Annotated in this window: 58 protein-coding genes and 1 pseudogene (2 of these 59 only partly in view); 33 read left to right on the forward strand and 26 right to left on the reverse strand. The window is 57.6% G+C overall.

The genetic code is table 11. The features are described 5' to 3' along the window. The 3 genes in view from livM to livK are tightly spaced (at most 46 nt apart) and all read right to left on the reverse strand, a layout consistent with a single transcriptional unit that may run on beyond the window. A protein-coding gene (gene livM / locus ACQG2G_RS20905; RefSeq protein ID WP_014833590.1) for a branched chain amino acid ABC transporter permease LivM crosses the window boundary here: on the reverse strand, positions 1-119 show its beginning. It extends 1,159 nt beyond the left edge of the window; only the first 119 of its 1,278 coding nucleotides appear in the window; it begins with the start codon at positions 117-119; its stop codon lies beyond the left edge, outside the window. Next, the gene (livH, locus tag ACQG2G_RS20910) at positions 116-1,042 is read right to left on the reverse strand and encodes a high-affinity branched-chain amino acid ABC transporter permease LivH (protein WP_013099131.1); all 927 of its coding nucleotides are present in this window, start codon (positions 1,040-1,042) and stop codon (positions 116-118) included. Before livH ends, livM begins: the two co-directional genes overlap by 4 nt. A 46-nt stretch (positions 1,043-1,088) precedes the next feature. Beyond that, a complete protein-coding gene (livK, locus tag ACQG2G_RS20915) occupies positions 1,089-2,198 on the reverse strand; it encodes a high-affinity branched-chain amino acid ABC transporter substrate-binding protein LivK (RefSeq protein WP_028028112.1) in 1,110 nt (369 codons plus the stop codon). A gap of 424 nt (positions 2,199-2,622) precedes the next feature. Between livK and panM the strand changes: the two genes are divergently transcribed. After that, the gene (gene panM / locus ACQG2G_RS20920; RefSeq protein ID WP_023621800.1) at positions 2,623-3,006 is read left to right on the forward strand and encodes an aspartate 1-decarboxylase autocleavage activator PanM; all 384 of its coding nucleotides are present in this window, start codon (positions 2,623-2,625) and stop codon (positions 3,004-3,006) included. Between the two features lie 91 nt (positions 3,007-3,097). On the opposite strand, the gene livJ is transcribed toward panM, so the two are convergent. From livJ to ftsY, 6 genes are all read right to left on the reverse strand, one after another. After that, a complete protein-coding gene (livJ, locus tag ACQG2G_RS20925) occupies positions 3,098-4,198 on the reverse strand; it encodes a branched chain amino acid ABC transporter substrate-binding protein LivJ (protein ID WP_014833593.1) in 1,101 nt (366 codons plus the stop codon). A gap of 196 nt (positions 4,199-4,394) precedes the next feature. Then, positions 4,395-5,660, reverse strand: coding sequence for a 4-aminobutyrate--2-oxoglutarate transaminase (locus ACQG2G_RS20930; RefSeq protein ID WP_062935240.1), 1,266 nt, complete (start codon positions 5,658-5,660; stop codon positions 4,395-4,397). Between the two features lie 136 nt (positions 5,661-5,796). Next, the gene (rpoH, locus tag ACQG2G_RS20935) at positions 5,797-6,654 is read right to left on the reverse strand and encodes an RNA polymerase sigma factor RpoH (RefSeq protein ID WP_008500093.1); all 858 of its coding nucleotides are present in this window, start codon (positions 6,652-6,654) and stop codon (positions 5,797-5,799) included. A gap of 251 nt (positions 6,655-6,905) precedes the next feature. Next, entirely contained in the window at positions 6,906-7,961 is a 1,056-nt protein-coding gene (gene ftsX / locus ACQG2G_RS20940; RefSeq protein WP_013099139.1) for a permease-like cell division protein FtsX, read from the reverse strand. Next, on the reverse strand, positions 7,948-8,619 hold the full coding sequence (gene ftsE / locus ACQG2G_RS20945) for a cell division ATP-binding protein FtsE (protein ID WP_013099140.1): 672 nt from the start codon (positions 8,617-8,619) through the stop codon (positions 7,948-7,950). Before ftsE ends, ftsX begins: the two co-directional genes overlap by 14 nt. A gap of 2 nt (positions 8,620-8,621) precedes the next feature. Then, entirely contained in the window at positions 8,622-10,079 is a 1,458-nt protein-coding gene (gene ftsY, locus ACQG2G_RS20950; RefSeq protein WP_038985055.1) for a signal recognition particle-docking protein FtsY, read from the reverse strand. A 127-nt stretch (positions 10,080-10,206) separates the two neighbouring features. On the opposite strand from ftsY, the gene rsmD reads away from it, so the two are divergent. Next, the gene (rsmD, locus tag ACQG2G_RS20955; RefSeq protein ID WP_029883606.1) at positions 10,207-10,809 is read left to right on the forward strand and encodes a 16S rRNA (guanine(966)-N(2))-methyltransferase; all 603 of its coding nucleotides are present in this window, start codon (positions 10,207-10,209) and stop codon (positions 10,807-10,809) included. Beyond that, positions 10,793-11,074, forward strand: a complete 282-nt coding sequence (locus tag ACQG2G_RS20960; RefSeq protein ID WP_013099143.1) for a DUF1145 family protein — start codon at positions 10,793-10,795, stop codon at positions 11,072-11,074. Before rsmD ends, ACQG2G_RS20960 begins: the two co-directional genes overlap by 17 nt. Before the next feature lie 54 nt (positions 11,075-11,128). On the opposite strand, the gene ACQG2G_RS20965 is transcribed toward ACQG2G_RS20960, so the two are convergent. Next, positions 11,129-11,485, reverse strand: a complete 357-nt coding sequence (locus tag ACQG2G_RS20965; protein WP_029883607.1) for a DUF2500 domain-containing protein — start codon at positions 11,483-11,485, stop codon at positions 11,129-11,131. Between the two features lie 129 nt (positions 11,486-11,614). On the opposite strand from ACQG2G_RS20965, the gene ACQG2G_RS20970 reads away from it, so the two are divergent. From ACQG2G_RS20970 to ACQG2G_RS20990, 5 genes are all read left to right on the forward strand, one after another. Then, positions 11,615-12,241 carry a lysoplasmalogenase gene (locus ACQG2G_RS20970; protein WP_013099145.1) on the forward strand — a complete coding sequence of 209 codons (627 nt, stop codon included), beginning with the start codon at positions 11,615-11,617 and terminating at the stop codon, positions 12,239-12,241. 76 nt (positions 12,242-12,317) lie between these two features. After that, on the forward strand, positions 12,318-14,492 hold the full coding sequence (gene zntA / locus ACQG2G_RS20975) for a Zn(II)/Cd(II)/Pb(II) translocating P-type ATPase ZntA (protein WP_061771871.1): 2,175 nt from the start codon (positions 12,318-12,320) through the stop codon (positions 14,490-14,492). 196 nt (positions 14,493-14,688) lie between these two features. After that, entirely contained in the window at positions 14,689-15,660 is a 972-nt protein-coding gene (locus ACQG2G_RS20980; RefSeq protein ID WP_061771872.1) for a TRAP transporter substrate-binding protein, read from the forward strand. A gap of 11 nt (positions 15,661-15,671) precedes the next feature. Continuing rightward, the gene (locus tag ACQG2G_RS20985; protein ID WP_023621484.1) at positions 15,672-16,181 is read left to right on the forward strand and encodes a TRAP transporter small permease; all 510 of its coding nucleotides are present in this window, start codon (positions 15,672-15,674) and stop codon (positions 16,179-16,181) included. 10 nt (positions 16,182-16,191) lie between these two features. Next, positions 16,192-17,478 (forward strand): TRAP transporter large permease, encoded by a 1,287-nt coding sequence (locus ACQG2G_RS20990; RefSeq protein WP_023621483.1) that lies wholly within the window; start codon positions 16,192-16,194, stop codon positions 17,476-17,478. Between the two features lie 5 nt (positions 17,479-17,483). On the opposite strand, the gene tusA is transcribed toward ACQG2G_RS20990, so the two are convergent. Further along, the gene (gene tusA / locus ACQG2G_RS20995) at positions 17,484-17,726 is read right to left on the reverse strand and encodes a sulfurtransferase TusA (RefSeq protein WP_014833603.1); all 243 of its coding nucleotides are present in this window, start codon (positions 17,724-17,726) and stop codon (positions 17,484-17,486) included. Positions 17,727-17,893: 167 nt separating this feature from the next. On the opposite strand from tusA, the gene ACQG2G_RS21000 reads away from it, so the two are divergent. Next, positions 17,894-18,559 (forward strand): 7-cyano-7-deazaguanine/7-aminomethyl-7-deazaguanine transporter, encoded by a 666-nt coding sequence (locus tag ACQG2G_RS21000; protein ID WP_013099151.1) that lies wholly within the window; start codon positions 17,894-17,896, stop codon positions 18,557-18,559. A gap of 72 nt (positions 18,560-18,631) precedes the next feature. Beyond that, on the forward strand, positions 18,632-19,189 hold the full coding sequence (locus ACQG2G_RS21005) for a DcrB family lipoprotein (protein WP_013099152.1): 558 nt from the start codon (positions 18,632-18,634) through the stop codon (positions 19,187-19,189). 4 nt (positions 19,190-19,193) lie between these two features. On the opposite strand, the pseudogene ACQG2G_RS21010 reads toward ACQG2G_RS21005, so the two are convergent. Continuing rightward, positions 19,194-20,446: pseudogene (locus ACQG2G_RS21010) on the reverse strand (MFS transporter). 109 nt (positions 20,447-20,555) lie between these two features. Here ACQG2G_RS21010 and ACQG2G_RS21015 point away from each other — a divergent pair. The 18 genes from ACQG2G_RS21015 (at position 20,556) to acpT (ending at position 35,835) form a co-directional block, all read left to right on the forward strand. Beyond that, the gene (locus tag ACQG2G_RS21015) at positions 20,556-21,605 is read left to right on the forward strand and encodes an AI-2E family transporter (RefSeq protein ID WP_013099154.1); all 1,050 of its coding nucleotides are present in this window, start codon (positions 20,556-20,558) and stop codon (positions 21,603-21,605) included. A 150-nt stretch (positions 21,606-21,755) separates the two neighbouring features. After that, complete coding sequence (locus ACQG2G_RS21020) at positions 21,756-22,478, forward strand: beta-ketoacyl synthase chain length factor (protein WP_047351937.1); 723 nt, start codon at positions 21,756-21,758, stop codon at positions 22,476-22,478. Beyond that, on the forward strand, positions 22,475-23,290 hold the full coding sequence (locus ACQG2G_RS21025) for a lysophospholipid acyltransferase family protein (RefSeq protein ID WP_061772269.1): 816 nt from the start codon (positions 22,475-22,477) through the stop codon (positions 23,288-23,290). Before ACQG2G_RS21020 ends, ACQG2G_RS21025 begins: the two co-directional genes overlap by 4 nt. Next, a complete protein-coding gene (locus tag ACQG2G_RS21030; RefSeq protein WP_010436544.1) occupies positions 23,271-23,528 on the forward strand; it encodes a phosphopantetheine-binding protein in 258 nt (85 codons plus the stop codon). The genes ACQG2G_RS21025 and ACQG2G_RS21030 overlap by 20 nt, the downstream gene beginning before the upstream one ends. A gap of 12 nt (positions 23,529-23,540) precedes the next feature. Next, positions 23,541-23,792 (forward strand): acyl carrier protein, encoded by a 252-nt coding sequence (locus tag ACQG2G_RS21035; protein ID WP_020687737.1) that lies wholly within the window; start codon positions 23,541-23,543, stop codon positions 23,790-23,792. Next, the gene (locus ACQG2G_RS21040; protein WP_048972517.1) at positions 23,764-24,360 is read left to right on the forward strand and encodes a hypothetical protein; all 597 of its coding nucleotides are present in this window, start codon (positions 23,764-23,766) and stop codon (positions 24,358-24,360) included. The genes ACQG2G_RS21035 and ACQG2G_RS21040 overlap by 29 nt, the downstream gene beginning before the upstream one ends. Then, complete coding sequence (locus tag ACQG2G_RS21045) at positions 24,353-25,702, forward strand: AMP-binding protein (protein WP_426769333.1); 1,350 nt, start codon at positions 24,353-24,355, stop codon at positions 25,700-25,702. The genes ACQG2G_RS21040 and ACQG2G_RS21045 overlap by 8 nt, the downstream gene beginning before the upstream one ends. Further along, on the forward strand, positions 25,689-26,042 hold the full coding sequence (locus tag ACQG2G_RS21050) for a hydroxymyristoyl-ACP dehydratase (protein ID WP_013099160.1): 354 nt from the start codon (positions 25,689-25,691) through the stop codon (positions 26,040-26,042). Before ACQG2G_RS21045 ends, ACQG2G_RS21050 begins: the two co-directional genes overlap by 14 nt. After that, positions 26,033-27,724, forward strand: a complete 1,692-nt coding sequence (locus ACQG2G_RS21055) for a glycosyltransferase family 2 protein (protein ID WP_248766666.1) — start codon at positions 26,033-26,035, stop codon at positions 27,722-27,724. Before ACQG2G_RS21050 ends, ACQG2G_RS21055 begins: the two co-directional genes overlap by 10 nt. A gap of 3 nt (positions 27,725-27,727) precedes the next feature. After that, positions 27,728-28,150: an acyl-CoA thioesterase gene (locus tag ACQG2G_RS21060; protein WP_023620066.1), complete on the forward strand. Its 423-nt coding sequence runs from the start codon at positions 27,728-27,730 to the stop codon at positions 28,148-28,150. Beyond that, a complete protein-coding gene (locus tag ACQG2G_RS21065; RefSeq protein ID WP_248766667.1) occupies positions 28,147-28,752 on the forward strand; it encodes a LolA family protein in 606 nt (201 codons plus the stop codon). The genes ACQG2G_RS21060 and ACQG2G_RS21065 overlap by 4 nt, the downstream gene beginning before the upstream one ends. After that, positions 28,721-31,042, forward strand: coding sequence for an MMPL family transporter (locus ACQG2G_RS21070; protein ID WP_248766668.1), 2,322 nt, complete (start codon positions 28,721-28,723; stop codon positions 31,040-31,042). The genes ACQG2G_RS21065 and ACQG2G_RS21070 overlap by 32 nt, the downstream gene beginning before the upstream one ends. Further along, on the forward strand, positions 31,042-31,620 hold the full coding sequence (locus tag ACQG2G_RS21075) for a DUF3261 domain-containing protein (RefSeq protein WP_028027933.1): 579 nt from the start codon (positions 31,042-31,044) through the stop codon (positions 31,618-31,620). Before ACQG2G_RS21070 ends, ACQG2G_RS21075 begins: the two co-directional genes overlap by 1 nt. 1 nt (position 31,621) lies before the next feature. Continuing rightward, positions 31,622-32,791, forward strand: a complete 1,170-nt coding sequence (locus tag ACQG2G_RS21080) for a beta-ketoacyl-[acyl-carrier-protein] synthase family protein (RefSeq protein WP_058650528.1) — start codon at positions 31,622-31,624, stop codon at positions 32,789-32,791. Beyond that, positions 32,788-33,261: a 3-hydroxy-fatty acyl-ACP dehydratase gene (locus tag ACQG2G_RS21085; protein ID WP_023620062.1), complete on the forward strand. Its 474-nt coding sequence runs from the start codon at positions 32,788-32,790 to the stop codon at positions 33,259-33,261. The genes ACQG2G_RS21080 and ACQG2G_RS21085 overlap by 4 nt, the downstream gene beginning before the upstream one ends. Next, positions 33,258-33,989, forward strand: coding sequence for a 3-ketoacyl-ACP reductase FabG2 (locus ACQG2G_RS21090; protein WP_248766669.1), 732 nt, complete (start codon positions 33,258-33,260; stop codon positions 33,987-33,989). The genes ACQG2G_RS21085 and ACQG2G_RS21090 overlap by 4 nt, the downstream gene beginning before the upstream one ends. Next, positions 33,986-35,215 carry a beta-ketoacyl-ACP synthase gene (locus ACQG2G_RS21095; protein ID WP_248766670.1) on the forward strand — a complete coding sequence of 410 codons (1,230 nt, stop codon included), beginning with the start codon at positions 33,986-33,988 and terminating at the stop codon, positions 35,213-35,215. Before ACQG2G_RS21090 ends, ACQG2G_RS21095 begins: the two co-directional genes overlap by 4 nt. Positions 35,216-35,217: 2 nt before the next feature. Beyond that, positions 35,218-35,835: a 4'-phosphopantetheinyl transferase AcpT gene (gene acpT / locus ACQG2G_RS21100; protein ID WP_248766671.1), complete on the forward strand. Its 618-nt coding sequence runs from the start codon at positions 35,218-35,220 to the stop codon at positions 35,833-35,835. On the opposite strand, the gene arnF is transcribed toward acpT, so the two are convergent. The 8 genes from arnF to ACQG2G_RS21140 form a co-directional block, all read right to left on the reverse strand. Further along, a complete protein-coding gene (arnF, locus tag ACQG2G_RS21105; protein WP_013099171.1) occupies positions 35,768-36,172 on the reverse strand; it encodes a 4-amino-4-deoxy-L-arabinose-phosphoundecaprenol flippase subunit ArnF in 405 nt (134 codons plus the stop codon). The two genes, acpT and arnF, sit on opposite strands and share 68 nt — an antisense overlap. After that, a complete protein-coding gene (arnE, locus tag ACQG2G_RS21110) occupies positions 36,169-36,507 on the reverse strand; it encodes a 4-amino-4-deoxy-L-arabinose-phosphoundecaprenol flippase subunit ArnE (RefSeq protein ID WP_013099172.1) in 339 nt (112 codons plus the stop codon). Before arnE ends, arnF begins: the two co-directional genes overlap by 4 nt. Continuing rightward, positions 36,504-38,159, reverse strand: coding sequence for a lipid IV(A) 4-amino-4-deoxy-L-arabinosyltransferase (gene arnT, locus ACQG2G_RS21115; protein WP_248766672.1), 1,656 nt, complete (start codon positions 38,157-38,159; stop codon positions 36,504-36,506). The genes arnE and arnT overlap by 4 nt, the downstream gene beginning before the upstream one ends. Then, a complete protein-coding gene (gene arnD / locus ACQG2G_RS21120; RefSeq protein ID WP_047023349.1) occupies positions 38,156-39,058 on the reverse strand; it encodes a 4-deoxy-4-formamido-L-arabinose-phosphoundecaprenol deformylase in 903 nt (300 codons plus the stop codon). The genes arnT and arnD overlap by 4 nt, the downstream gene beginning before the upstream one ends. After that, positions 39,055-41,037, reverse strand: coding sequence for a bifunctional UDP-4-amino-4-deoxy-L-arabinose formyltransferase/UDP-glucuronic acid oxidase ArnA (gene arnA, locus ACQG2G_RS21125; RefSeq protein ID WP_058678238.1), 1,983 nt, complete (start codon positions 41,035-41,037; stop codon positions 39,055-39,057). The genes arnD and arnA overlap by 4 nt, the downstream gene beginning before the upstream one ends. After that, positions 41,034-42,017, reverse strand: a complete 984-nt coding sequence (arnC, locus tag ACQG2G_RS21130) for an undecaprenyl-phosphate 4-deoxy-4-formamido-L-arabinose transferase (protein WP_248766911.1) — start codon at positions 42,015-42,017, stop codon at positions 41,034-41,036. The genes arnA and arnC overlap by 4 nt, the downstream gene beginning before the upstream one ends. 1 nt (position 42,018) lies before the next feature. After that, positions 42,019-43,158 carry a UDP-4-amino-4-deoxy-L-arabinose aminotransferase gene (arnB, locus tag ACQG2G_RS21135; RefSeq protein WP_248766912.1) on the reverse strand — a complete coding sequence of 380 codons (1,140 nt, stop codon included), beginning with the start codon at positions 43,156-43,158 and terminating at the stop codon, positions 42,019-42,021. Between the two features lie 324 nt (positions 43,159-43,482). Then, a complete protein-coding gene (locus tag ACQG2G_RS21140) occupies positions 43,483-43,989 on the reverse strand; it encodes a phenolic acid decarboxylase (protein ID WP_029883623.1) in 507 nt (168 codons plus the stop codon). 99 nt (positions 43,990-44,088) lie between these two features. Here ACQG2G_RS21140 and ACQG2G_RS21145 point away from each other — a divergent pair, with 99 nt between their 5' ends. From ACQG2G_RS21145 to ACQG2G_RS21155, 3 genes are all read left to right on the forward strand, one after another. Next, positions 44,089-44,970 (forward strand): LysR family transcriptional regulator, encoded by an 882-nt coding sequence (locus tag ACQG2G_RS21145; RefSeq protein ID WP_029883624.1) that lies wholly within the window; start codon positions 44,089-44,091, stop codon positions 44,968-44,970. 32 nt (positions 44,971-45,002) lie between these two features. After that, positions 45,003-45,797 (forward strand): SDR family NAD(P)-dependent oxidoreductase, encoded by a 795-nt coding sequence (locus ACQG2G_RS21150; RefSeq protein WP_020687718.1) that lies wholly within the window; start codon positions 45,003-45,005, stop codon positions 45,795-45,797. A 106-nt stretch (positions 45,798-45,903) separates the two neighbouring features. Then, positions 45,904-46,566, forward strand: a complete 663-nt coding sequence (locus ACQG2G_RS21155; RefSeq protein ID WP_013099181.1) for an HAD family hydrolase — start codon at positions 45,904-45,906, stop codon at positions 46,564-46,566. A gap of 63 nt (positions 46,567-46,629) precedes the next feature. Here ACQG2G_RS21155 and ACQG2G_RS21160 read toward each other — a convergent pair whose 3' ends face one another. The 3 genes from ACQG2G_RS21160 to ACQG2G_RS21170 form a co-directional block, all read right to left on the reverse strand. Next, a complete protein-coding gene (locus ACQG2G_RS21160; protein ID WP_038418736.1) occupies positions 46,630-47,805 on the reverse strand; it encodes an IS4 family transposase in 1,176 nt (391 codons plus the stop codon). Between the two features lie 109 nt (positions 47,806-47,914). Then, positions 47,915-48,940, reverse strand: coding sequence for a TerC/Alx family metal homeostasis membrane protein (locus ACQG2G_RS21165; protein WP_014833633.1), 1,026 nt, complete (start codon positions 48,938-48,940; stop codon positions 47,915-47,917). Positions 48,941-49,045: 105 nt separating this feature from the next. After that, a complete protein-coding gene (locus ACQG2G_RS21170) occupies positions 49,046-50,245 on the reverse strand; it encodes an NAD(P)/FAD-dependent oxidoreductase (protein ID WP_023620057.1) in 1,200 nt (399 codons plus the stop codon). Between the two features lie 228 nt (positions 50,246-50,473). Between ACQG2G_RS21170 and pitA the strand changes: the two genes are divergently transcribed. Continuing rightward, positions 50,474-51,973, forward strand: coding sequence for an inorganic phosphate transporter PitA (gene pitA / locus ACQG2G_RS21175; protein WP_013099193.1), 1,500 nt, complete (start codon positions 50,474-50,476; stop codon positions 51,971-51,973). 54 nt (positions 51,974-52,027) lie between these two features. Here the strand turns inward: pitA and uspB are convergent, their stop codons facing one another. Continuing rightward, positions 52,028-52,363 carry a universal stress protein UspB gene (uspB, locus tag ACQG2G_RS21180; protein ID WP_003861224.1) on the reverse strand — a complete coding sequence of 112 codons (336 nt, stop codon included), beginning with the start codon at positions 52,361-52,363 and terminating at the stop codon, positions 52,028-52,030. Between the two features lie 282 nt (positions 52,364-52,645). On the opposite strand from uspB, the gene uspA reads away from it, so the two are divergent. Next, entirely contained in the window at positions 52,646-53,083 is a 438-nt protein-coding gene (gene uspA, locus ACQG2G_RS21185; protein WP_003861223.1) for a universal stress protein UspA, read from the forward strand. Between the two features lie 91 nt (positions 53,084-53,174). Here the strand turns inward: uspA and rsmJ are convergent, their stop codons facing one another. Together rsmJ and prlC are read right to left on the reverse strand one after the other, a co-directional pair. Next, positions 53,175-53,927, reverse strand: coding sequence for a 16S rRNA (guanine(1516)-N(2))-methyltransferase RsmJ (rsmJ, locus tag ACQG2G_RS21190; protein WP_032644932.1), 753 nt, complete (start codon positions 53,925-53,927; stop codon positions 53,175-53,177). A gap of 7 nt (positions 53,928-53,934) precedes the next feature. Continuing rightward, positions 53,935-55,421, reverse strand: partial view of an oligopeptidase A gene (gene prlC / locus ACQG2G_RS21195; RefSeq protein ID WP_013099196.1) — the 3' portion only. 556 nt of this gene lie beyond the right edge of the window; only the last 1,487 of its 2,043 coding nucleotides appear in the window; the start codon falls outside the window, past its right edge; the stop codon is at positions 53,935-53,937.

The following is a 55,421-nucleotide window of genomic DNA, read 5'->3' on the forward strand; positions in this document are numbered from 1 at the left end:
GCGGTGTCTACCACAAGCTTTGTGCCGTTCAGCTCTAACTGAACGCCCATAAAGACGCCCGCCAGCACGAAGAACATGGCGGCAGAGAGCAGCGCCATTGCAAAATGCATCGGTTTCATACTTTCTCTACCTCCGGACGACCCAGAATACCGGTAGGCATCACCAGCAGAACCAGAATCAGCAGGGCAAACGACACCACGTCTTTATACTCGGTACTCAGATACGCTGAGGAGAGCGCTTCTGCCACGCCCAGAATCAGGCCGCCAATCATCGCGCCTGGAATACTGCCGATACCGCCCAGTACCGCCGCGGTAAAGGCTTTCATCCCGGCCATAAAGCCGATGTACGGATTAATTACGCCGTAGAACTGGCCGAGCAGGACGCCTGCGACGGCCGCCATCGCCGCGCCGATCACAAAAGTGAGCGCAATCACGCGGTCAGTGTTGATCCCGAGCAGGCTTGCCATCTTCAAATCTTCCGCGCAGGCGCGGCAGGCGCGTCCCATGCGCGAGTAGCGGATGAAGAGCGTCAGGGCGAGCATCGCAATAAAGGTCACCACCCAGATCACCAGTTGCATGGTGGTGATAGAGGCAGAGAAGTTTTCGCTGGCACCGACAATCCACTGGCCGTTGAACAGGCTTGGCAGCGCCACATCGCGCGAGCCTTCGGTCAGGCTGACGTAGTTTTGCAGGAAGATAGACATCCCAATCGCGGAGATCAGGGCAATCAGGCGCTTGGAGCTGCGTACCGGCCGGTAGGCCACCCGCTCGATGCTCCAGCCGTAGGCGCTGGCAATCACAATCGCGCCGACAAACCCGGCGGCGACCAGCAGCCAGCTGCTGTCGATACCCATCATCATCAGGGCGGCGATAATCATAAAGGAGACGTAGCTACCGATCATGTACACCTCGCCGTGGGCGAAGTTGATCATGCCGATAATGCCGTACACCATCGTATAGCCGATGGCAATCAGCGCGTAGGTGCTTCCCAGCGTGACGCCGTTAAACATCTGCTGCAGGAAATAGAGAAACTGCTCGGACATATGCAAACCTTTTTATACCCGCCCGGCGGTCCGGGCGGCGGGATAATTATTTGGCGGCCGAAGACGAACCGTCGGCGTGCCACTTAAAGACACCAAATTCAAATCCCTTCAGATCGCCTTTCTCATCCCAGTTCAGCGGCCCAATCACGGTGTTCGCCCCGTGTGCTTTTAAATCTTTCACCAGATCCAGCGGCTCTTTGCTGCCAGTACGGTCCAGCGCGGTGGCCAGTGACTGCACGGCGGCGTAGGTGATCCAGACGTATGGACCACTTGGATCTTTCTTCTGCGCCTTGAGCGCATCCACGATAGCCTTGTTCGCCGGATCCTGGTCATAGCGTTTTGGCATCGTCACCAGCATGCCTTCAGCGGCATCCCCAGCGATGTTAGACAGGGAGGCGTTACCCACGCCTTCTGGCCCCATGAACTGGGTTTTCAGACCGACCGAGCGCGCCTGGCGCAGCATCTGGCCCATTTCCGGGTAATAACCACCGTAGTAAACGAAGTCGATATTCTCTTTTTGCAGACGGGCGATCAGCGCAGAGAAATCTTTCTCACCCGCGGTAATCCCGTCGAAGAAGACGATATTTGCGCCGCCTTTTTTCAGCCCGTCCTGAACGGAACGCGCCAGGCCTTCGCCGTACTGCTGTTTGTCATGAATAATGGCAATGCGCTGCGGTTTAACCGTCTCGAGAATGTATTTCGCCGCGGTTGGCCCCTGGGAAGAGTCCAGACCGGCGGTACGCATAATGTGCTGGTAGCCGCGCTGGGTCAGCTCCGGGTTGGTGGCACCAGGGGTAATCATCAGAATACCTTCGTCTTCGTAGATATCAGACGCAGGCTGAGTGGACGATGAGCACAGATGGCCGATCACATACTGGATGCCATCGTTCACGATTTTGTTCGCCACCGCGACGGCCTGTTTTGGATCGCAGGCGTCGTCGTATTCCACGCCCACCAGCTTGTCGCCTTTGATGCCACCTTTGGCGTTGATGTCTTTAATTGCCTGACGTGCGCCGTTGAACTCCATGTCACCCCACTGGGCAACAGGCCCGGACATGGCACCGACCACCGCAACTTTAATCTCTTCCGCCATGGCTGCATGCGAGAGAGACAATGCAACCATGCCCGCGATTAACGTCTTCGCGTTCCTTTTCATCTCTGAATCCCCATTCGTGATGTCGTGTATATATTTTGTTTTATTATGGTTAAAAAGCATTCTGTACTTTTAATGCACAACGCTATTTTTACCAGTGCCTTTAATGGTTTAGCGCAGGTTTTTATCAAAAACCAGACTAAAATCTCTATTTTTCAGGCGATTAAGCAAAGATAATATTCTGAAATCAGGCAGAGATAAACAAATAAAAGTGCAGTTTGCAGCATAAAATAACGGTACAAAGCGCCGAATAAATCACTGCCATTCAGGTTAAAATTCTGCTTATTTTTCGATCCATGTGTTTTCAAACTGCACTTCGCCCTGGCAAAAAACTAATCACCTGGTAACGGGGAATAAAAAGAGGAAGCCGCTGAGCGAATAAATTGAGTACACTGCCTCTACTCAATTTGATTTGGACAAGCAGCTAATGAAACTGACTATCGTTCGTCTGGTGACCTTTAGCGACCAGGATCATATCGACCTGGGCAAGATCTGGCCGGAATATTCCCCTTCGTCGCTGAGCGTTGACGAAACCCACCGTATTTACGCCGCGCGCTTCAACGAGCGTCTGCTGGCTGCTGTGCGCGTGACGCTGAGCGGCACGGAAGGGGCGCTGGACTCTCTGCGCGTGCGTGACGTCACCCGTCGTCGCGGCGTAGGACAGTACCTGATTGAAGAAGTGATCCGTGAAAACCCGAGCATTACCTCCTGGTGGATGGCCGACGTAGGCGTGGAGGACCGTAGCGTGATGGCGGCGTTTATGCAGGCGTTAGGGTTTACGGCGCAAAAAAATGGGTGGGAGAAGCGCTAGATTTGTGCGGCCTGATGCCCTCACCCCAGCCCTCTCCCACGGGGAGAGGGGGCAAACATTAAAAAAGGCAACTTACGTTGCCTTTTTGCTTTTATTTGGCGTCAGTAGCAGTACCGTTGGCATGCCAGTCAAACACGCCGAACTCGAAGCCCTTCAGATCGCCCTTCTCATCCCAGGAGAGCGGCCCCATCACGGTATCAACAGAGTTCGCTTTCAGCCAGGTGGCAATCTCAGCCGGATCGGCTGACTGGTTCAGACCCGCCTGCAGAGACTGCAGTGCTGCGTAGGTGGTCCAGACGAACGCGCCGCTTGGATCCTGTTTCTTCGCCTTAATGGCATCTACAATCGGTTTGTTCGCAGGGACCTGGTCGTAGTTCTTCGGCTTGGTCACCAGCAGGCCTTCCGCAGACTCACCGGCAATGTTAGACAGAGAAACGTTCGCCACCCCTTCCGGCCCCATGAACTGGGTTTTCAGACCCGCTGCACGAGCCTGACGCAGGATCTGCCCCATTTCCGGGTGGTAGCCACCGTAGTAAACGAAGTCGATATTCTCTTTCTTCAGACGCGCCACCAGGGTAGAGAAGTCTTTCTCACCGGCGGTGATACCATCAAAGAACACGACGTCAGCATTCGCTTTCTTCAGGTTGTCCTGCACGGAGCGCGCCAGACCTTCACCGTACTGCTGTTTGTCATGAACGATCGCGATACGCTTCGGCTTCACTTTTTCGACAATGTATTTGGCGGCAGTTGGGCCCTGATCGGAGTCCAGACCGGTGGTGCGCAGGATCAGCTTATAGCCGCGCGACGTCAGCTCCGGTGCCGTTGCCGCCGGGGTGATCATCAGGATGCCTTCGTCTTCGTAGATATCAGACGCAGGCTGGGTGGAAGAGGAGCACAGGTGACCGATAACGTATTTGATGCCGTCGTTCACCACTTTGTTCGCCACGGCAACCGCTTGTTTCGGGTCACAGGCATCATCATATTTTACGATCTGCAGTTTTTCGCCTTTGATACCGCCCTTCGCATTAATGTCGGCAACCGCCTGTTCTGCGCCCGTAAATTCCTGGTCGCCATACTGTGCTACCGGACCGGACATCGCGCCCACCACGGCCACTTTAATATCGGCCTGCGCCATGGTGCTGAATGCCAACGCGATACATCCTGCCAGTAACGCTTTACCCTTCATGTTCATCCTGAGATTCCCCATTATTATGGTTATTACGATTGTTGTGATGTTGTGGTGTAGCGCTTTATTTCAGTTATAGGTATACCAGTCGCGCTTTTTCAGCATACTCTGCTAAAACATACCCCATTTTTATGATTTTGGAATAGCAAATTTGAAATGAATATATGATAAGCCCGGCAGGAATTTCACCGGGCTTCTGGCTTTAACGAGTCAGCGACGCAGAAATAATGTCCAGCGCTTTACGGAACTGCACTTCAGGGATTGTGAGCGGATAGAGGAAACGGATGACGTTACCGTACACGCCGCAACTCAGAAGCAGAAGGCCTTCCTGCAGGGCTCGCTCCTGAACCTGACGGGTGAATTCCGGTGACGGCTGCCCGGATTGCGGATCGTTAAACTCCACCGCCACCATTGAGCCTTGTGCACGGATATCCGCGATATACGGACAATGTTCCTTCGCTTTGTTCAGTACTTCCACCAGATGATGACCCAGGTGCGCCGAGCGCGTACAAAGATCGTCTTCATCAATCACGTCCAGCACGGCATGTGCGGCGGCGATCGCCAGTGGGTTACCGGCATAGGTACCGCCCAGTCCGCCAGGCGCAGGCGCGTCCATCACCTCGGCGCGGCCCGACACCGCCGAGAGCGGCATGCCACCCGCCAGGCTTTTCGCCATGGTGATCAGATCCGGCTTCACGCAGTGGTGTTCCATTGAGAACAGTTTTCCGGTACGCGCAAAACCGCTTTGCACCTCATCGGCGATCAGCAAAATACCGTGGGTATCGCACAGGGCGCGCAAGGCCTGCATAAAATCCGCCGGTGCAATGTTGAAACCGCCCTCACCCTGAACCGGTTCAAGAATAATGGCTGCGACCTGGTCCGGGGCAATGTCCGCTTTGAAGATACGCTCCAGGCTTTTTAATGCCTCCGCCGTACTGACACCGTGCAGTTCATTGGGGTATTGGGCGTGATATACCGAGCCAGGAAACGGCCCGAAACCCAGCTTGTAAGGGGCAACTTTCCCCGTCAGCGCCATGGTCATCGAGGTGCGTCCATGAAAAGCACCGCCAAAGGCGATCAGGCCAGGGCGTCTGGTGTATGCGCGGGCAATTTTTACCGCGTTTTCGACGGCTTCTGCCCCCGTTGAGAAGAAGGCGGTTTTGGCCGGGCCGTCAATCGGCACACGCGCGTTGATTCGCTCGGCAAGCGACACATAGCCTTCGTACGGCACAATCTGGTACGCCGTGTGGGTGAAGGCATGAAGTTGTTTTTCAATGGCGGAAATGATTTTTGGATGGCGATGCCCGGTGTTCAGCACCGCTATTCCGGCGGCGAAGTCGATATACTCGTTGCCCTCGACGTCCCACACCGTGGCGTTTTCAGCTTTTTCGGCATAGAAGTTACACATCACGCCGATGCCGCGCGGCGTCGCCTGTAAACGCCGGTCGTTCAGTTCGTTATTTTTCACCCTGTCCCCCTGAGAAAGTCGCCTGCTTAGCGCATCAGTAAGTGTTTGCCAGGGGGGAGAAATTCGCCAGAGTGGGCGCTAAAAAAACAAAACCCCCGGATTCGCATCCAGGGGCTCTCGTCATACTTCGCGGGAATTACGCTTCAATCGCGGCGCGAAGTTTTTTCATGGCGTTCTTTTCAAGCTGACGCACACGTTCAGCGGACACGCCGTAGCGGTCGGCCAGCTCCTGCAGCGTGGACTTGTTGTCTTCGTCCAGCCAGCGGGCACGGATAATATCCTGGCTACGCTCGTCAAGGCCTTCCATCGCATAGCTCAGCTTGTTCGCGGCCTGATCTTCCCAGTTGTCCTCTTCAATGCCGTCAGCAAAGTTAGAGGTCTTATCCTGCAGATACAGTACCGGCGCCATTGGCTGGCTGTCAGACGCATCGTCATCGGAAGACATGTCAAAAGTCATGTCCTGCGCGGCCATACGGGATTCCATCTCACGCACGTCTTTGCTGGAAACACCCAGCTCGCGCGCCACCATTTCTACTTCATCCTGATTGAACCAGCCCAGACGCTGCTTGGTTTTACGCAGGTTGAAGAAGAGTTTGCGTTGCGCTTTTGTCGTGGCGACTTTCACGATACGCCAGTTGCGCAGCACGTATTCGTGAATCTCTGCTTTGATCCAGTGCACAGCGAAGGAGACCAGTCGTACACCCACTTCCGGGTTAAAGCGACGTACAGCCTTCATCAGGCCGATGTTACCTTCCTGAATCAAGTCCGCCTGCGGCAGGCCATAGCCCGCATAATTACGAGCAATGTGAACAACAAAGCGCAGGTGAGACAGGATCAGCTTTTTCGCTGCTTCCAGATCGCCCTGGTAATGCAGCTTTTCAGCAAGCTCCTTTTCTTCCTCGGCCGTTAACATCGGCCAGGTGTTCGCAGCCCGGATATACGATTCCAGGTTACCAACAGGGGCTAAAGCTAAAGTTTGCATTTCTTTGGTCATTCATTCCTCTCAATGTTTCTTCTGGTCCAGGTTGTCCCCATCAGGCAACAACCATGCCAAAGCGTTTGAGCAACGAGATTAGCATTCACTCTTTTATCAGACAGTGATTTTATCCACAAGTTCCAGGTGCAACGGTGAATAAATTACGCACAAAATGTGACATGGAGATGATAACAGGGGAAGAGACAACAGGGACGCTTTCCCTGCAGAGCGAACATCTCGGTGCAGGGAAAGATTATATCACGCTTTTCTTAGTCGGGAGTAAAGTGGCGTAAATGTTGAACCGTCGCCAGCCATGCTGCCACCCAGCCAATCATGGAGCAGACCAGCAGCAGAAGAAGGCACTCATCGAACCCTAAGCCACTGATATCAAACTTAGTTCCGAAGACCTGCGCCACCTCGGTCACGGCGGAGGAGAGCCGCATCACCAAAATTTCTGACAATATCAGTGAAAGAAATGCGCCGGAAAAACCGAGCAATGCGCCGCCGTAAAGGAACGGACGCAGGATGAAGCCATCCGTCGCACCAATCAGCTTTTGCACGTTGATGGTATCGCGGCGGGCGAAAATGCTCAGGCGCACGCTGTTACCGATGACGAGGAACACCGCCGCCACCATCAGCACGCCAATCATCGCCGACACGCGCCCCACCAGCCCGGTCAGTGCGGCAAGACGCGCAAACCAGCTGTCGTCCATACGCACTTCATCAATGCCTTTAATGGTAGAGATGCGGTCGCGCAGCGTATTAAGTGAATCCGTTCCCTGGAAGTCGAGCTTCGGGATCACCACCGCCACGGCCGGCAGCGGGTTCTCTTCGAGCATATCCAGCGCGCCGCCAAAGCCTGACCAGTTACGGAACTCACCCAGCGCTTCTTCGCGGGAAAGGTAGTTCACCTTCTCCACGCCCTTCTCGGCCTGGATTTGCCCCACCACCTGCGCCGCGGCGTTATCGTCGAGCGCTTTGTCCAGATAGACCGTGATCTGCGGAGACGGATAGTACTGCGACGCCGCCTGATTCACGTTCTTATAGACCATATAGCAGACGCTTGGCAGCGTCAGCGAAATGGCGATAACCATCACCGTCAGGAACGTCGCCAGCGGTTTACTTTTCAGATCCTGCAACGCGCCGTGGAAGGCGTAGCGTACCTGTTCATTGAACACGTTGGTTTTGCGGGAGTTTGGCTTCGGCGCGGCTTTCGCCCGCTTCGGCGCATTACGGTTACCGTCACCGCCACCCTGCGGCTTACGGAAACGGTCAAACCGGTTCCCGAACTGCCGAATCTGGTTCATTGCATCACGCTTGTTCACCGTGGCCTCCGTGCAAATGCCCGTCGCTCAGGGTCAGCATGCGGTACGAACGGCGGGAAATGAGCCCGATGTCGTGCGTCGCCATCAATACCGTCACCCCAACGCGGTTGAATTCCTCAAACAGACGCAAAATCCCTTCAGAAAGGGCGTCGTCCAGGTTACCGGTCGGTTCATCCGCCAGCAGTACCGCAGGCTTGTTCACAACCGCACGGGCAATGCCCACACGCTGCTGTTCACCGCCGGAGAGCTGGATCGGAAAGTTCTTCGCTTTGTCCAGCAGCCCGACCTTATCCAGCGCTGCAGAGACGCGACGGCGGATATCATCATAGCTGGCACCGGCAATAATCAGCGGGATCGCCACGTTATCGAAAACGGTGCGATCCATCAGCAGGTGGTGATCCTGGAAAATCATCCCGATCTGGCGACGCAGGAACGGCACTTCGCGGTTCTTAAGACGGCTAATTTCATGGCCGCTGAACCAGATTTTCCCGGCGCTTGGCCGTTCAATCCCACAGATAAGCTTGAGCAGGGTACTTTTCCCCGCGCCGGAATGGCCGGTCAGGAATGCCATCTCGCCTGGCTGCAGGTGGAAGGTCACCCCCTGCAGCGCTTGTCTCCCACCGAGATAGGCCTTGCTGACGTGTTCAAAGCGAATCATTGTTAGTCCTCTCGGGCAAATAATGCCTCAATAAAGTCGTCCGCCTTAAACGGACGCAAATCCTCAATACGCTCGCCCACACCGATGTAACGAATAGGAATGCCGAACTGATCGGCCACGGAGAAGATCACCCCGCCTTTCGCGGTGCCGTCCAGTTTGGTCAGCGTGATCCCGGTCAGTCCTACCGCTTCATGGAACAGCTTCGCCTGGCTGACGGCGTTCTGTCCGGTGCTGGCATCGATGGTCAGCATAATTTCATGCGGTGCGTCTTCGTCCAGCTTCTTCATGACGCGGACGATTTTCTTCAACTCTTCCATCAGGTGCGATTTGTTCTGCAAACGCCCTGCGGTATCGGCAATCAGGACATCCACATTTCGCGACTTCGCCGCCTGGATGGCGTCAAAGATCACGGACGCGGAATCCGCACCGGTGTGCTGCGCAATCACCGGAATGTTGTTGCGCTGGCCCCACACCTGCAGCTGTTCAACCGCCGCCGCGCGGAAGGTATCACCCGCCGCCAGCATCACCGATTTACCCTGCTGCTCGAACTGACGCGCCAGTTTGCCGATGGTGGTGGTTTTCCCGACACCGTTAACGCCAACCATCAGAATAACAAATGGCGTTTTGCCTTCAATATTAAGCGGTTCGTCAACTTTTGCGAGAATTTCACCCATCTCGTCTTTCAGCAGGCCGTACAGCGCTTCGGCGTCGCGCAACTGTTTGCGGCTCGCCCCTTCGGTCAGGTTGGCGATGATCTTACGGGTGGTTTCCACCCCAACGTCCGCAATCAGCAACTGCTCTTCCAGCTCTTCAAACAGATCGTCGTCGATCTTTTTGCCGCGGAACAGACTGATAAATCCGGAACCTAAATTTTCTTTGGTTTTTAACAGGCTGCGTTTCAGGCGGGCAAAGAAACCTTCTTTGGTCGGTTTTTCCTGCTCCTGAACGATCTCCTCTTCGGCCTGCTCTTCCACGGGCACGACGATAACCGCTTCTTCAGCCGCCTGAGCGGCCAGCGCCTGGGCTTCCAGCTCTTCGTCGGTCAGCGCCGGCTCATGTGCCGCTTCTTCTTCCACCGCGTCGACAATTTCCACGGTTTCCGCTTCGGCCTGCCACTCTTCAGGGGAAACGTCCTCCGCTTTTACCTCTTCCGGCAGCGGCAACTCTTCATGTTCGATAACGGCCTGCGGCGCTTCAGTAACCGCTTCAACAACAGGTTCTGGCTTTTCGCTCTCCTGAACCTGTTCGGTGACCTCAACCACCTCTTCAGCAAAGGCTTCAGTCTCTTCTTTGCTGTGCGCATGCTCTTCCGCTTCGACAACCGCGGCGGTTTCTACAGGCGTTTCAGGCTGAGACTGCTCTTCAACGGCTTGTTGTTCTTCGGTTTTCTGTTCTGTTTCTTGCTCTTTTTCACCGAAACCCAGCCAGGAAAAGAAGCCACGTTTTTTTTGTTTTGCCATCTGCGACTACACTCCTCGCGGCGCTATATACATGGAAGCTAAAAAAATGATGAAATAGTCTAACACTTTACTTAATTGACATCACCGCCCGCAATCGCAGGCCAATTGTTAACAGAGCTTTCCTGAGATGAAGAAACCCAACCGCGCCCCAGCCGGTCAAATTCGTATTATCGGTGGCCAGTGGCGAGGCCGGAAACTCCCGGTGCCGGACAGCCCCGGTTTACGCCCAACCACCGACCGCGTGCGTGAAACGCTGTTTAACTGGCTGGCCCCGTCAATGGTAGACGCCCACTGCCTCGACTGCTTTGCTGGCAGCGGCGCATTAGGGCTGGAAGCCCTCTCGCGCTACGCCGCCAGCGCCACGCTGCTGGAGATGGAGCGCGGCGTCGCGCAGACGCTGCAGCAAAATCTGGCGACGCTGAAAGCCACCAACGCCAAAGTGGTGAACACCAATACGCTCAGTTTCCTCGCGCAGCCAGGCACGCCGCACAACGTGGTGTTTGTCGATCCGCCGTTCCGTAAGGGGCTGCTGGAAGAGACGTTATCCCTGCTGGAAAGCAACGGCTGGCTGGCGGATGACGCGCTGATTTACGTTGAAAGCGAAGTAGAAAACGGGCTACCGCCAGTGCCGGTTCACTGGGATTTACACCGCGAAAAAGTGGCGGGTCAGGTCGCTTATCGTCTGTATCATCGTCAGGCACAAGGAGAATCCAATGCCAGTACTGATTAATCTGGGACGTTTGCTGATGCTGTGCGTCTGGGCGTTTTTACTGCTCAATCTGGTGCATCCGTTCCCGCGCCCGATGAATATCTTTGTGAACGTGGCGTTTATCTTTACCACGTTCATGCATGCCCTGCAGATGGTGATGCTGAAAAACGGCCTGCCGAAAGACGGCCCGCAGATGACCGGCTGGCAGCAGCTGCGCGTGTTTATTTTCGGCGTGTTTGAACTGCTGGTGTGGATGAAGAAGTTTAAGGCGCAGGTGAAGAAGTAAGGTGCGGTCTGATGCCCTCACCCTAACCCTCTCCCACTGGGAGAGGGGATCGTATTATTCAGCCCTGAACCCTTCAAACCGCGACCCTTTGTAACTCAGCATCCCTTTCTCACCTACCGTCAGCTGATGGTACTGCTGCGCCTCCAGGCGGAAGGTCATCTCCAGGCCGCCCGTTTCCGGCTTAAAGCTCGCTTCATAGCGCATGGTCGTTCCCGCAGGGGTAACCTGTTGCTGGCGCGAGCGCCGGTCATTAAGGGGTTTTTCGCGTTTATTGCTCACCACCACGCGCTTTTGCATCAACGGCGCGGCGTCGTTATCCGCTTTCTCGCGGCGCTGCTGCACAAAACGGAACGAGGCGGCAATGACGATAATCGCCACCACGATAATGAAAAACAGCGGCATCTTGCTCATTCAACAATCCCATAAGATTATGCGGAATTCAGGATACCCTGACTCCCCCGGCATTGCCAAACGCCTGCACGCATCACTACACTGAAGATGAAACTGATTATTCAGCCTTAACAGATACAGGGAGTTAATATGCTTTGGTCATTTATCGCTGTCTGTTTTTCCGCATGGCTTTATGTCGATGCGTCATACCGCGGTCCGGCCTGGCAGCGCTGGTTGTTTAAACCCGTCACGCTGTTGCTGCTCCTGCTGCTTGCCTGGCAAGCGCCGATGTTTAACGCCATCAGCTACCTGGTCCTCGCCGGGCTGTGTGCTTCCCTGATTGGCGATGCCTTAACCCTGTTGCCGCGTCAGCGTCTGCTGTATGCCGTGGGGGCGTTCTTCCTGTCGCATCTGCTTTACACCATCTACTTTGCCAGCCAGATGACGCTATCCTTCTTCTGGCCGCTCCCGCTGGTGCTGCTGGTGATCGGCGCGCTGCTGATCGCGGTGATCTGGTCACGCCTGGAAGAGATGCGTCTGCCCGTCTGCACGTTTATTGCCATGACGCTGGTGATGGTGTGGCTGGCCGGTGAACTGTGGTTCTTCCGCCCAACCTCACAGGCGATGTCCGCTTTCTTTGGCGCGGCGCTGCTGTTAATCGGCAATATCGTCTGGCTGGGCAGCCACTATCGCCGTCGTTTCCGGGCTGATAACGCGATTGCCTCCGCCTGTTACTTTGCCGGGCACTTCCTGATTGTGCGTTCGCTGTATATCTAAATAAGCCTTGACTCTGGAGTCGACTCCAGAGTGTATGCTGCGGTTAATGAGAAAATTATCATTACCGGAGAGTGCCATGTCGACTCCAGAAACACCTAAAAAAGCCCCACAATTTTCAGCATTTAAGCTCAGCCCGGTGCCAGCGAAAGATGACTGCTGCTGTGACGGGGCATGCGAAACGCAAAACGCGCCGCCGCTGCCTGAAAGCGGAAACCATTACAGCTGGGTGGTTGACGGCATGGATTGCGCGGCCTGCGCCCGCAAAGTCGAAAACGCGGTAAAACAGATCCCCGGCGTCAGCCACGTGCAGGTGCGCTTTGCGACCGAAAAACTGCTGGTCAGCGCCGAGAGTGACGTTAGCGAGCAGGTTGTGTCCGCCGTCAGCAATGCCGGTTATTCCCTGCGTAGCGAAACGGCCCCCGCCGAAAAAACCGCTCCGCTGCGTGAAAATCTGCCCCTTATCGCGCTCGTGATGATGATGGCCCTGAGCTGGGGTCTGGAGCAGATCAACCACCCGTTTGGCAATCTGGCGTTTATCGCCACCACGCTTGTCGGGCTGTATCCCATTGCCCGCCAGGCGCTGCGGCTGATGAAAAGCGGCAGCTGGTTCGCCATCGAAACGCTGATGAGCGTGGCGGCTATCGGCGCGCTGTTCATTGGTGCCACAGCGGAAGCGGCCATGGTGCTGCTGCTGTTCTTAATTGGCGAACGTCTTGAAGGCTGGGCGGCAAGCCGGGCGCGTAAAGGGGTCAGCGCCCTGATGGCGCTTAAGCCCGAAACCGCCACACGAGTAACCGGAAACGAACGCCAGACGGTGGCCATTAACGCGCTGCGTCCGGGCGATGTGATTGAAGTCGCTGCCGGAGGGCGCCTGCCTGCGGACGGTACCCTGCTCACCGCCACCGCGAGCTTCGACGAAAGCGCCCTCACCGGGGAGTCGATTCCGGTTGAACGCACGGCCGGTGAAAAAGTACCTGCGGGCGCCACCAGCGTCGACCGTCTGGTCCAGCTCACGGTACTTTCCGAACCCGGTGACAGCGCCATCGACCGTATCCTGAAGCTGATCGAAGAGGCCGAGGAGCGTCGCGCCCCCGTCGAGCGATTTATTGACCGCTTCAGCCGGATTTACACCCCCGCCATCATGCTGGTTGCCCTGCTGGTCACTATCGTTCCGCCGCTGTTCTTTGGTGCGCCGTGGGAAGGCTGGATTTATAAAGGTCTGACCCTGCTGCTGATTGGCTGTCCGTGTGCGCTGGTGATCTCCACCCCGGCGGCCATTACCTCCGGTCTGGCGGCAGCGGCACGTCGTGGCGCCCTGATAAAAGGCGGCGCGGCGCTGGAACAGTTAAGCCAGGTGCAGCAGGTGGCGTTCGATAAAACCGGCACGCTGACCGTCGGCAAGCCGCAGGTCACCGGCGTGTATCCGCAGGATATCGGTGAAGATGAACTGCTTACGCTGGCCGCCGCCGTAGAGCAGGGTTCCACTCACCCGCTGGCGCAGGCGATTGTGCGTGAAGCGCAGTCGCGCGGGCTGGCAATTCCGACGGCAACGGCACAGCGGGCGCTGGTTGGGTCCGGGATTGAGGCCGACATCGACGGTAAAAAGGTGCTGATTGTCGCGGCGGGTAAGTCTTCTAACTCAGAGGTTGAGGCGTTAGAACAGACCGGACAAACTGTCGTAACCGTCATGCAGGACGGCGTCGCCAAAGGCATGCTGGCACTGCGCGATACCCTGCGTGATGATGCGAAAGAGGCCGTCGCGGCGCTCCATCAGTTGGGCGTCCAGGGTGTGATCCTCACCGGCGATAACCCGCGTGCCGCCGCCGCGATTGCCGGAGAGCTGGGGCTGGACTTTAAGGCCGGATTACTGCCTGCGGACAAGGTCAGTGCCGTGACGGAGCTGAACAGCCATGCTCCGCTGGCGATGATCGGCGACGGAATCAACGATGCGCCAGCGATGAAAGCATCCACCATCGGGATTGCCATGGGCAGCGGTACCGACGTGGCGCTGGAAACCGCCGATGCCGCGCTCACCCATAACCGCCTGACCGGGCTGGCGCAGATGATTTCCCTGGCACGCGCCGCGCGCGCCAATATTCGCCAGAACATCAGTATCGCCCTGGGGCTGAAAGGGATTTTCCTCGTCACCACCCTGCTCGGCATCACCGGGCTGTGGCTGGCGGTGCTGGCGGATACCGGCGCGACGGTGCTGGTGACGGCCAACGCGCTCCGCTTACTGCGACGCAAATAACACGCAATGCACGCCAGGCCGGGTAAAGCGTAACGGCAACCCGGCCTTCCCTTCTCAAAAATCTAAACCAGCGTTTCAGAAATTCACGCTTTTGTGAGGCGCTTCACCTCCGTTTTCCAGGCCATAGTGTAATTTTTAAACGTACAAAACTAAAACACCGTTTTAACACTTACCTCACTACCCTGGAGTTGACTTGATGAAAACGACCCTCAAGCCGTTACTGGCCGCTCTGTGTCTGTCTGCTTTTGCCTGCTCCGTTTCTGCGCAAACCATTAAAGCCGCCGATGTGCATCCTGAAGGCTACCCGAACGTGGTAGCCGTACAACACATGGGGGAGAAACTCAAACAACAAACCGACGGCAAGCTGGAGATCAAGGTCTTTCCCGGCGGCGTGCTCGGGGATGAAAAGCAGATGATTGAACAGGCGCAGATGGGGGCGATCGATATGATCCGTGTCTCCATGGCTCCGGTGGCGGCGATCCTGCCCGATATCGAAGTCTTTACCCTGCCCTATGTGTTCCGCGATGAAGACCACATGCACAAAGTCATCGACGGCGATATCGGCAAGCAGATTGGCGACAAACTGACCGCCAACCCCAAATCGCGGCTGGTGTTTCTCGGCTGGATGGATTCCGGCACCCGTAACCTGATCACCAAAACGCCGATCGTCAAACCGGAGGATCTGAAAGGCAAAAAAATCCGCGTTCAGGGAAGCCCGGTGGCGCTGGCGACACTGAAAGACATGGGAGCTAACTCGGTGGCGATGGGGGTCAGTGAGGTTTACAGCGGCATGCAGACCGGCGTAATCGACGGCGCTGAGAATAATCCGCCGACCTTCATCGCCCATAACTATATGCCGATCGCCAAAAACTATACCCTCAGCGGCCACTTCATTACCCCGGAAATGCTGCTCTACTCAAAAGTGAAATGGGACAAGCTCAGCGCAGACGAACAGCAGAAAATCCTGACCCTGGCGCGTGAAGCGCAGTTCGAACAGCGCAAACTGTGGCAGGCCTATAACGCCGAGGCGCTGGCGAAGATGAAAGCCGGTGGCGTGCAGTTCCACGAGATCGACAAATCGGTATTTATCAAAGCCACAGAGCCGGTGCGCACGCAGTATGGCGAAAAGCATCAGGACCTGATGAAAGCCATTGCTGACGTTCAGTAAACGGAGAACGTATGTCCGAACTCTACCTGAAGTGGATGGACCGGCTGTATCTGCTCGCCATGGGCGTAGCGGGATGCGCGCTGCTGGTGATGACGGTGGTGATCCCGATTGGCATCTTCTCGCGCTATGTGCTGAATCGCGGTGAATCCTGGCCGGAGCCGATTGCCATCATCTGCATGGTGACCTTTACGTTTATCGGCGCGGCGGTGAGCTACCGTGCCGGGTCACACATCGCGGTGAACATGCTGACCGACCGACTGCCAGACATGCTGAAAACAGCGTGTGCGCGCGTGGTGGATCTGCTGATGCTGCTGACCTCGCTGATTATGTTCTGGTACAGCTACTGGCTGTGTGTCGAGCTCTGGGAGCAGCCGGTCGCCGAGTTTCCGATACTGACGTCAGGGGAGAGTTATCTGCCGCTGCCGATTGGTTCTGCGGTGCTGATCCTGTTTGTCATTGAACGTCTGCTGTTTGGCTCACAGGAAAACCGTCCTGTGGTGCTGATCGGCAACCACAGTTAAGGGGTGAACAATGGATGCATTCGTTTTGTTATTCACCCTCGCCATTTTGCTGGCGCTGGGTATGCCGGTGGCGTTTGCCGTCGGCTTAAGCGCCGTCGCGGGCGCGTTGTGGATCGAGTTGCCGCTCGAAGCGCTGATGATCCAGATCACCAGCGGGGTTAACAAATTTACCCTGCTGGCGATCCCGTTTTTCATCCTGGCGGGGGCGATCATGGCGGAAGGCGGCATCGCCCGACGGCTGGTGAATTTCGCGTATGTCTTTGTCGGTTTTATTCGCGGCGGACTGTCGCTGGTGAATATCGTGGCCTCCACCTTTTTCGGCGCGATTTCCGGTTCATCGGTGGCGGATACGGCCTCCATCGGCAGCGTGATGATCCCGGAGATGGAGAGAAAGGGGTATCCCCGCGAGTATGCGGCGGCGGTCACCGCCAGCGGGTCGGTGCAGGCGATTTTAATCCCGCCTAGCCACAACTCGGTGATCTACTCGCTGGCCGCAGGCGGTACGGTCTCCATTGCCACGCTGTTTATCGCAGGCGTGCTGCCGGGGCTGCTGCTGGGACTGTGCCTGATGACGCTGTGTCTGTGCTTTGCCCATAAGCGCGGCTATCCAAAAGGCGAAAAAATCCCCTTTAAACAGGCACTGAAGATTTTGCTGGACGCTCTCTGGGGGCTGATGACGGTGGTAATTATCCTCGGCGGGATCATGTCCGGGATATTTACCGCCACCGAATCGGCGGCGGTCGCCTGCCTGTGGGCATTCTTTGTCACCATGTTTATCTACCGCGACTACACGTGGAGCGAACTGCCGAAGCTGATGTGCCGGACGGTGAAAACGGTCACTATCGTAATGATCTTGATTGGCTTTGCGGCGGCGTTTGGCGCGGTGATGACCTACATGCAGTTGCCTGTGCGCATCACGGCGTTCTTCACCTCGCTCTCGGATAACAAGTACGTGATCCTGATGTACCTCAACATCATGCTGCTGCTGATTGGCACCCTGATGGATATGGCGCCGATCATTCTGATCCTGACGCCGGTGCTGTTGCCGGTGACCCAGTCGCTTGGGATCGACCCGGTCCATTTCGGGATGATCATGATGGTGAATCTGGGGATCGGGCTTATCACGCCGCCAGTGGGTTCGGTGCTGTTTGTGGCCAGTGCGGTAAGCAAGCAGAAAATCGAACATGTGGTGCGCGCGATGCTACCGTTTTACGGCATGCTGCTGCTGGTGCTGGGAATGATAACGTACATCCCGGCGATTTCGCTGTGGCTGCCGGGATTGTTAGGCATGCAGTAAGGGGGTTACCCCTTGCGGATTAAATACCGGTACGGCAGTGCTTCGGTCTGCTGTGCCACCAGTTCATGCTCCATAAAGGTACAAAAACCGGGGATATCGCGGGTGGTTGCCGGATCGTCAGCGATGATCAGCAGCGTTTCGCCGGTTTGCATATTGCGCACGGTTTTGCGCACCATCATTACCGGCTCAGGGCAGCGGAGGCCCTGCGCATCAAGGGTGTGGTCTGGAGTGGAAAACAGATCGGTCATGGTGTTCTCGGTCAGATAAAAACGGCTGTAGTTTACGCCCCGTAGCCAGCAATGCAAACCAGGTTAACGGTTGCGTAAAAACCAACCATTGCAAAGTCCCGTCAAAGCAGTATCATGCTGCGGTTTTTATTGGGTTCCCTCACCCCAACGTATAAAAAGGTCACAATATGACGCCGTTTTCTGAATCGCAGCGCGTAAAAGCGTTGTTCTGGCTTTCGCTTTTTCATCTGCTGGTGATCACCTCCAGTAACTATCTGGTGCAGCTGCCGATTGCCATCTTTGGTTTCCATACCACCTGGGGCGCGTTCAGCTTCCCGTTTATTTTTCTCGCCACCGATCTGACCGTGCGTATTTTTGGCGCACCGCTGGCTCGCCGCATTATTTTTGCGGTCATGCTGCCGGCGCTGTTCGTGTCGTACGTTATTTCCTCCCTGTTTTACATGGGAAGCTGGCAGGGCTTTGAGGCATTAACCCACTTCAACCTGTTTGTTGCCCGAATCGCTACTGCAAGCTTCATGGCCTATGCGCTGGGGCAGATCCTCGACGTGCACGTATTTAACCGCCTGCGTCAGAATCACCGCTGGTGGATGGCCCCCACCGCCTCGACGCTGTTCGGCAACGTCAGCGATACGCTGGCCTTCTTCTTCATTGCCTTCTGGCACAGCCCGGATGCGTTTATGGCCGAACACTGGATGGAAATTGCGCTGGTGGACTACTGCTTCAAGGTGCTTATCAGCATTGTCTTCTTCCTGCCGATGTACGGCGTGCTGCTGAATATGCTGCTGAAAAGACTGGCAGATAAATCTGAAATCACAGCATTGCAGGCTGGTTAAGGGTTCGCTTTATCAGTTGTGATAAGATGGACAAATGAGCCGTTATGGCCGTTTATCGAAAGGAAGAAGTCAATGCGCAATCTGGTTAAATATGTCGGGATTGGCCTGCTGGTTGTCGGCCTTGCAGCCTGTGATAACAGCGACACGAAAACGCCTGCTCAGGGCGCGTCTGCAGAGAGCAACGCAACCGGTCAGCCGGTGAACCTGCTGGACGGTAAACTCAGCTTTTCTCTGCCAGCGGATATGACTGACCAGAGCGGCAAGCTGGGTACCCAGGCGAACAACATGCACGTCTATTCCGATGCAACCGGGCAGAAAGCGGTGATTGTGATTGTGGGCGACGATACCAGCGAAGACCTGGCCGTGCTGTCCAAACGTCTGGAAGATCAGCAGCGCAGCCGCGACCCGCAGCTGCAGGTGGTGACCAACAAGTCCATCGAACTGAAAGGCCACACGCTGCAGCAGCTGGACAGCATTATCTCTGCAAAAGGTCAGACAGCTTACTCTTCCGTGGTGCTGGGTAAGGTTGATAACAAACTGCTGACCCTGCAGATCACCCTGCCAGCGGAAGATCAGCAGAAAGCGCAGACTGCCGCTGAAAACATCATCAACACCATCGTGATTCAGTAACACGTCAGGATGATGACGTGGCCTCCGGTGCCTGCACCGGGGGCCATTTTTTTAGCCGCCACGTGAGCATCAGGGCCATCACCACCAGACCCGCAGCCGCAAGATAGATAACCGGCACACCTGCCCAGGCCATGACCAGCCCTGCCAGCGGCCCGGTAATGCCCAACGACATATCCATAAACACCGTGTAGGTTGCCAGCGCCGCCCCCTGATTCTGCGGCGGCACGGCTTTCACCGCCACCACACCCAGCGCCGGGAAGACCAGCGAAAAACCGGCTCCGGCGAAGAACACGCCAACTTTTGCCATCCACGGCGCGGTCGCTATACCGGTCAGCAGCAGCCCGACAATCTCAACCGCAAAGCAGATCATCGCCACATTCAGCCCGCCCAGGCGGTTAATACCGTTCGGGAAGAGCAAACGGGCACCCACAAACGCACAGCTGAACAGGGTTAACGCAAAGGCCGCCCCATCCCAGCCTTTGGCGTCATAAAACAGCGTGATAAAGGTGGCGATCACCCCAAAGCCGGTGGTTGCCAGCGCCAGTGCCATACCATACGGCCAGACGCGCCCCAGCACTGCCCGGAACGGCAGCGGTTTACCTTTGCTGGCCTTCACTTTCGGGCGCGGCAGGGCAAACAGGATCGCCACCAGCGCGACCACCATAATGGTGCCCGCCAGCCCGTACAGTCCGCCATACGCATAGCACATCACCCCAAGCGGGGCGCCAAGCGCCATTGCCCCGTAGGTGACAATGCCGTTCCAGGAGATGACCCGGCCAATGTGCGGTGCCCCGACCACGCCTACGCCCCACAGCGTCGAGCCGGTTCCTGCCAGGCTTTGCCCAATACCGAGGATCACCCGGCCCAGGCACAGCAGCACCAGGCTGACCAACGGCCAGTGGCTGGTCGTTGCCGCCAGCAGGTAACTCAGGCCACTGAGAAAACAGCCGCATAATCCTGTGATCACAATGCTCTTCGGCCCGAACAGATCCGCGTAGCGACCCGCATGCGGGCGACTCAACAGCGTGGCGAAGTACTGCAGGCTAATCACCAGCCCCGCCCAGAATGCGCTAAACCCCATCACGTCATGCACATAGCCCGGCAACACCGCCAGCGGCAGGCCAATCGTCAGATAACTGGCAAAGTTAAAAATCACAACGGAGACAATGCGCAGATTAAGGCGTAATCCGCTTAATGCCGGTTCGGCGGCGGGTTCGGGCATGAGGTTTTACCTGGATTTTTGCAACAGTGTTTCACTATTACCACGACGCCAGCAGAAAATCAGCAGCGACTTTCAGATTAACGGTGCCAGACGAAGCGGAACCCGCGCACTACACTTAACGGGCAATCACATTAAGGAACACGAATGACCCCTAACCCGCCCGACAAAGCAGGACTCCACATCCTGTTAAAACTCGCCTCCCTGGTGGTGATCCTCGCCGGTATCCATGCTGCCGCCGATATTATTGTCCAGCTTCTGCTGGCGCTCTTTTTTGCCATTGTGCTTAACCCGCTGGTGACCTGGTTTTTGCGCCGGGGTATCAGCCGCCCGGTGGCCATAACCATTGTGGTTATCGTGATGCTGATTGCCCTCACCGCCCTTTTCGGCGTGCTGGCCGCCTCGCTGAGCGAGTTCTCCACGATGCTGCCGCAATACAACAAAGAGCTGACGCGCAAGATCGTGGCGCTTCAGGAGATGATGCCGTTTCTGAACCTGCATATTTCGCCGGAACGGATGTTGCGCCGGATGGATTCCGAAAAAATCATGACCTACGCCACCACGCTGATGACCGGCCTGTCCGGCGCCATGGCCAGCATTTTGCTGCTGGTCATGACGGTGGTGTTTATGCTGTTCGAAGTGCGCCACGTGCCCTATAAGCTGCGCTTTGCGCTGAATAATCCGCAAATTCACATCGCCGGTTTACACCGCGCGTTAAAGGGCGTCTCCAAATATCTGGCCTTAAAAACCCTGTTGAGCGTCTGGACCGGCGTGATTGTCTGGCTGGGGCTGATGCTGATGGGCGTGCAGTTCGCGCTGATGTGGGGAGTGCTGGCGTTTTTGCTGAACTACGTGCCCAACATTGGCGCGGTACTCTCCGCCGTGCCGCCCATGATTCAGGCGTTTCTGTTTAATGGCTTCTATGAGTGCATGCTGGTGGGGGCGCTGTTCCTCGTGGTGCATATGGTGCTGGGGAATATTCTTGAACCACGGATGATGGGCCACCGGCTGGGCATGTCGACGCTGGTGGTGTTCTTATCCTTACTGATTTGGGGATGGCTGCTGGGCCCGGTTGGGATGCTGCTGTCGGTACCGCTCACCAGCGTCTGTAAAATCTGGATGGAGACCACCAAAGGCGGCAGCAAACTGGCGATACTGCTGGGGCCGGGCCGACCCAAGAGTCGGCTTCCCGGTTAATCGTCTGGGGTGAGATGGAACATGACGCTACGGGAAATTTTTAGGAGAAACGTTATTCGCAAGCCTGCGACAACACTGTACGATGTACGCTGTAACATCGCGCTTGCGAAGTAAAAATCACAGAAACAGGTTTATCGCGGACGCGTGTAGATGAAATTTACCCTCACCATTATCGACTGGCAGGCCAGAGCGCCAGGACTCAGCGATGCCGACGCATGGCAGGCATGGTCGCGCCAGTCTGACGCCATCGATCCCGCCGCGCCGCTTGCAAAACTGACCGATCTGCCGATGATGACCGCCCGCCGCCTCAATTCGGGCAGTAAGCTGGCGGTGGATATTGGTCTTGCGATGCTGCGCAAACATCGTATCGATGCCGTGGTCTACAGCAGCCGCCATGGCGAGCTGGAACGCAACTACCGTATTCTGCAAGCGCTGGCGACGGAGCAACCCGTCTCCCCCACCGATTTTGCAATGTCTGTTCATAACGCCGCGGTCGGCAATCTTACGATCACCGCAGGTCAGCCGATTGTCTCATCCTCGGTCTCCGCCGGGATGGACACCTTCCAGCAAAGTTTGTGCGAAGTGTTGAGTCTGCTTCACGCGGGCTACTCCCGCGTTTTGCTGGTGGATTTTGACGGCGTCCTGCCCGCGTTTTATCACGCCGGGCTCCCGCCGCAGATGCCCGTCTGGCCTTACGCCCTTGCGCTGGTGATTGAAGCCGGTGACGCGCTCTGCTGTGAAACCCATCGCGAAAGCACAGGGGAAGAGCCCGCGCTGCCGCAAAGCCTTCAGTTCCTGCGACATTACCTGAGCGACGCGCGGCAATTTGCCCTGGCAGGCGAGCGTTTGCAGTGGCAGTGGACGCGCCAATGAGCCAGATCCTCTCCCGCCTCGATCGGTTATGGCGCATGCTGATGACCGGGTTTTGCTTCGCCCTGTTTGGCCTTGGCGGGCTGCTGCTGTCGCTGGTCTGGTTTAACCTGCTGCTGATTTTTCAGCGCGATCGCACGGCACGCCGCCGACTGGCGCGACGCAGCATTTCCGCCAGTTTTCGGCTGTTCCTGGCGGTCGTTCGCGGAACCGGCGTGCTGGATTACCGCTTTAACAATCTGGACGTTCTGCGCGCCGAGCGCGGCTGCCTGGTGATAGCCAACCATCCTTCGCTGCTGGACTATGTGATCCTCGCCTCGGTGATGAACGAAACCGACTGTCTGGTGAAAAGCGCGCTGCTGCGTAACCCCTTTGTCAGCGGCGTGATCCGTGCAGCCGATTACCTGATCAACAGCGAAGCAGAAACGCTGCTTCGTGCCAGCCAGCAGCGTCTGGCGCAGGGCGACACCCTGCTGATTTTCCCGGAAGGCACCCGCACCCGCGTGGGCGAAGCCATTACCCTGCAGCGGGGAGCGGCGAATATTGCCGTTCGTTGCAACAGATCTCTGCGCGTGGTGGTGATCTACTGTAGCGAACGCATGCTGGATAAACAGAGTCGCTGGTACAATGTGCCGCCCAAAAAACCCATTTTTACCGTGGATGTTCGCGAACGCATCAACATTCATGATTTTTACGATGCGAGCCAGCACGAACCTGCGCTGGCGGCAAGGCAGTTAAACCGGCATATGCAGCAGCAATTAACATCCGGTCTTCAATCTTTGTCAGGAATGAAAGATGCAAGCGCTCTATCTTGAAATTAAGAATCTCATTATCTCTACGCTGAATCTGGAAGAACTTACCCCAGAGGATATCGACACCGACGCTCCGCTGTTTGGTGACGGACTGGGTCTGGACTCTATTGATGCCCTGGAGCTGGGGCTGGCTGTGAAAAATCAGTACGGCGTAGTGCTTTCTGCCGAGAGCGACGAGATGCGTCAGCACTTCTATTCCGTTGCCACGCTCGCCGCTTTTATTCATCAACAACGCGCCTGAGAATGACCCGCTATGACAGAACAAGAAACCCTTTATCAGGAAGTCTCTGCGCTTCTTATTAAACTTTTTGAACTCGACCCTGAGCTCATTACGCCGCAGGCCCGGCTTTACGAAGACCTGGATCTCGACAGCATTGATGCCGTAGATATGGTGGTTAACCTGCAGAAGAAGACGGGGCATAAAATTAAGCCTGAAACCTTCAAAGCGGTGCGTACCGTTCAGGACATCGTCGACGTTGTGGAACAACTCCAGCGCGACGCCTGACGTGCCTGCCATTCCGCTCATCCCGATACTGACGGGCCTGATGCTGCTGGCCTGGCCGTTTTTGATTGGCTATGGCCTTGCAAGCCACCATTTGCAATGGATATTGCCCCTGATGGCGCTGGTGTTGCTGCTGCGTGTCTGGCAGACGCGCCAGCAGCGCGGCCCCTTGCGCTACGTTTTCCTGAGCGTGACGCTGGCCGGGGCAGTGCTGTGCGTGGCGAGCCTTTTCCACGCTCACCTGTGGGTGCTGTTTTATCCGGTGGTCGTTAATCTGGTGATGCTGGTGGTCTTTGGGGGCTCGCTGTGGACATCCATGCCGATGGTGGAACGGCTGGCGCGGATACGGGAGCCCCAGTTGTCTCCTGCCGGGGTTCGTTACACGCGTAAAGTGACGAAAGTCTGGTGCGGCTTTTTTATCTGCAATGGCGCAGTCGCGCTGTTTACCGTGCTGTACGCCGACCTGCGCCTGTGGACGCTGTGGAACGGGATGCTTTCCTACATCCTGATGGGAACGTTAATGGCGGGTGAATGGCTGGTGCGACAACGGGTAATAAAAAACGATGGATAAACCGCTTCCTCTGAGCCAGTGGCTGAACGCCCCGCGTCCTGATGAGACGCCTGTCGCCTGGCTTGACGATCGTATCTGGACGCTGGGCGATCTGCGCCACGATGTTACGCAGCTGGTCGACGCGCTGCGTCAGGAAGAGGGCGAGCGCTGGGCGCTCTGTTTTGAAAACGGCTATCTTTTTATCGTCGCCCTGCTGGCGGCGCTTCATGCGGGTAAAACCCCCGTGCTCCCCGGGCACAGCCGGGGGGCGCAGCTTAACGAACAGCGGGCCATGTTCAGCGGCGTCCTGAGCGACACCACGCTCGCGTTTTCAGGGCGACTGCGGTTGGTCACCGCCACTGCGCCGACAACCCCCCCCTTTTCCCCCTTGCCTGCCATTGACGAGACGCGCGTTATCGAGCTCTTTACCTCTGGCTCCACCGGCACGCCGCAGCGGGTGATTAAGCCGGTGATCGGCCTGGATCGGGAAGCCCGTCTGCTCGCCGATCGGTTTGGCGAACGGCTGACAGGCTGTCACGTCGTGGCCTCCGTGGTGTTGCATCATCTGTATGGCCTGACGTTTCGTGTTGTATTACCCATGGCGCTTGGCCTGCCGCTGCATGCCTCCCTGCTGCAGTACGCAGAACAGCTGTCAGCGCTGCCGCAGGACAAACGGTATCTCTTTATCAGCAGCCCGGCATTCCTCAAGCGGCTCGACACCTCGCTTGTGCCGCCTCCGGTTGCCCTGCTGCTCTCAGCCGGGGGCGAACTGCCCTGGCGCGACATCATCCCTTGTCATGACTGGCTGAACGTCTGGCCTGATGAAATTTACGGCAGCACCGAAACGGGCGTTATGGCCTGGCGTCACCGTCTGGATGAGACAACGCTCTGGCAGCCGTTTCCCGGCGTAACGTTCCACGGCGATCGGGTAACGTCGCCACTGATCTGCGAGGCTGAAGGAGCCGTGCTGGATGATATCCTGCATTTCGCGGCTGACGGGCAGTTCAACATCATCGGACGCCGTGGCCGGGTGGTCAAAATTGAAGACAAACGCATTTCGCTCGATGAGATTGAGCAGCGGTTACTGGCGCTGGACGGCATCTGCGACGCCGCCGCGCTGGCGGTCACTCGCCGTGGTCGTCAGGCCATTGGCGTGCTGCTGGTACTCAGTGACGCGGCGCGCTTGCACAGAGACAACGGGGGTAAAAATGCCCAGGAATCCGCGTGGCGTCGCGCCCTTCGCCCCTGCCTTGAACCGGTTGCCGTGCCCCGCTACTGGCGCATTGTCGATGAAATCCCGGTCAACAGCATGAACAAGCGTGTGACTGCACAGCTACAGGAGTTATTTCATGAAGATTCATGAAATCGAACGCCACCAGACTCACCCGGAGCATCTGGAGATAACGCTTTATCTTGATCCTGACCTGCTCTGGTTTAAGGGACATTTTGCTGTCCAGCCCCTGCTCCCTGGCGTTGCACAACTCGACTGGGTGATGCATTACGCTACCACCCTGATGGCACCGGGCTACCGTTTTCACAGCATTCAGAATGTGAAGTTTGCGGCCCCGCTGTTGCCGGACAACACGGTGACGCTGATCCTTGACTGGCACCCTGCCCGTCAGATGCTCAGCTTCAGCTACCAGCGCCATGCGGGCAGTGAACGCCATACCGCCAGCAGCGGGAAGATTCGCCTATGTCAGTAACGTTCCGCCCCTGCGTGTTGATCCCCTGCTACAACCACGGTGCGATGATGGCCGCGGTGCTCGCACGTCTGGCACCGTTTGACCTCCCGTGCCTGGTGGTTGACGATGGTAGCGAAGAGAGCACGCGCCACACCCTGGCGCACTTAGCGGAGCAGCATCCGCAGGTTACGCTGCTGCGTCTGGCAAAAAACAGCGGCAAAGGCGCGGCGGTAATGGCGGGGCTGAAAGCCTGCGCAGAGCGCGGCTTCACTCATGCAATCCAGGTGGATGCCGACGGCCAGCACGCTATTGAAGATCTCCCCCGCTTTCTGGCGCTGGCGCAACGTCACCCCGAGGCGCTGATTTCCGGTCAGCCCGTTTACGATGACTCTATACCCCGTTCGCGCCTTTACGGACGCTGGATAACGCACGTCTGGGTCTGGATTGAAACGTTGTCCCTGCAGCTTAAAGACAGCATGTGCGGCTTTCGGGTCTATCCGATCACGCCGGTGATGCAGCTTGCCGCACGTACCCCGCTCGGCAAGCGCATGGACTTTGATACTGAAATGATGGTCCGCCTCTACTGGCAGGGCACGCCCAGCTATTTTCTGCCCACCCGCGTCACCTACCCGGCAGACGGTGTATCCCACTTCGATGCGCTAAAAGACAACGTGCGCATCTCGCTGATGCATACCCGTCTGTTCCTGGGGATGCTGCCGCGCATCCCTTCCCTGCTGATGCGCCGTCGCCCGCAGCACTGGGCGCAACAGCAGGAGGTCAAAGGGCTATGGGGTATGCGCCTGATGTTACGCGTCTGGCAACTGCTTGGGCGCAAGGCCTTCACCCTCCTGCTGTGGCCGGTCACCGCCGTTTACTGGCTTACCGCCCGTTCGGCGCGTCAGGCGTCGCGGCAATGGCTGAGGCGGGTTAAAGAGGTCATGGCACAGCGACAGATCCCACCGCCCCCCCGGCTGAACAGCTTTTTTCACTTCCTGCGTTTTGGTCATGCCATGCTGAACAAGGTGGCCAGCTGGCGCGGCGAGATGAAGCTGCATCGCGATCTGGTGTTTGCACCGGGTGCCCGCGAGGCGCTGGGGCTGGACGATCCACAGGGTAAACTGCTGCTGGCCTCGCATCTTGGCGACGTGGAAGCCTGCCGGGCGCTGGCACAGCGTGAAGGGGGGAAAACCATCAACGCCCTGGTCTTTAGCGATAACGCCCAACGCTTTAAGCAGATTATGGAAGAGATGGCTCCGCAGGCGGGCATTCACCTGATGCCCGTCACTGACATCGGCCCGGAGACCGCTATCCTGATCAAAGAAAAGCTGGATCGCGGCGAATGGGTGGCCATCGTGGGCGATCGTATCGCCGTCACACCGCAGCGCGGCGGCAGCTGGCGTGTGATCTGGAGCGCGTTTATGGGCCAGCCCGCGCCGTTCCCGCAGGGGCCGTTTATCCTGGCCTCCATTCTGCGCTGTCCGGTGGTGCTGATTTTTGCCCTCAGCCAGCAGGGGACGCTGACCCTGCACTGCGAACCGTTCGCCGACCCGCTGCTGCTGCCGCGCGGTGAACGTCAGCAGGCGCTGCAACATACCGTCGATCGCTACGCGCAGCGGCTGGAACATTACGCCTTACTGTCACCGCTCGACTGGTTTAATTTTTTCGATTTCTGGCAACTGCCCGAAATCAGCGAGAAGGAGTAAAGGGTGCTGACCGATCCCCGCTTTACGACGGAAGTTGAAATCACCGTCCCGTTCCACGACGTCGACATGATGGGCGTGGTCTGGCACGGCAACTATTTCCGTTACTTTGAAATAGCCCGCGAAGCGCTGCTCAATCAGTTCGACTACGGCTATCGCCAGATGAAAGCCTCCGGCTATGTCTGGCCGGTGGTCGATACGCGGGTGAAATACCGCGATGCGGTGACCTTTGAACAACGCATCCGGGTCCGGGCGCAGATTGAAGAGTATGAAAACCGTCTGCGCATTGCCTATCAAATCTTCGACGCGCAGACCGGTAAACGCACCACCACCGGTTACACCATCCAGGTGGCGGTCGACGAAGCCACCCGCGAAATGTGCTTTGTCAGCCCGGGGATCTTGTTTGAACGTATGGGAGTCACGCCATGAAATGGTTGACTTTGCTGGCACTGATGTTTAGCCCGCTGGTCAGCGCCGTGACGCTGGATGAACTGCAGCAGCGGTTTACGCAACAGCCCGTGGTGCGCGCTCACTTCGAGCAGGTTCGTACGATCAAAGACATGCCGCAGCCGCTGCGTTCGCAGGGCGAGATGGTGATCGCCCGTGACAGCGGCCTGCTGTGGGATCAAAAAGCCCCGTTCCCCATGACGCTGCTGCTGGATGACAAACGGATGGTGCAGACCATCAACGGCCAGCCGCCGCAGACCATTACCGCCGACAATAATCCGCAGATGTTCCAGTTCAACCACCTGCTGCGGGCGTTGTTCCAGGCCGACCGCAAGGTGCTGGAAGAGAATTTCCGCATCGATTTTCAAGACCTGGGGGAAGGCCGCTGGTCGCTGGTGCTCACGCCCACCACGACGCCGCTGAACACCATTTTCGCCACCCTTGATTTGGGCGGTGCGACCTTTCTGGAGTCTATTCGTCTTAACGACAAACAGGGCGACCGTACGGATATCACCCTCTCCAGTCACCGACTGACACCCGCCAGCATGACCGATGACGAACGCCAACGCTTTGCCGCACCGTAAATCGCTGCGCCCGGCGCTGCTTTGGGCCGCGGGATGCCTGATTATGCTGGGCCTGCTGGTGTCGCTGCTGCCCGGCGCGCGCCTGAACAGCAGCGTGCTGGCCATGTTACCGACACAGACGCTGGGGGCGATCCCTCCGGCGCTCAACGACGGCTTTATGCAGCGGCTCGACCGTCAACTGGTCTGGCTGGTCAGCCCCGGCAAAAAACCCGATCCGCGCGTGGCGCAGCAGTGGCTGACGCTGCTGCAACGCAGCGGAGCGCTGAGCGAGGTCAAAGGGCCCATGGACGCCGCCGGGCAACAAGCCTGGGGCGAGTTTTTCTGGCAGCACCGCAACGGGATGATTGACCCCGCCACCCGCGCCCGCCTGCAAAACGGCGGTGAAGCGCAGGCGCAGTGGGTTTTATCTCAGCTTTACTCGGCCTTTTCCGGCGTGAGCGGCAAGGAGCTGCAAAACGATCCGCTGATGCTGATGCGCGGCGCGCAGCTCGCGCTGGCGCAAAACGGCCAGAAGCTGCGGCTGATGGACGGCTGGCTGGTGACGCAGGATGACGCCGGAAACTACTGGTATCTGCTGCACGGCGAGCTGGCCGGTTCCTCTTTTGATATGCAGCAAACCCACCGGCTGGTGACCACCCTGAACGCGCTGCAGGCGACGCTGAAAACGCATTATCCACAGGCGCAACTGCTGTCTCGCGGCACGGTGTTTTACAGCGATTACGCCAGCCAGCAGGCCAGACGGGATATCTCCACGCTGGGTGCCGCCACCCTTCTGGGCGTACTCCTGCTGATTGTGGCGACATTCCGCTCCCTGCGTCCGCTGCTGCTGTGCGCGATCTCCATTGGCATCGGCGCGCTGGCGGGCACGGCCGCCACCCTTCTGTTCTTTGGCGAGCTGCATCTGATGACGCTGGTGATGAGCATGAGCATCATCGGTATTTCGGCCGATTACACCCTCTACTACCTGACCGAACGGCTGGTGCACGGTGGCGAAAACTCGCCGTGGCAAAGTCTGGATAAAGTGCGTAATGCCCTGCTGCTGGCGCTTCTGACGACCGTCGTGGCGTACCTGATTATGATGCTGGCCCCCTTCCCCGGGATCCGCCAGATGGCGCTATTTGCCGCCGTGGGGCTGAGCGCCTCGTGCCTGACGGTGATATTCTGGCACCCCTGGCTGTGCCGTGGATTGCCGGTACGCCCGGTTCCAGCCAGCAGAGCGATGTCGCGCTGGCTGACCGCCTGGCGACGTAATAAAACACTCGCGGTTGGCCTGCCCGTCACGCTGGCGCTCCTTTCCGCCGCAGGTATTGCCACCCTGAAGGTGGACGACGATATCGCCCAGTTGCAGGCGCTGCCGAAAACGATTCTGGCGCAGGAGAAGACCATTACCGCCCTGACCGGCCAGCGCGTCGATCAGAAATGGTTTGTGGTTTACGGCACGTCAGCCCAGCAGACGCTGGAGCGGCTGGAGGCCTTTACCCCTGCGCTGGCGCAGGCGCAAAAAGCGGGTGAGCTGGCAAGCTGGCGAACCCTGCCGCTGAACTCCATGAAGCGTCAAAAAAGCGATCTGGCGCTGCTGCACCACGCTGCGCCTGCGGTAATGAACGTGCTGCACAGCGCCGGACTGAACACCGTCTCACCGGATCTGACGCCAATGCCTGTCAGCGTGGACGCCTGGCTTGCCAGCCCGGCCAGCGAAGGCTGGCGTCTGCTCTGGCTGACCCTGCCGGGCGGCGAAAGCGGCGTGCTCGTCCCGGTGGACGGCGTCAAAAACAGTACGGCGCTAAGTGAACGGGCGGCACAGCATGAAGGGGTCGTCTGGATCGATCGTAAGGCCAGTTTTGACAGCCTGTTTGCCCTCTACCGCACCCTGCTGACGGGGCTACTGTGCGTAGCGCTGGCGGCGATTGCCTGCGGCGCCATAATCCGACTTGGCTGGCGTCAGGGGCTTATCAGCCTGGTGCCGTCGGTACTGTCGCTCAGCTGCGGGCTGGCGGCGCTGGCCGTCGCCGGGCATTCCGTCAATCTGTTTTCACTGCTGGCGCTGGTGCTGGTACTCGGCATTGGCATCAACTACACGCTGTTTTTCAGCAACCCGCGCGGCACGCCGCTGACGTCGATGCTGGCTATCACACTGGCGATGATGACCACGCTGCTGACGCTGGGCATGCTGGTGTTCAGCGCGACGCAGGCCATCAGCAGCTTTGGAATTGTGCTGGTAAGCGGTATTTTCACCGCCTTCGTGCTGGCCCCGCTGGCGATGCCAGCCAGGAACGAGAGAAAACCATGATGAACGCTTTTTACCGCGCCGCCGCGCTGGCTGCGACGCTGCTGCTGGCAGGCTGCAGCCATTCGACCGATACTGAAGAAACTCGCCCGCTGGCCTGGCTTCAGCCGGGCACGCAGGTGACGCTGCCACCGCCGGGCATTACGCCAGCCATCCGTTCTCAGCAGCTGCTGACCGGCCGGTTTAACGGTCAGACTCAGTCGCTGCTGGTTCTGCTGAACGCTGACGGGCAAAAAGTGACGCTTGCCGGGCTCTCGTCGGTGGGGATCCGCCTGTTTCTCGCGACCTATGACAACACCGGGATCCATACCGAGCAGTCGGTCGTTATGCCCCAGCTACCGCCCGCCAGCCAGGTGCTGGCAGATGTGATGCTCAGCCACTGGCCGCTCAGCGCCTGGCAGCCGCAGTTGCCGAAGGGATGGACGCTAAAGGATACTGGCACCCGACGCGAATTGCGTAACCCTGACGGCAAGCTGGTCACCGAGATTGTCTACCTGCAACGCAACGGTAAGCGCGAGCCGATCAGCATTGCGCAGCACGTCTTTAAATACCACATCACCATTCAATATCTGGGTGACTGAGATGATTTACATTTCCGCTGTTGGCATGGTCAACGCGCTGGGCAACTCGGCCGATGAGATCGCGGCCAACCTGAACGCCGGGGTTGCGCCGGGTATGCGTCATCGCGCCGGATGGCTGCAAGGATTACCTGATGCCATGCTGGGCGGCGTTGAGGGTGAACTGCCGCCGATACCGGATAGCCTGGCAGCACACCGCAGCCGTAATAATCAGCTGTTGCTGGCGGCGCTGGCACAGATTCAGCCTGCCGTTGAGGCAGCCATCGCCCGCGTGGGCCGCGACCGCGTGGCGGTGGTGATGGGCACCAGCACCTCAGGGCTGGATGAAGGCGATGAGTACGTGCGCCTCTCCCTGAACGGCGAACGCAGCCCACAATGGCAGTACCCGCAGCAGGAGCTGGGCGATCCCTCCCGCTTCCTCGCCAGCTGGCTGCAGCTGGATGGCCCGGCGTATACCATTTCGACTGCCTGCTCCTCCAGCGCCCGGGCGATCATCAGCGGACAGCGTCTGATTGAGGCCGGACTGGTTGACGTCGCCCTTGTAGGCGGGGCAGACAGCTTAAGCCGTATGCCGGTCAATGGTTTTAACAGCCTTGAATCGCTCTCGCCCACGCAGTGCGAACCGTTTGGCCGAGACCGCCGGGGGATCACCATCGGTGAAGCGGCGGCCCTCATGGTGCTGACCCGCGAACCGGATCAGGTTGCGCTGCTGGGGGCGGGTGAATCGAGCGATGCGTACCATATCTCTGCCCCACATCCCGAGGGAGAAGGCGCCATTCGCGCCATTACCCAGGCGCTGAAGGAGGCAGGCATGACGGCAGATGACGTGGGCTATATTAATTTGCACGGCACCGCCACTCCCCTCAACGATCGGATTGAGGCGCACGTGATTAACGCCCTCTTTGGCGACCGGGTACCGTGCAGCTCCACCAAACACCTCACCGGCCATACGCTTGGCGCGGCCGGGATCACTGAAGCCGCATTAAGCTGGCTGATCCTGACCCGTGACCTGCCGCTGCCGCCGCAGGATTTTTCCCGCTACGCGCCGGACGACACGCTGCCGCCCTGCGGCCTGCTGCATCAGCATGCGCCGCTGACAAAACCGGTGATTTTATCGAACTCATTCGCCTTTGGCGGTAACAACGCCAGCCTTCTGCTGGGGAGAGTGTCATGAGTTATTTATCCCCCGCCGACTACCTGCCCCACGACGCACCGATGATGCTGCTGGAGCGCGTTGAGCGTGTCACCGACAGCAGCGCGGTGTGCAGCGTCACGGTCGACGGGCACGGTGTGCTTGCGCCGTTCCTGAACGTTGACGGCGATCTGCCGGGCTGGTTTGCGCTGGAACTGATGGCCCAGACCGTGGGCGTCTGGTCTGAATGGCACCGTCTGCAAAAAGGCCTGCCCCACAGCCCGCTGGGCATGGTGCTGGGCGCGCGCGAGCTGGTGTGCAGCACGGGCCGCTTTGCTGCAGGCACTACGTTAACCATTACCATTGAGCGCCTGATGCAGGACGAACGCTTTGGCAGCTTTGAATGCACAATCCAGACGGATAACGCCCCCCTTGCCACGGGCCGTGTGAATACGTTCCAGCCCAGCGAGGACGAATTAACCTCACTTTTCTCTCAGGGAGCTTCATCATGACACGTTCCGTACTGGTCACGGGCGCCAGCAAAGGCATTGGCCGCGCCATCGCCTGTCAGCTTGCCGCTGACGGTTTCACCGTAGGCGTGCATTACCATCGCGATGCTGATGGGGCGCATGAGACGCTGGAGGCCATTGTTCAGGCTGGCGGAACGGGTCGTTTACTGACCTTTGACGTGGGCAACCGCGAGCAGTGCCGCGAGGTTCTGGAACAGGAAATCAGCACCTTTGGCGCATGGTATGGCGTGGTCAACAATGCCGGGATAACCCGCGATGGCGCGTTTCCGGCGCTCAGCGACGAGGACTGGGATAGCGTCATCCACACCAACCTCGACAGTTTTTATAACGTTATTCATCCCTGCATCATGCCGATGATCGCAACCCGCAAGGGCGGGCGGATTATCACCCTGTCGTCCGTGTCAGGCGTGATGGGCAACCGCGGACAGGTGAACTACAGTGCCGCCAAGGCCGGTATCATCGGCGCCACCAAAGCGCTGGCCATTGAACTGGCAAAACGCAAAATTACCGTCAACTGCATCGCGCCAGGGCTGATTGATACCGGCATGATCGAGATGGAAGAGGCCGCGCTGAAAGATGCCATGTCCATGATCCCGATGCAGCGCATGGGTCAGGCGGACGAGGTGGCCGGTCTGGCGAGTTATCTGATGTCGGACCGGGCAGGCTATGTGACACGCCAGGTGATCTCGATCAACGGGGGGATGTTATGACGCGTCGGGTGGTGATTACGGGAATGGGAGGCGTGACCGCCTTTGGCGAGGACTGGCCGACCATTTCACAGCGGCTGCTCGGCTACGAAAACGCCGTGCGCACCATGACGGAGTGGCAACAGTATGCCGGTCTGCAAACGCTGCTGGCCGCCCCCATCGAGGATTTCACCCTTCCGGCACACTATACCCGCAAGCGCATTCGTGCCATGGGCCGCGTGTCGCTGCTCTCCACCCGCGCCACCGAACTGGCGCTTGAGCAGGCGGGCCTGATCGATGACCCGGTACTGACGCAGGGGCAAACCGGCATCGCCTATGGGTCGTCCACGGGCAGCACGGGCCCGGTAAGCGACTTTGCCTCCATGCTGATGGAAAAACACACCAATAACATCACCGGCACCACCTATGTGCAGATGATGCCGCACACCACCGCGGTCAATACCGGCCTGTTCTTTGGTCTGCGGGGGCGCGTCATTCCCACGTCGAGTGCCTGTACTTCCGGCAGCCAGGCGATTGGTTACGCCTGGGAAGCCATTCGCCATGGTTATCAGACCGTTATGGTCGCCGGGGGCGCCGAGGAGCTTTGTCCTTCAGAGGCGGCGGTATTTGATACGCTGTTCGCCACCAGCCAGCGCAACGACGCGCCGAAAACCACGCCGTCGCCCTTCGATACCGCGCGCGATGGTCTGGTCATCGGCGAAGGGGCAGGCACGCTGATTCTGGAAGAACTGGAGCACGCCAAAGCACGCGGGGCGACCATCTACGGCGAAATCGTGGGCTTTGCCACCAACTGCGATGCAGCGCATATCACCCAGCCGCAGCGTGAAACCATGCAGATTTGCATGGAGCAATCGCTGGCAATGGCCGGTTTAGGCGCCACGGACATCGGGTATATTTCCGCCCACGGCACCGCCACCGATCGGGGTGATATCGCCGAAAGCCAGGCCACTGCGGCCATCTTTGGCGACAGGGTCCCCCTCTCCTCGCTGAAGAGCTATTTTGGCCATACGTTAGGTGCCTGCGGTGCGCTGGAAGCGTGGATGAGCGTGCAGATGATGCGTGAAGGCTGGTTTGCCCCGACGCTCAATTTAAGACAACCGGATGAGCAATGCGGTGCTTTAGATTATATTATGGGGGAAGCCCGTCAGATTGACTGCGAGTATCTGCAAAGCAATAACTTCGCGTTTGGCGGCATCAATACCTCAATCATTATCAAACGCTGGGCGTAACTATGTACCAGTTTATACTGGGAAAAATCTCCACCCTTAGCGCGGACCCGCTGGCGTCAACGCTCGCAGATATGGCACCTCAGGGTGCGCGACACCGTTCCTGGCTGGCAGGCAGGACGCTGCTCGCCCGGGCATTGTCCCCGTCTCCGCTGCCCGACATTGTGTACGGCGAACAGGGGAAACCCGCCTTTGCAAAAGATCATCGGCTCTGGTTTAACCTGAGCCACAGCGGGGACGACATTGCCCTGCTGGTGAGCGATGAAGGTGAAGTAGGCTGCGATATCGAAGTGATACGCCCGCGTGAAAACTGGCAGGCACTGGCGAACGCGGTTTTCAGCGTGGCGGAGCATGCAGAGCTGGAACGCGAAGCGCAGGAAGCGAAGCTCCCGGCTTTCTGGGGGATCTGGACGCGTAAAGAGGCGATTGTGAAGCAACGAGGCGGCAGCGCCTGGCAGATTGTCAGCATCGACAGTACCTCTGAGGCCCACTCGGTCAGCCAGCTTCAGTTTGGCTCGCTGAGTCTCGCCGTCTGCACGCCCACTCCGTTCACCCTTACCCCCGGGGCGATTTTTCACCACGAGATGTCCGGGGCAGGAATATCACCAGCACGCCCAGCATAATCAACCCGACACCCGCCAGCCCCTGCCACGAGAACGACTCGCCCCAGCCGGGCAGCAGGATCGCCGCGCCCCACACCAGAATATAACTGAGGCTCAGCAAGGCATACGCTTTGCTGAGCGCCATGCGATGCAGCGCCAGATACCAGCAGCCCATAGAGGCCACATAGCCCATCAGCCCCAGCAGCAGCGCGCCGGTACCGGACGAAAAATGCCAGAGAGCCCTGAAAAATGCCAGCGCCTCGCCGACGGGCGGAAGCGCCTGCATGGCGCTGCGCAGCAGCAACTGCGCGGCACTGACTAACGCCACGCTGCATAACGCCCAGCACGCCCCTTTCACAGGCTTCCTCCCAGCAGAACAATCCCGATCATAATCAACCCCACGCCCAGCCAGTGATGTCGGGCCACCTTCTCATGCCAGAGCCCCTTCGCTGCCAGCGTCACCCAGACAAAATTAAGGCTCAGCATGGGATAGGCGACCCCGACGGGAAGACGCTGCAATACCACCAGCCAGACCAGCATGCCGCAGCCCAGCGCCAGCAAGGCGAGCCCCAGCCAGAGCACAATATGGGCACCACGCCGCCCGGTTTTCGCCGGACGGGTCGCTTGTTTCTGACAGAGCTGTCCCGCGCAGGTCAGCAGGCTTGCCAGCACCAGCCAAAGCCAGGTCATCATTGCGGCAGATACTGCAGGTAAGCCAGCCGCCCCTGGATATACAGGTAGTCCGGCTTTGGCAGGTTATCCCGGTTCAGATCGTCGTTCTTCGACAGCAGGATCACCAGAGACACGCTCCCCTGCTGGCGATGCCTCGCCAGCCACTGCGCAAAGTCATCTTTAGTGATAAAGCGGTCTTTCACGTCCGGATAATCCAGCCCGTAACGCAGCTCACCGCTCTGACCAAACATGATGATGTCATTACGTTTAAGCTCCCACGCCAGCCCTGCCGCCACGCCGACATTATCGGCCAGCACAAACCGGCTCTGCTGGAGCGGGTCGCGCACGGTATCCACCAGCGACTGTGGCTGTTTGGAGTCCACCACCAGGTTGGGAATGGCAAAACCAATCAGCAACGCCAGCCCGGCAGGGCACAGCGCCGCCAGCCACCAGCGCTGCTGGCTCCGTCTGAAGCTAAACCAGCCCACCACGGCCCAGACGAGGAAGGCCACCACCGCGCAGAAGACTTTATACAGCTCGACCGACGTCCAGACCGGGTGCTTAGCCAGCCCCCACGGCGACACGACTAACGCAGCGATGACACCGAGGGTACCGAACGCCAGGTTGATCCCGGCATTGATGCGTAACACGCTGGCCCCCTTTTCCGCAGCGAGGCAGGCATAACGTGCCATCAGTATCGCCAGCGGGGCAAAACACGGCAGGATGTAGGTAGGCAGCTTGCCTTTGGCAATGCTGAAGAATAAAAGCGGCATCACCACCCAACCGAGCAGATAAAGCCCGCCGCCTGCCGGATGTTTTTCACGCCAGCCCAGACGCAGCGCACCGGGCAACAGCGCCAGCCACGGCAGACTGCCCGCGACCAGGAATGGCAGGTAATACCAGAACGGGGCTTTGTGCTGGGCGTCGCTTTGGGCAAAACGCTGAATGTGTTCAACCCAGAAGAAGTAGCGCCAGAAATCGGGTTCACGCTGGGCAATCGCCAGCCCCCAGGGCAAGACAATAAGCACGCAGCTCAGGATCGCAAGCCCGCCAAAAATCAGCACCTCTTTCCAGCGCTTTTGGGCAATCACCCACGGCAGGACGCCAAGGACCGGCACCGCCAGGGCGAGAAAGCCTTTGGTCATCACCCCCATGCCGCAGGCCAGCCCCAGTACGATGTAGCCCCCCGCTTTGCCAGCCAGGGTCTGCGCCTGCGAGGCCAGCCAGAAACTGCACATCGCCGCCGCCAGCCACAGGGAGATGATGGGGTCGAGCACGGCATAGGTGCCAATGCCATAGACCAGAAACAGCGTCAGGAAGATAAGGCCGGAGAACAGGGCAACGCGTTTATCGCGCCAGAGTTGCCAGGCCATCCAGATAACCAGTAGCGCCGTCAGGCCGGTGGAAAAGATGGCCCCGGCGCGCACGGCAAAGTTTGCATGGCCAAACAACAGTTGCCCGAGGCTGTTGACCCAGTAGCCAGCAATCGGCTTTTCAAAGTAACGCAGCCCCAGAAAATGCGGCACAATCCAGTTGCCGGAGGCGAGCATTTCACGGCTGATTTCCGCATAGCGCGTTTCATCAGGCTGCCATAACAGACGGGTATCAACCGGAATGAGATAGTAAACAATAAACAGGGCGAAAAGCCCTAAGCCATAACGGGCGACTTTCATGGTACCGGACTCACGGTTTGTTGATAGCCAAGCCAGCCTTCCCGGCCAGCCATTTCACTTCGCACAATTTTGCCGACGGGCAGCGTACTGAGATCGTCTGGCAGCAGGTCGATCAACGGGCAGAACTGAATCCCCTCCTGCGCCGCCAGCGTCAACAGCGCATCGAAATCATGCTGATACGCAATCCCTTCCACCTCGGCGTGGATGGTGTAGACCGGCGTGCCGGTGTCGCGATGTATACGGTCCAGAATGTAGCGGTTGAAGCCGTCGGCGGTCACCTCGCGCCCCACCACTTCATCCCAGGTGGGCAGTGTGACCGGGATTTGCACCGTGCCAACGCGGTTTTCACCGAGCTGCGGTAAAAATGGTCCGCTGCCCCGGCAATCGCTGTTGTAGCGAAACGCGAACGGCTCTTTGGCTTTCACGACGCGTTGATCCGCACGCCATCCGGCCACGGCGGAGCAACGCACCGACTGCCCGATAATGGCCTCCAGCTCCCGCAGACCACGCTCGATTTCCCGGGCCAGGCGAGGAATGTCCCAGACGCCCGCCCAGGCCTGCCAGGCATGGTGATCCCAGGCATGCAGGCCGACCTCATGGTGCTGCGCCGCTTCACGGATGATGGCTTCGTTACCCGCGCCGATACGCCTGCCGGGCCATGCGGTACCGGCCAGCAAAATATCCCAGCCGTAGAGCGATGCTGCGCGCGAGCGCAGCATTTTGAACAGAAATGCCGGTTTAACCAGACGCCATAAATGACGTCCCATGTTGTCTGGCCCCACGCTGAAGAAGATGCTGGCACGCACATCGTGCTTGCTCAGCAGCCTCAGCAGTGCGGGAACGCCGTCACGCGTTCCCCTGAAGGTATCGACATCAATGCGTAAACCGACTTTTTTCATGAGGCCTGTTCCGACAGCTCCACGGTGCGAAGGAAGAAATCGAGCGTCTCATCAATGGTCTGCTCCATCTTCACCGTTGGCGTCCAGTTCAGGCAGCGCTTCGCATTGCGAATGCTCGGCTTGCGGTGCTCAACGTCCTGGTAGCCTTTGCCATAGTAGCTGCTGCTTTCCACTTCGCGGAATCCTGCAAACGGCGGGAACTGGTTACGCAGCGGATGGCGCTCGAAGCTTGCCAGCAGCATTTCGGCCAGTTCACGAATGCTCGCTTCGTTATCCGGGTTGCCGATGTTGATGATCTCCCCGTTGCAGCGGCCATCCTTGTTTTCAATGATGCGGAACAGGGCTTCGATGCCGTCGCTGATGTCGGTGAAGCAGCGTTTTTGTTTACCGCCTTCAATGAGCTTAATGGGCGAGCCTTCCACCAGGTTCAGGATCAGCTGGGTAATGGCGCGGGAGCTACCAATGCGCGCCGCGTTCAGGTTATCCAGACGTGGCCCCATCCAGTTGAACGGCCGGAACAGGGTAAAGCGCAGCCCTTCTTTCTCACCGTAAGCCCAAATTACGCGGTCCAGCAGCTGTTTAGAGACGGAGTAAATCCAGCGCTGCTTGTTGATCGGCCCGACCACCAGGTTAGAGGTATCTTCATCGAAGTTTTTATCGGTACACATGCCGTACACTTCGGAGGTGGACGGGAAGATGATGCGCTTATCGTATTTCACGCAGTCGCGGATAATCTTCAGGTTCTCTTCAAAGTCCAGCTCGAATACGCGCAGCGGATTGCGGGTGTACTCAATCGGCGTGGCAATGGCGACCAGCGGCAGCACCACGTCGCATTTTTTGATGTGGTACTCGATCCACTCGGAGTGGATGCTGATATCCCCTTCCACGAAATGGAAGCGCGGGCAGTCAAGGAAACGGCTGATGGCATCGGAGCCAATGTCGAGGCCATAAATTTCGTAGTTATCGTCTTTCAGCAGACGCTCGGTCAGGTGGTTACCAATAAAACCGTTTACGCCGAGGATCAGCACGCGGGTGCGGCGCTTAATTGCCACCACCGGGGCGCTGGTGATCAAGGCGCCGGGAACCAGCCCCAGAGACTGCGCCAGCTGCGCGCCCTGCACATAAACGCCGTTGTCGGTCTGACCGGTCACGATCTCCAGCGCCTGCTCGCCGCAGCTGACAATCAGCGGAGAGACAGAGACGATAGTGCCCGGTTTCGCGGCCGGGACATCGTCGCGCACGCGGGATTTCCAGACGATGAATTTGCTGACGCCGGCAAAGCTATACGCCCCCGGCCAGGGGTCGGTCACCGCGCGCACCAGGTTGTGCAGCTGGCGGGCGGGCTTGTTCCAGTCCAGACGGCCGTCTTCCGGCGTGCGGCGGCCAAAACAACTCGCCTTGCTCTCGTCCTGAGCGGTCTCGCTGAAGGTGCCGTTCAGGATGGTTGGCAGTGCATCGCGCAGCAGGCTTTGTGCCACCGAGCAGAGTTTCTGATGAAGCTGCAGCGCCGTCTCATCCGCATCAATGGCAACACGCTGCTGCGCAATGATGGCGCCCGCATCCGCGCGGTGCACCATGCGGTGCAGGGTCACGCCGGTTTCAGTTTCGCCATTCACCAGCACCCAGTTCAGCGGCGCGCGGCCACGGTAGGCGGGCAGCAATGAGCCGTGAAGGTTAAATGCCCCTTTCGTCGCCAGACGTAAAATATCGTCGCAAATCAGGTTGCGGTAGTAGAACGAGAAGATGACATCCGGGGCGGTGTCGCGAATGCGATCCACCCACAGCGGGTGGTTGATATCGTCCGGCGCGTAGACCGGAATGCCGCGCTCGGCGGCGATACGCGCCACGGAGCCAAAGAAGTTATTCTCGCCTGCGGTGTCCGGATGCGTGAAGATGGCAGCGATATCATAACCCGCTTCAAGCAGGGCATGCAGGCCCGCGCACCCCATATCGTGATAGGCAAAGACAACAGCTTTCATGGGTGTTTTTCCTCTTGAGAGACTTTGTGTTCCTGGCGGACAACACGTTGAATAAAGTAGCGCGGACGTGCGCGAACATCGTTATAGATACGGCCAATGTACTCACCGAGCAGGCCCATCCCGACAAACTGGGCGCCGATGAACATGAACAGCACGGCAAAGAGCATGAACACCCCTTCCGCCGCCCACTGGGGGCCAAAGACCAGACGCAGGACGACCAGCAAAACGGAAAGCGTGAACCCGGCCAGCGCGATAATGCTGCCAAAGACGCTCAGCAGGCGCAGCGGCGTGGTGGTCAGGCAGGTGATGAGGTCGTACATCAGGTTGATAAGACGCATAAAGCTGTACTTCGACTCCCCGTGCTCACGCTCGGCGTGCAGCACCGGGATCTCCGTCGCCTTACGGGCAAAGGTATTCGCCAGAATCGGAATGAAGGTGCTGCGTTCATGGCAGTGCAGCATGGCGTCGACAATATGGCGGCGATAGGCGCGCAGCATGCAGCCGTAATCGCCCATCGCTTTGCCGGTGGTGCGCTGGATCAGGCGGTTGATGGTGCGGGAAGCCAGCTTGCGGAACAGGCTATCCTGACGATTCTGCCGTACCGTACCCACCACGTCGTACCCTTCGTCGGCTTTGGCGACCAGCCGGGGGATCTCCTCCGGCGGGTTTTGCAGATCGGCATCCAGCGTGATGACCAAATCCCCCGTCACGTGGCTGAAACCGGCCATAATGGCCGAATGCTGGCCATAGTTGCGGTTAAGCAGCACCGCGACGATATGGCTGCCTTCGGCCTGCGCAGCCTCGGTCAAAATCAGGGCGGAGTTATCGCTGCTGCCGTCATCCACCAGCAGGATTTCGTAGGCTTTGCCCAGCGTCTCGCAGGCGGCGGTGGTGCGGCGGATCAGTTCGGGCAGGCTCTCCTGCTCGTTATAAACGGGGATCACCACAGAAACTTTTTGTACAGGCGGCGCACTGAACATATCAATGTCCTGCAAGCTGATGGAGCGCGGTAATGACGCGGGTTGTGTCGTCATGAGTCATGTCCGGGAAAAGTGGGAGAGAACAAATACGCGCGCTGTTCCATTCAGAATGCGGGAGCGATACATCAGGAAAACGCTCGCGGTAGTATTTTTGGGAGTGTGCCGCGCGGAAATGCAGGCCAGTGCCGATGCCCTTCTCCTTCAGGGCCGCCATCAGGTTATCGCGGGAGATCCCGCAGCGGGCTTCATCCACGCGAATAATAAACAGGTGCCAGGCGTGCACATGCGGCCATGAGGGAATAGTGAGCGGCTGGAACGGCGTGTCGGCCAGCTCGCGCAGATAGCGTTCGGCGATGTCCTGACGGCGTTTATTGGCCTGTTTCAGTTTGCCCAACTGCACCAGCGCCAGCGCGGCGTTGATATCCGCGAGGTTGTATTTAAAGCCGGGCGCGATCACTTCGGCCTGCGGCGCGCGGCCGTGGGTCTGGCGGTCATAGGCATCGACGCCCAGACCGTGGAATTTCAGGCTGCGGATTTTTTGTGCCAGCTGTTCGTCATCCGTCACCACCAGACCGCCCTCGGCGCAGGTCATGTTTTTAATGGCGTGGAAGGAGAAAATTGCCGTGCCCTGCCAGCCCACGTGACGGTCTTTGTAGTACGTGCCCGCGGCGTGTGCCGCATCTTCGATCACCGGAATACCGTGACGCTCCCCCACCGCGCGGATAGCATCGATATCACACGGCGCACCGGCGTAATGCACCGGGATAATCGCTTTGGTACGCGGCGTAATCGCGGCGTCTACCGCGTCCGGGGTGACCATCAGGGTATCTTTGTCCACATCGATCATCACCGGGTTTGCCCCCAACAGAACGATCATATTCAGCGTGGAGACCCAGGTCAGGGAGGGGGTGATGACGTCATCGCCAGGGCCAATACCCAGCGCCATCAGGGTGACGTGCATCCCGGCCGTTGCCGAACTGACGGCAATGGCGTGGTGATTCCCGGTCAGCTGACAAAATGCCTCTTCAAGCGCCTGATTTTTCGGCCCGGTCGTGATCCAGCCAGAGGTTAATACCTCCTGCAACGCCGCGATTTCCTCATTACCCATTGAGGGGCGGGAAAAAGGCAAAAAATCACTCATCATTAATTTCCTTGCAATAAGAATGGCATGCTTTTGATATTAACCAATTAGCGGACCGTTTATTTCAACGGTTCATAAACTCATATCAAGGTAGCGTTCATTTCTTAGGGAAAAATTAAGAGAGGGAATTAAAATGTTTTCATATGAATATAAATATCTTTAAAAACATAAAGTTATAAAATTATGAATTATTTATTTTGTGACAGCACTCAATTTTTTCAAAATGTAACGTTTAAACCAAAGCTCAACAAACAAAAAAAATCCCGGTTATTTCTTTAAAAACAGAAATAACCGGGAACTTTTCTTTTTAGTTAATTGTCGCGCTTATTTTAAATTATTTGGGAAGTCAGCGGGCAATTCACTGGCCGCACACGCAATTACGCTGTCATCGTTGGCCCCACAGTCGCGCACGAAGGTAATGGTGGCAAATTCATCAATCACTTCTGTTGGATAGGCCGGACCTGCATCGCGATAGCTGTTCATCAGTGGAATGTGATCGTTCTGGAAGCAGACGGTTTTTTCCGGGTTGTTCATGACCCAACGCGGGAAGAAGATAGTGCCATGGAACAGTTTGTCCCCAAGGTTCACAATCAGGCTAACGTCGGTGCCGGTGGGTTCAGTCCAGGAAATTTTATAAATACTCTCACCTACGCGAACAACATACACCTGCTGATCTTTTACCCAACGATTCCCCACCAGGCCGCTGTGAATACGGTAGTCGATGGTATTTTCATTTTTGATATAAATCTCGTAGTTCCAGCCATTATCGTAGGTATAAACCAGATGTTTGCCGATGAAGCCACTTAAGTCGTGTTTGTCGAAGGTGCTCATATAATGTCTCCTTTGTTTTGATGAGACGATCCTACCCCTTCAAAAAATGAATGAATAACGCTATGTTTGAATCAAATTCATCCAGATTTTAGATTGATTATGCACAAGACGACGCTCGAACAATGGTCCTTGCTGGAGAAGGTGGTGGATGCGGGCAGTTTTGCCAGAGCCGCGGAAGAGACGCACCGCAGCCAGTCTTCCGTCAGCTATAACCTGGCGCTACTGCAGGAACGGCTGGGGGTGGCGCTTCTGGTGCAGGAAGGCCGTCGGGCGGTGTTGACCCCTGCCGGGGAACTGCTGCTCAACCAGGTCAAACCGCTGCTGAAAGCCTTCGCGTACGTTGAGACACGCGCGCTTACCCTGCGTAACGGAATGCGCACGCGGCTGGATCTGGTGGTGGACAATATCTTCCCCCGCCGTCGTCTGTTTGCCATCCTGCGTCAGTTCCAGCAGCAGTATCCGCAGACTCAGGTCCGTCTCACCGAAGTGCTGGAAAATACCCGCGCCGATGCCATCAATGATGAAGCCGATGTGATGGTCTTAACCCGCCGCCAGGATATGACCGGGCTTGGCGAATGGCTGATGAATATCGACTTTGTTGCCGTGGCCCATCACCAGCATCCGCTCTTTCAGCTCGATGCGCCGCTGAACGACGACATGCTCCGCCCGTGGCCGCTGATTAAAATTGCGGACAACCAGACCGCGGCGCACTCCGCCAGTGGCTCGTGGACCTTTTCCACCATTGACGCGGCCATTGAGGCGGTGATGTCGCAGGTGGGTTACGGCTGGCTGCCGGAGGAGCGCATTCAGACTCAGCTGGAACAAGGGGTACTGAAGATGCTGCCGCTCAGCCATGGCGTGCGGCGAGCCACGCCGCTGCACCTGATTGTGAAGCGCTCGCTTAGCCCGCTGGACGAACAGGTTGAGTCGCTATTGCGCCTTTTTAGCCAGGAGCCGTCATCGTCACCTGCTACGCTTTAAGGTCCGAACGTTAAAACGATAAGGAGCAGAAGATGAAAATCGACTTTACGGGGAAAGTGGCGCTGGTCACCGCCTCAACGGGTGGAATTGGCTTCGCCATTGCCAGAGGGCTGGCAGAAAGCGGTGCGGAAGTGATCGTCAATGGCCGCAGTACCGAGTCGGTGAATAAAGGTATTCAGCAGCTGCAGCAGGTGGTGCCGGGCGTGCAGGTGCGTGCCGCGATAGCCGATCTCAGCACGCCGGAAGGGGTCGAGTCGCTGCTGAAGGTGGCGAATAACGTGGACATTCTGGTCAACAATGCCGGGATTTACGGGCCGCAGGATTTCTATGCCACCGACGATGACACCTGGGAACGTTACTGGCAGACCAACGTAATGTCCGGCGTGCGTCTCTCCCGCGCACTGCTTCCCGGCATGGTGAAGAAAGGCTGGGGCCGCGTGGTATTTATCTCCTCCGAGTCGGCCTGCAATATCCCGGCGGACATGATCCACTACGGCGTGACCAAAACGGCACAGCTCTCGCTGGCACGCGGGCTGGCGAAGTTCGTGGCGGGTAGCGGCGTGACGGTCAACAGCGTATTGCCGGGGCCGACGATGTCTGACGGATTCGCAGAGATGATGAAAGACGAGATCGAGAAGACCGGTAAGTCGCTGGAACAGCTGGCAAAAGAGTTTGTGATGGCCAACCGCCCCAGCTCGGTGATCCAGCGAGCGGCCACGGTTGAAGAGGTCGCCAATATGGTGGTCTATGTCTGCTCAGCGCAGGCCTCCGCCACGTCTGGCGCGGCGTTGCGCGTCGACGGTGGCGTGGTGGATGACATTATCTGAGTGGCTCAGGCCGCAAGAATGAGAAAAAAAGCGTGAGGTTTAAGGACTGTGGCGCCAAAGCAGGTAAACTAACGAGCAGAATGTGTATTTCAGCTAAGACGTATTTATGACCAATATGATTGCCGACGAGACCGTGGCCAAATCTAACGTGCTCTCTGTCTTCGACTTTGATGGAACGTTAACACACCACGACAGCTTCATCCCTTTCCTGCGTTTTGCCTTCGGGAAACGTTACTTCGCGGGACGACTGGTGCGTATGGCATTGCCGACGCTCCACTGCGTACGCCGCAAGCTAACGCGTGATGAGCTAAAAGAGGTGCTGATCAAAACGTTCCTGACGGGGGTGGATGAACACTGGTTACGTCAGCAGGCGGAAGCGTTTTGCGAAAAATACTGGAACAAGCTGATGCGCCCCGAGGGAGTGCTGGCGGTGGCGGCGGAGGTGAACTCTGGCGCGGAAGTGACCATCTGTTCCGCCTCTCCGGCACTGGTGCTCCAGCCGTGGGCTGACAAGCTTGGCATCAAGCTGATTGGCACACAACTGGAAGTGAAAGACGGTAAGCTGACCGGGCGCATTACCGGCAACAACTGCCGCTGCGCCCAGAAAGTCGCCAGACTGGAAAAGGTGTATGGCAATCTGAACGAGTACCACCTGCGCGCCTGGGGGGATACCCGTGGCGACCACGAACTGCTGGCCGCAGCGCAGGATCCACACTGGCGGCACTTCCACCCACCGCGCAAGCGCCGCAACTCACCGATTAAGGGTTAGGTGCGGTCTGGTGCCCTCACCCCGGCCCTCTCCCACAGGGCTGAGGGATCCCCAGTAATATGGTCATGCCACCATGACCATATTACTGTACTCTTTTCCCAGCTTTTTCATCTCGTTAACTATATTCAGCCGTCTTACTTTCCCGGGCTCATGCCGGATGACTTCTTCCGCCAGACTCAGGTATGACAGAACCCGTCTGTGCCTGATGCTGCTTGCCTGATAGTGCCAGTGTAAACACTGCCTTTCTGCCCTGTAACCTGCCAGCCACATCACCAGGCTTGCCATTGCCGCGACCATATTCAGCACTTCCAGTCGCCCTTTTCCCTGACTCCGGCTCAGCCTCAGACCGAACCCGAAGCGTGGACTTTTGTCGTCCCGGAAGTTTTGTTCTATCTGCATTCTGCGGCTGTACAGGGCCATTATCTGGTGCGGCTCCAGTCCCTCTGCATTACTGAACAGCAGCCAGGGCTCCCGCGCGCTACTGCGGTGTTCCCGCTGTGTTTTCGGCATCCCCCCTTTTCCCTGACGCCCTGCGTCAGGGCGCTTATGCAGATAGAACCGGCCGTAACAGGGCGTTCGTGGTTTACGGGACAGGACACCGTAACCCACGCAGACCGGTTGTCCGGTAGCCTCAAGCTCACTGATTTTCATCCACTTTTTATCTCCATCCAGCCGGAAGCTGATGCAGCCCCTGACCCTGCCGGTGAAGCTCCAGCCCAGCTGGCTGACATGCCGGAACCAGTCTGTCCGGAAGCCTGCATCCGTAATGATGGTGACGGCTTTATCTTTCGGGATGGCATCATGCAGGCGGTCAAGGAAGCGGCACTGTACATCGCTGTTCTGCGCCAGCTCTGCGGGGACAACCTCACTCATAAGCGGCAGTGAGCGACCATTACAGACCAGGCTTGCCCGCAGAAGATACCAGTTCCTGTCATGCCAGCCTGTCCAGTCGACAGCAATCACACAGAAGGGCATCAGGGAGGTGATGGTATGTGTGAGCAGGTGCTGAATACGGGGAATATCCCGGTGAAGGGCGGTATTACCCAGGGCACGGTCAACACGTTTAATTTTATTTTTGACGTGCGCTCTGCCGGGAAGAGTGCGACCAAGGCTGGTCAGGGTCAGATCCGCACCGTGCGTGAGGGCAACGGCCATGGAAACAAGGACATTAATCCGGAAGCTGTGAACGTCCGGTAAAGACGCGGAGAAAAATTTCTGGCAGACTGTCTGTAAAGGCACGATGAGGTCTCTTCTGATTTGTTAGCGCAACCAGTAGATCACACTTCATCGTGCTTTTCATTTTTCTGGGGAACCCTCAGCCCACAGGGAGAGGGAGAAGAGCGTTGCATCAGGCCTCACGTTTCCCAGGGAACATCACGCTCGCAATAATCCCCAGCGCCAGCACGCCTAATACCACGAACAGACTGGTCGTCGCACCAATGCTGTAGCCGTGATGCCAGAAGTGATCGGTCGCATTCAACCCGAGCTTGAACGCCACGAAGAACAGCAGCAGGACCACCGCCTTCTCCAGGTGAACCAGATATTGCTTCAGCGCTTCCAGTACGAAATAGAGCGTACGCAGGCCGAGGATGGCAAACATCATGGCGCTGTAGATAATCAGCGGCTCGCGGCTGACGGCGATAATGGCCGGTACGGAGTCAAACGCGAACATCACATCAGACAGCTCCACGACCGCCACGCAAAGTAATAATGGCGTCGCGTAACGTTTCGCTTTTTTGACGCGCCCAACCATTACGTCCTGGTTTTCTGGTTTTTCCAGTTCCGCATCCACCTCTTTCTGGGTCAGAATAAAGGCGTGGCTGCTGATTTTCGGCCAGACAGGATAGAAGCGTTTCACCAGCCGATAGGCCAGGTGTCCGGAGTAATCTTCAACCTCGTCGCTCTCTTCGTTGCGCCTGAGCATCATCACCGCCGTCCAGCCAACGACCAGCGCAAAAATAACCTCCACGTACGGCCCCAGACTCAGCAGGCTGGTCCCAATGGCCACGAAGATACCGCGGAAGACAATCGCCCCCAGCACACCCCAGTAGAGTACGCGGTGACGGTACTTATCCGGCACGCCGAACCAGGCAAAAATCGCCATCATCACAAACAGGTTATCGACCGAGAGCACCTCTTCCAGCGCGTAGCCGGTGAGGAACAGGCTCGCCATCTCGGCACCGTGGTGAACATACAGGAACCCGGCAAACGCCATCGCCATCGAGAACCAGAAAACGGACCACATTGCGGCACTTTTCAGCGAGACAGGCTTATCGTGACGGTGCATGAAGAGGTCGATAAACATCGCCCCGACAGCCATCACCACAAAGACAACAACGGTTTCCGTCGGGAAACCGAGATGAGCAGCAGACATACACAACCCTTTTGTAGAGGCAAAACACAAAAACCATGCAGACTGGCATATGCCAGCAGAGAAAAAGAGTGGTGCCCTGGGCACATCACTCTGAAAAGTAAAAGTTTAAACGTTCTTTTCGGCCAGCGCCTGCGCACACGCCCAGGCACTGGCCCACGCCCACTGGAAGTTATACCCGCCGAGCCAGCCGGTCACATCCATCACTTCACCGATGAAGTAGAGGCCCGGCACGTTGCGCGCTTCCATCGTGCGCGAGGAGAGCTCATTCGTGTCGACACCGCCCAGCGTGACCTCCGCCGTGCGGTAGCCTTCGGTGCCGTTGGGCTGCACGCGCCAGTTTGTCAGGGTCTCTACCAGCGTCTCCTGCTCGCGACTGTTAAGCTGTTTAAGGGAAACATCCGGGATCTGCCCTAACCCCTGCAAACACTCCACCAGACGCTTCGGCAACTGCATCGCGAGGGTATTTTTCAGGCTCTGATTCGGGTGCGCCGCACGCTGTTCATTGAGGAACGCATCCAGATCGCACTCCGGCAGCAGGTTAACCGTGACGAACTCGCCCGGCTGCCAGTAGCTGGAGATTTGCAGCACCGCCGGGCCGGAGAGGCCGCGGTGGGTAAAGAGGAGGTTTTCGCGGAACACCGTTCCGTCTTCGGCGGTAATAACGGAAGGAACAGAAACGCCAGACAACGTCTGAAGCTGTTCCAGAAGCGGTTTGTGCAGAGTAAAAGGAACCAGTCCCGCACGCGTTGGCAGCACCTTCAGGCCAAACTGCTCGGCAATTTTGTAGCCGAACGGCGAGGCGCCCAGCCCCGGCATCGACAGACCGCCGCTGGCAATGACCAGGTTATCGGCGCTGACGCTTTCGCCGTTGAGCTGCAGCGTATAGCCCTGCTCGTCGCGGGATACGTCCAGCACCTCCGTACGCAGGCGCATTACCACGCCGCCCTTCTCGCACTCGGCCACCAGCATATCGACAATCTGCTGCGCGGAGTCGTCGCAGAACAGCTGCCCCAACGTCTTCTCATGCCACGCGATACCGTGCTTACCCACAAGATCGATAAAATCCCACTGGGTATAACGCGCCAGCGCAGATTTACAAAAATGGCGGTTCTGGCTCAGATAGGCCGCAGGTTCGACATACAGGTTCGTAAAGTTGCAGCGCCCGCCGCCAGACATCAGGATCTTGCGCCCAGGCTTTTTACCGTTATCCAGCAGCAGCACGCGACGACCCGCCTGTCCGGCCATCGCCGCACAAAACATACCCGCCGCACCGGCGCCAATTACCACGGCATCAAACCTTTCCACGTCAAAACCCTCTTTGTTCACTGCCGCGGATTGTAAAGTTTCCTCTGTGGTCACACCAGCGTAAAAAGATATTACAAAGCCATTTCATTGAAATTTAAAGAATATCCTTTCAGGCACTTTTCCCAAATCAGGTGGTATGTCAAAAAAAGTCTATATTTCACTTTGCCCGCCGCGCATTTGTCCTGGATAATGCGCCGCGTTCATGTCCTCAAAATGGCGTAACGTCCTATGCTACATTTGTTTGCCGGCCTGGATTTACATACCGGGCTTTTATTATTGCTTGCTCTGGTTTTTGTACTGTTTTACGAAGCGATCAACGGCTTCCACGACACTGCAAACGCAGTAGCAACGGTTATCTACACTCGCGCAATGCGATCGCAACTGGCGGTCGTTATGGCGGCGGTATTTAACTTTTTTGGTGTCCTTCTGGGCGGACTGAGCGTTGCGTATGCCATTGTGCATATGCTGCCAACGGATCTGCTGCTTAACGTAAGTTCTGGCCATGGCCTCGCTATGGTGTTCTCAATGCTGCTTGCTGCAATTATCTGGAACCTCGGTACCTGGTATTTCGGCCTGCCTGCATCCAGTTCTCACACCCTCATCGGTGCCATTATCGGTATCGGGTTAACCAACGCCCTGATGACCGGTACCTCGGTTGTTGATGCGCTTAACCTGCCTAAAGTACTGGGTATTTTCGGTTCTCTGATCATCTCCCCTATCGTCGGTCTGGTGGTTGCGGGTGGATTGATTTTCATCCTGCGTCGCTACTGGAGCAACACGAAAAAACGTGCGCGTATCCACCTGACGCCAGCAGAGCGTGAGAAGAAAGACGGCAAGAAAAAGCCACCATTCTGGACGCGTATCGCCCTGATCATTTCCGCCATCGGCGTGGCCTTCTCTCACGGCGCGAACGACGGGCAGAAAGGCATCGGTCTGGTGATGCTGGTTCTGATTGGCGTTGCACCGGCGGGCTTCGTGGTTAACATGAATGCCTCCGGTTATGAAATCACCCGTACCCGTGATGCGGTCAATAACGTTGAAACCTATTTCCAGCAGCACCCTGAACTGCTGAAAAAAGCGACCGGCGTTGACCAGCTGATCCCGTCTCCTGAAGCGGGTGCGACCACCGCGCCGGGCGAGTTCCACTGCCACCCGGCAAACGCGATTAACGCGCTGGAACGTGCAAAAGGCATGCTGGGCGATATCGAAAGCTACGACAAACTGGCCGTTGAACAGCGTGGTCAGCTGCGTCGCATTATGCTCTGCATCTCTGACGTGACCGACAAAGTCGCGAAGTTGCCAGACGTAAATGCTGACGACAAGCGTCTGCTGAAGAAACTGAAAAGCGATATGCTCAACACCATTGAGTACGCGCCAATCTGGATCATCATGGCTGTCGCGCTGGCACTGGGTATCGGTACGATGATTGGCTGGCGTCGTGTGGCAACCACCATCGGCGAGAAGATCGGTAAGAAAGGCATGACCTATGCGCAGGGCATGTCCGCGCAGATGACGGCGGCGGTCTCTATCGGTCTGGCAAGCTACACCGGAATGCCGGTCTCCACCACCCACGTACTCTCTTCGTCCGTGGCAGGTACCATGATTGTTGATGGCGGCGGTCTGCAACGCAAAACCGTGACCAACATTCTGATGGCCTGGGTGTTTACGCTTCCGGCGTCTATCCTGCTCTCGGGTGGGTTGTACTGGATTGCGCTGAAGCTGATTTAATCGGCTGAAGGCGACAAAAAAGCGGGTCAGGAAACTGACCCGCTTTTTTTATGCTCAGTGCCAAATCATTAAGGCAATCATACTGACGACGACCAGGCCACACAGGGCGCTGGTCAAAATGAACTGGCGACGCAGGCGCTCGCAGCGGCGGATAAACTCTTCATCGTGATGATCCCGGTAGCGCTGGTAGTAGATATACCCGACCAGGCGCATCTGTTTGCTGGGCTGTCCATGCGAGGTGAAGAACCCTCCACCGTCCACATACTGATAAAGCAACGGATCGCAACCACGAAGTACCACTAACAGCGCACGTAACGATGAGAAGTAGCGCGCCATATTCACTATGCAAACTACGCATAACGCCCAAAACAATGCGACGGTGCTAATCATACATCCTCCCCGGCGTCCGCCCACGAAGCAAGGCTTCTGAGCTACCGCACCCCAATGCCCTGACAGACAGTTCAGTGAAAGAATGACCAAAAGTCGATCCGGTTCGCGTTTTAATATCCGAACGGTTCATTAAATAGTGTAGGAGATCCGTTAATTTTTTTGCCACAAGGTTAATCGTTATCAACACCAAAGCTTGAAAAATATGTTTAACTGGGCCGTAATGAAAGCATCAGACGACGGCTTTCTGTTTAGTCATCGATAACTTAAGGAAGGAGTAACACTATGGCTTACAAACACATTCTCATCGCGGTAGACCTCTCCCCGGAGAGCAAAGTGCTGGTTGATAAAGCAGTATCCATGGCACGCCCTTACAACGCGAAAGTTTCGCTGATTCACGTTGATGTGAATTACTCCGACCTTTATACCGGTCTGATCGACGTGAATCTCGGCGATATGCAAAAACGCATCTCCGAAGAGACACACCACGCCCTGAGCGAGCTGTCCACCAACGCAGGTTACCCGATCACTGAAACCTTAAGCGGTAGCGGCGATCTGGGCCAGGTGCTGGTCGATGCGATTAAGAAATACGATATGGACCTGGTGGTTTGCGGTCATCACCAGGACTTCTGGAGCAAGCTGATGTCCTCAGCGCGTCAGCTGATCAACACCGTTCACGTGGATATGCTGATTGTTCCGCTGCGTGACGAAGAAGACGAGTAAGTGCAAAAAAGCCCGGTGGCGCTAACGCTTACCGGGCCTACAAATGGCACTGAACGTAGGCCGGGTAAGGCGAAGCCGCCACCCGGCTTTTTTATTCCGGCGTACCCGAATAAATATCAAACCGGTGCCCTTTGGTGGTCACCGCGTTGGTCGTCGCAACGTCCGCCAGCGGCGGCGCGTAGTCCGGGCGTTTCACCACCACCCGCTTCGTTGCAAGCTGACGGGCAGGCTCAAGCAGGCCGTCCGCATCCAGATCCGGCCCCACCAGCGACTGAAACACCCGCATCTCTTTTTTCACCAGCGCGCTTTTCTGCTTATGCGGGAACATCGGATCGAGATAGACCACTTGTGGGCGCGGGGTGATATCGGTCAACGCCGTCAGGCTGGAGGCGTGGATCAGCTGTAAACGTTCCTGCAACCACGGGCCGATTTCCGGGTCCGCGTAGCCACGGGTCAGGCCGTCATCCAGCAACGCGGCCACCACCGGGTTGCGCTCCAGCATCCGCACGCGGCAGCCGACAGACGCCAGCACAAACGCATCGCGCCCCAGCCCCGCCGTGGCATCCACCACGTCCGGAAGATAGCTCCCTTTGATGCCGACGGCTTTGGCAACAGCCTCACCGCGGCCGCCGCCAAACTTGCGCCGGTGCGCCATCGCGCCCCCGACAAAATCGACAAAAATCCCGCCGAGTTTCGGTTCGTCGCGTTTACGTAATTCGAGATGCTCTGGCGTCATCACCAGCGCCATCAGGTTTTCTTCATCGTGCTCCAGCCCCCAACGGGCGGCCAGAACAGATAAGGCGCCGTCTCCGGCGCCTGTTTCATCCACTAAGCAGATCTTCACGTAGCAATCAGCCTTTGATCCCGTAATGCTCAAGCATCGCATCCAGCTGCGGCTCGCGGCCACGGAAGCGTTTGAACAGCTCCATCGGCTCTTCTGAGCCGCCGCGGGTCAGGATGTTATCGAGGAACGACTGACCGGTTTCACGGTTGAAAATCCCCTCTTCTTCGAAGCGAGAGAAAGCATCCGCCGCCAGGACATCGGCCCACAGGTAGCTGTAATAACCTGCCGCATAGCCGCCCGCGAAGATGTGGCTGAACGCGTGCGGGAAGCGACCCCAGGTTGGCCCTGGAATAACCGCGACCTGCTTTTTAATCTCAGCCAGGGTTTCGAGGATTTTTGCCCCCTGCTCCGGGCTAAACTCGGCGTGCAGGCGGAAGTCGAACAGGCCGAACTCCAGCTGGCGCAGAATAAACATTGCCGCCTGGTAGTTCTTGGCTGCCAGCATTTTATCCAGCAGTTCTTTCGGCAGCGGTTCGCCGGTCTCGTAGTGGCCGGAGATAAACGCCAGCGCGTCCGGCTCCCAGCACCAGTTTTCCATAAACTGGCTCGGCAGCTCGACCGCATCCCACGGCACACCGCTGATACCGGCCACGCCTGCAGTTTCAATGCGGGTCAGCATATGGTGCAGACCGTGACCGAACTCATGGAACAGGGTGATCACTTCGTCGTGGGTGAACAGCGCCGGCTTGCCGTTGACCGGGCGGTTGAAGTTACAGGTCAGGTAAGCGACCGGCTTCTGCAAGGAACCGTCGGCTTTACGCATCTGGCCGACGCAGTCATCCATCCACGCCCCGCCACGCTTGTTCTCACGCGCGTAGAGATCGAGGTAGAAGCTGCCGCGCAGTTCGTTTTTCTCGTCATACAGCTCGAAGAAGCGCACGTCCGGGTGCCAGACGTCGATATCAGTACGCTCTTTGGCGGTGATGCCGTAGATGCGTTTCACCACTTCGAACAGGCCGTTAACGGCTTTGTTTTCCGGGAAGTACGGGCGCAGCTGCTCGTCGCTGATGCTGTAGAGGTGCTGCTTCTGTTTTTCGCTGTAATACGCGATGTCCCACGGCTGCAGCTCATCCACGCCGAACTCCGCTTTGGCGAAGGCGCGCAGCTGGGCCAGCTCTTTTTCACCCTGAGGACGGGCGCGTTTCGCCAGATCGGTCAGGAAATCGAGCACCTGCTGCGGGTTCTCGGCCATTTTGGTGGCGAGGGATTTGTCCGCGTAGCTGTCAAAGCCCAGCAGCTGTGCCAGCTCGTGACGCAGGGCGAGGATTTCCGCCATCACCGGGCTGTTATCCCACTTACCGGCATTCGGCCCCTGATCGGAGGCGCGGGTGCTGTAGGCGCGGTACATCTCTTCACGCAATGCCTGGTTGTCGCAGTAGGTCATCACCGGCAGATAGCTTGGGATATCCAGCGTTAACAGGAAGCCTTCCTGCTCTTTCGCTTCAGCCTGGGCTTTTGCCGCCGCCAGTGCGCTTTCCGGCATACCCGCCAGCT

It is taken from the genome of Enterobacter cloacae complex sp. 382A5 (assembly GCF_050031095.1).
Classification (GTDB): Bacteria; Pseudomonadota; Gammaproteobacteria; order Enterobacterales; family Enterobacteriaceae; genus Enterobacter; species Enterobacter cloacae.

Excerpts from the sequence above, each read along its gene's own strand:
- ACQG2G_RS21090 (WP_248766669.1), top strand. The coding sequence starts at position 33,258 with ATGACACGTTCCGTACTGGTCACGGGCGCCAGCAAAGGCATTGGCCGC.
- livH (WP_013099131.1), bottom strand. The coding sequence starts at position 1,042 with ATGTCCGAGCAGTTTCTCTATTTCCTGCAGCAGATGTTTAACGGCGTC.
- ACQG2G_RS21095 (WP_248766670.1), top strand. The coding sequence starts at position 33,986 with ATGACGCGTCGGGTGGTGATTACGGGAATGGGAGGCGTGACCGCCTTT.
- uspA (WP_003861223.1), top strand. The coding sequence starts at position 52,646 with ATGGCTTACAAACACATTCTCATCGCGGTAGACCTCTCCCCGGAGAGC.
- livJ (WP_014833593.1), bottom strand. The coding sequence starts at position 4,198 with ATGAACATGAAGGGTAAAGCGTTACTGGCAGGATGTATCGCGTTGGCA.
- ACQG2G_RS21030 (WP_010436544.1), top strand. The coding sequence starts at position 23,271 with ATGCAAGCGCTCTATCTTGAAATTAAGAATCTCATTATCTCTACGCTG.
- ACQG2G_RS21025 (WP_061772269.1), top strand. The coding sequence starts at position 22,475 with ATGAGCCAGATCCTCTCCCGCCTCGATCGGTTATGGCGCATGCTGATG.
- ACQG2G_RS21070 (WP_248766668.1), top strand. The coding sequence starts at position 28,721 with ATGACGAACGCCAACGCTTTGCCGCACCGTAAATCGCTGCGCCCGGCG.
- arnB (WP_248766912.1), bottom strand. The coding sequence starts at position 43,158 with ATGAGTGATTTTTTGCCTTTTTCCCGCCCCTCAATGGGTAATGAGGAA.
- ACQG2G_RS20970 (WP_013099145.1), top strand. The coding sequence starts at position 11,615 with ATGCTTTGGTCATTTATCGCTGTCTGTTTTTCCGCATGGCTTTATGTC.
- arnE (WP_013099172.1), bottom strand. The coding sequence starts at position 36,507 with ATGATGACCTGGCTTTGGCTGGTGCTGGCAAGCCTGCTGACCTGCGCG.
- ACQG2G_RS20985 (WP_023621484.1), top strand. The coding sequence starts at position 15,672 with ATGTCCGAACTCTACCTGAAGTGGATGGACCGGCTGTATCTGCTCGCC.
- ACQG2G_RS20980 (WP_061771872.1), top strand. The coding sequence starts at position 14,689 with ATGAAAACGACCCTCAAGCCGTTACTGGCCGCTCTGTGTCTGTCTGCT.
- ACQG2G_RS21055 (WP_248766666.1), top strand. The coding sequence starts at position 26,033 with ATGTCAGTAACGTTCCGCCCCTGCGTGTTGATCCCCTGCTACAACCAC.
- ACQG2G_RS21165 (WP_014833633.1), bottom strand. The coding sequence starts at position 48,940 with ATGTCTGCTGCTCATCTCGGTTTCCCGACGGAAACCGTTGTTGTCTTT.
- ACQG2G_RS21150 (WP_020687718.1), top strand. The coding sequence starts at position 45,003 with ATGAAAATCGACTTTACGGGGAAAGTGGCGCTGGTCACCGCCTCAACG.
- zntA (WP_061771871.1), top strand. The coding sequence starts at position 12,318 with ATGTCGACTCCAGAAACACCTAAAAAAGCCCCACAATTTTCAGCATTT.
- arnA (WP_058678238.1), bottom strand. The coding sequence starts at position 41,037 with ATGAAAGCTGTTGTCTTTGCCTATCACGATATGGGGTGCGCGGGCCTG.
- ACQG2G_RS21140 (WP_029883623.1), bottom strand. The coding sequence starts at position 43,989 with ATGAGCACCTTCGACAAACACGACTTAAGTGGCTTCATCGGCAAACAT.
- ACQG2G_RS21080 (WP_058650528.1), top strand. The coding sequence starts at position 31,622 with ATGATTTACATTTCCGCTGTTGGCATGGTCAACGCGCTGGGCAACTCG.
- ACQG2G_RS21005 (WP_013099152.1), top strand. The coding sequence starts at position 18,632 with ATGCGCAATCTGGTTAAATATGTCGGGATTGGCCTGCTGGTTGTCGGC.
- ftsE (WP_013099140.1), bottom strand. The coding sequence starts at position 8,619 with ATGATTCGCTTTGAACACGTCAGCAAGGCCTATCTCGGTGGGAGACAA.
- panM (WP_023621800.1), top strand. The coding sequence starts at position 2,623 with ATGAAACTGACTATCGTTCGTCTGGTGACCTTTAGCGACCAGGATCAT.
- uspB (WP_003861224.1), bottom strand. The coding sequence starts at position 52,363 with ATGATTAGCACCGTCGCATTGTTTTGGGCGTTATGCGTAGTTTGCATA.
- ACQG2G_RS20990 (WP_023621483.1), top strand. The coding sequence starts at position 16,192 with ATGGATGCATTCGTTTTGTTATTCACCCTCGCCATTTTGCTGGCGCTG.
- livK (WP_028028112.1), bottom strand. The coding sequence starts at position 2,198 with ATGAAAAGGAACGCGAAGACGTTAATCGCGGGCATGGTTGCATTGTCT.
- ACQG2G_RS21035 (WP_020687737.1), top strand. The coding sequence starts at position 23,541 with ATGACAGAACAAGAAACCCTTTATCAGGAAGTCTCTGCGCTTCTTATT.
- tusA (WP_014833603.1), bottom strand. The coding sequence starts at position 17,726 with ATGACCGATCTGTTTTCCACTCCAGACCACACCCTTGATGCGCAGGGC.
- pitA (WP_013099193.1), top strand. The coding sequence starts at position 50,474 with ATGCTACATTTGTTTGCCGGCCTGGATTTACATACCGGGCTTTTATTA.
- ACQG2G_RS21045 (WP_426769333.1), top strand. The coding sequence starts at position 24,353 with ATGGATAAACCGCTTCCTCTGAGCCAGTGGCTGAACGCCCCGCGTCCT.
- ACQG2G_RS21145 (WP_029883624.1), top strand. The coding sequence starts at position 44,089 with ATGCACAAGACGACGCTCGAACAATGGTCCTTGCTGGAGAAGGTGGTG.
- arnD (WP_047023349.1), bottom strand. The coding sequence starts at position 39,058 with ATGAAAAAAGTCGGTTTACGCATTGATGTCGATACCTTCAGGGGAACG.
- ACQG2G_RS21000 (WP_013099151.1), top strand. The coding sequence starts at position 17,894 with ATGACGCCGTTTTCTGAATCGCAGCGCGTAAAAGCGTTGTTCTGGCTT.
- ACQG2G_RS21075 (WP_028027933.1), top strand. The coding sequence starts at position 31,042 with ATGAACGCTTTTTACCGCGCCGCCGCGCTGGCTGCGACGCTGCTGCTG.
- ACQG2G_RS21020 (WP_047351937.1), top strand. The coding sequence starts at position 21,756 with ATGAAATTTACCCTCACCATTATCGACTGGCAGGCCAGAGCGCCAGGA.
- arnT (WP_248766672.1), bottom strand. The coding sequence starts at position 38,159 with ATGAAAGTCGCCCGTTATGGCTTAGGGCTTTTCGCCCTGTTTATTGTT.
- ACQG2G_RS21065 (WP_248766667.1), top strand. The coding sequence starts at position 28,147 with ATGAAATGGTTGACTTTGCTGGCACTGATGTTTAGCCCGCTGGTCAGC.
- ACQG2G_RS21015 (WP_013099154.1), top strand. The coding sequence starts at position 20,556 with ATGACCCCTAACCCGCCCGACAAAGCAGGACTCCACATCCTGTTAAAA.
- ACQG2G_RS21050 (WP_013099160.1), top strand. The coding sequence starts at position 25,689 with ATGAAGATTCATGAAATCGAACGCCACCAGACTCACCCGGAGCATCTG.
- acpT (WP_248766671.1), top strand. The coding sequence starts at position 35,218 with ATGTACCAGTTTATACTGGGAAAAATCTCCACCCTTAGCGCGGACCCG.
- ACQG2G_RS20965 (WP_029883607.1), bottom strand. The coding sequence starts at position 11,485 with ATGAGCAAGATGCCGCTGTTTTTCATTATCGTGGTGGCGATTATCGTC.
- ACQG2G_RS20960 (WP_013099143.1), top strand. The coding sequence starts at position 10,793 with ATGCCAGTACTGATTAATCTGGGACGTTTGCTGATGCTGTGCGTCTGG.
- ACQG2G_RS21085 (WP_023620062.1), top strand. The coding sequence starts at position 32,788 with ATGAGTTATTTATCCCCCGCCGACTACCTGCCCCACGACGCACCGATG.
- rpoH (WP_008500093.1), bottom strand. The coding sequence starts at position 6,654 with ATGACCAAAGAAATGCAAACTTTAGCTTTAGCCCCTGTTGGTAACCTG.
- arnC (WP_248766911.1), bottom strand. The coding sequence starts at position 42,017 with ATGTTCAGTGCGCCGCCTGTACAAAAAGTTTCTGTGGTGATCCCCGTT.
- ACQG2G_RS21155 (WP_013099181.1), top strand. The coding sequence starts at position 45,904 with ATGACCAATATGATTGCCGACGAGACCGTGGCCAAATCTAACGTGCTC.
- ftsY (WP_038985055.1), bottom strand. The coding sequence starts at position 10,079 with ATGGCAAAACAAAAAAAACGTGGCTTCTTTTCCTGGCTGGGTTTCGGT.
- rsmD (WP_029883606.1), top strand. The coding sequence starts at position 10,207 with ATGAAGAAACCCAACCGCGCCCCAGCCGGTCAAATTCGTATTATCGGT.